The following is a 56,198-nucleotide window of genomic DNA, read 5'->3' as shown; positions in this document are numbered from 1 at the left end:
GAGCACCAGCACCGAGGCGGCGCCGTGCCGCCGGGCGAACAGCGCGGTCAGCAGACCCACCACACCGGCGCCGACCACGGCGACGCGCCGCCCACGCACCCCGTCGCCGAGCGAACGGACGTCGGCGCCGTGCAGGTCGGCGGCGGCGTGCAGCAGGCCGTTGGCGCAGATCGGGCCCATGTGCGCGACGTAGACGCCGAGCAGCGGGTCCAGGTCGTCGGGCAGCGGCACGAACCGCTCGGCGACCGGGTCGGCCACCCAGCCGGTGCGGTGCCCGTAGGTCATCGCACCGACCGTGCCCACCGCGACCGCCGGGGTCTCGCTCTCGACCACCCGGCCGACCTGCATGTAGCCCAGCCGGGTCACCGGGTACGGGGTGCTCGCGTCGCCCGGCTGGAACAGCCCGAGGTCGGCGTTCCACGTGACGTTCAGGTAGGGGTTCGTGCCCTTGACGTAGCTCAACTCGGTGCCGGCGGAGACACCGCTGAACAGCGTCTCGACCCGGAACGTGCCGGGGCGCAGCGGCGGGGACTCCTGTTCCACCAGCTCCACCCGGCCGGGGCCGGCGACCACCACGACCCGGTCACGCATCGACCGTCACCCCGCTGACGAGCACCGCGGGGGCGGCCGGGCTGGTGAGCCGCACGGTCTCACCGGTGCGGGCCGAGTCGGCCACCGCGAGAGCCAGCCGCTGGGTGCCCAGCGCCTCGGCGTACGGGACGCGGACGTCGTCGCCGACGCCCCGGACCGCGTCGATGAAGGACCGGTCGACCGCCACCCGGGCGGCCTCCGGGTCGGCTGGTACGTGTCGCTCACCGTCGGCGTCGCGGATCAGCAGGCCGTCCTCGGCGATCGACAGCGCCAGCCCGTCGGCGAGGATCTCCAGCCCGGCCCGGTGCTTCCAGCCCAGCACGCAGGCCGCGCTGAGCGTGCCGACCGCACCGCCGGCGAAGCGCAGCGTGGCGGTCGTCACCGAGTCGATGTCGGCGCCGTCCACCGGCGGTGGTGTGCCGTTGCCGTACGCGGTGACCTCGGTGACCTCGCCGACCAGCGTCCGGATCAGGTCCAGCACGTGCGCGGCCTGCTCCACGACGGGGCCGCCGGAGCGGTCACGCAGTGACCACCAGGCCACCGGCGGGACCTTGTCCAGCCAGGCGCCGCTGACCATCCGCACGGGACGGTCGGCGAGCAGCTCGCGGGCCTGGTCGAGGAAGCTCAGGTAGCGCCAGTGGTGCCCGACGGCGGTGCGCAGCCCGCGCCGCGCCACCAGGTCGGCGATCCGCTCGGCGGTGGCCAGGTCGACCGCGACCGGCTTCTCCACGAACATGGGCAACCCGGCCTCGATGACGGCCTCCTCGGCCGGGCCGTGCGCGAACGGCGGCACGCAGACGTACACCGCGTCGAGGCCGGCGGCCAGCAGTTCGGCGACGTCGGGGTAGGCCCGCCCGCCGTGCTGCCCGGCCAGCGCCGTGGCCGCCTCCGGCGCCACGTCGGTGACCCCGACCAGTTCGACGTCATCGAACGCGGCCAGGACCCGGGCATGTCGTTGTGCCACTCCCCCGGCGCCCACCAGACCAACACGGCACATCTGCATTCGACAACCTTTCCGAGAACGTTTCCACTTCGACGGGAACACTCCCCGCGGCTGTGCGCAATCAAACGTTCATCCCCCGGGAACGCGGCGGCGTACCCCTTGTGATCAAGCTGTTGCCCTGGGAGCGGTTAGCGCATGGTGCGGAGTGGGAACAAACAATCTCGGATTTTTCCGCCCACGGATCGGGAGGGGTGCCCGTGCGGGATACGACATCGAGCGTGTCACCGGTGGTGGAGGCGTGGGCCACATACCGGACCACCTCGGCGGCAGACTGGCCGGCTCGCCGGCTGCTGCGCGCCAAGGGAGACAGCCGGGTCAGCGTGGTGCTGCCGGCGCGCAACGAGGAAGCGACGGTCGGCGCGATCGTGTCGACCATCCGGGAACACCTGATGGATCGGGTCGCCCTGGTCGACGAGCTGATCGTGGTGGACTCGCGGTCGACCGACCGCACCGCGCAGGTGGCCCGGGCCGCCGGGGCCGAGGTGGTCAGCCAGGACGAGATGACCCGGGGGCTGCCCCGCCTCACCGGCAAGGGTGACGCGCTCTGGGCCGGCCTGGCCGCCGCCGAGGGGGACGTGGTGGCGTTCATCGACGCTGACCTGAGGGAGTTCCGCCCACACTTCGTGAGCGGGCTGCTCGGCCCGCTGCTGACCGACCCGTCAGTCGATTTCGTGAAGGGGTTCTACCACCGGCCCCTGGTGGGCGCCGCCAGCGTGGAGCAGGACGGCGGCGGCCGGGTGACCGAGCTGATGGCCCGACCGCTGCTCAACCTCTTCTGGCCCGAGCTGGCCGGGTTCGTGCAACCCCTCGCGGGCGAGTACGCCGCCCGGCGCGAGGTGCTGGCCCAGGTGCCGTTCGTCTCCGGGTACGGGGTGGAGACGGCGATGCTGATCGACCTGCTCGACCTGGTCGGGCTGGACGCGTTGGCGCAGGTCGACCTGGGCGAGCGCAAGCACCGGCACCAGGACACGGCGGCCCTCGGCCGGATGTCCGCGCAGATCATGTTGACCGCCTGGTCCCGCCTGCAACGGCGCGGCTGGGCCAGCCCCGGCATGTCACCGGAGCCGCTGCTGACCCAGTTCCGCCGCGGCGGCTCCGACGCGCTGCCGAACCTCGACCGCGAGATCGTCGTCAGCGACGTGTCGATCGAGGAGCGCCCGCCGCTGGCCGAGTTGCGCCACCGGGTGCCCCGCCGACGGGTGGCCGCGGCGTGAGCGCCCCGGCGTCACGGCCGGGCGTCCTCGTACCGAAAGGTCGCCCCCGATGAGCCTCACCGTGCTGATGAACGCCGGCCCGTGGCTGTCCGTGCCACCGCCCGGCTACGGAGGCATCGAGAACGTGATCGCCACGCTGGTCCCGGAGCTGCGACGACTCGGCGTGCGGGTGGTGCTCGCCTCGGTCGGGACCAGCACCCTGCCGGTGGACGAGAAGGTGTCGGTCTTTCCCGACGGGCAGTTCGCCGCGTTGCAGCGGCCGTACAACCAGGTCTGCGGGATCGCCCAGGCGCACCTGGCCGGGGTGGTCCGCGAGCTGCACGCCCGCCACGACATCGATCTGGTGCACGACCACGTGGAGGCGGTCGGGCTCGCCACTCTCGCCGCCATGGGGCCGGGCGGCCCGCCGACCCTGCACACCCTGCACTGGGACCTGGCCAAGCACCCCGCGCTCTACGGCAGCCTGGACGGCGGCGCCCGCGTCCGCGTCAACGGTGTCTCCGCGTCGCAGCTGGCCCGCGCGCCGCTCGCGCTCCAGCAGCACTCGGTGGGGCACGTGCACCTGTCCACGCCGCTGGCCGTGGACGCCGACCGCCGGCCACGGCCGGAGAAGGGCGACCACCTGCTCATTCTCGGCCGGATCAACCCCGGCAAGGGTCAGGACGTGGGCGCCCGGCTCGCCCACCGGGTCGGCATCCCGCTGGTGCTGGCCGGGCCGGTCGGCCCGTACCACCGCCCGGCCGAGCTGGCCGCGGTCGGCGACGAGGCACGGCAGAACCCGGACGTGCGGTTCTTCCTCGACGAGGTGGCACCACACGTCGACGGTGACCTGGTCCGCTGGGTCGGCACCGTGGCCGGCCAGGAGCGCGACGACCTGCTCGCCACCGCCCGCGCGTCGCTGTTCCCGCTGCGCTGGGAGGAGCCGGGCGGCACGGCGGTGGTCGAGTCACTCGCCCTTGGCACGCCGGTGGTGGCGACCGCCCGGGGCTGCCTGCCGGAGCTGATCGAGCACGGCCGCACCGGGCTGCTCACCGCCGACGAGGACGAGCTGGACGAGCTGGTGGTGGCCGCCGAGCTGCTCGACCCCGACGAGTGCCGGCGGGTGGCAGCGCGGCGGTTCACCCCGCAGGTGATGGCCCAGCGCTACGTCGAGCTGTACCAGCGGGTGCGCGAGCTGGCCAGCGCGCCACGGCTGCAGCCGGTCTGACCGTCGCCCGTTGCCGTCGACGTTTGCCGTCGGCGGCAACGGGTAGCCGGCAGCCCTCACGCCGCCGCGCAGCGAGGAGCCGTGATGGTCGGACCGATGGCGCACTCCCGGGCCCGCTCCAATCCGGCCGACGGCAGGCCGCCGGTACGCCGCGCGGCGGGAACGGTGGCGGTGCTGTTCCTGCTGATCGGCGTCCTCGGTTTCGTGCCGGGGATCACCAGCGGCACGTCCGATCTGCGGTTCGCCGGCCACGGCTCGGGCGCGTTCCTGTTCGGCACGTTCCAGGTGTCGGTGCTGCACAACCTGGTGCACCTGCTGTTCGGGGTGGTCGGGCTGGCGCTGGCGCGCACGGTCACCGGCGCCCGGACGTTCCTCGTCGGCGGTGGCGCCGTGTACCTGGTGCTCTGGCTCTACGGGTTGGCGGTGGACCACGACACCGGCGCGAACGTGCTGCCGGTCAACGACGCCGACGACTGGCTGCACCTCGGCCTCGGCGTCGGGATGATCGCGCTGGGCCTGCTGACCGGACGAGCCCGCCGCTGACCTGCCACCCCATCCGTGACGTGCCTCGCCCGGTCCGTCGGTCCGGTTTGACCCGGGTCCGGGTCGGGTAGTTCGCAGATCCCGACACACCAGCGGATCGAGGGGTTCCATGTCCAGCCGGATCACCTGCGAGGTGCGCGACGCGGCACCGGTGGCGATCGTCCGGCTCGCCGGGCCGCTGGACCTGGGCACCATGCGGACGGTCCACCGGGCGCTGGACGACGCGCTGGCCACCCAACCGGAGGCACTGGTCGTGGACCTCGCCGAGGTCACCGTCCGGGACCGGCTGGCGCTCTCCGTCTTCGCCGCCACCGCCCGACGGGCCGAGGAGTGGCCGGCCGTGCCGGTGGTCCTCTGCGCCCCACCGCCGACGGCCGCCCGCTGGCTGGCCGAGACGTCCGCGTGCCGGGTGGTCCCCGTGTTGCCGGACTGCGACGAGGCGACCCGGATGGCGGGCGCCGCCACCTCGCCCCGCCTGCGGGTCCGGTTGGAGCCGGTGGCCGAGGCCTGCCGGCGTGCCCGGGAGATGGTCACCGACGCGTGCGCGCGGTGGAACCTGCCCGACGCGGCCGGCCCCGCCGCGCTGGTGCTCAGCGAGCTGGTCGGCAACGTGGTCCGGCACGCTGGCACGCCCATGCAGGTGACGGTGACGCTGCGCCGGCCGTACCTGCACCTGGCCGTGGTGGACGGCAGCCGGGCGGCGGCCCGCGCCGGCGGGGCGGATCTCCGCGCCGAGGGCGGACGCGGGCTGCTGCTGGTGCGGGAGCTGGCGCAGCGGTGGGGCAGCGTACCGGCCGGGCAGGGCAAGGCCGTCTGGGCGATGCTGCCCGCGACCTGAGCGTCCGGGGTGGTGGGGGCCGGTACCGGAGTTCTGACCGAAATTGGCCGTCTCGCCTGGTTTCATGGCCAGAGGGACGGGTAGCAACGCTCGTCCTTTCTGTCGTCATGACGGGGTGAGTAGCCATGTCCAAGCGGGTAACCACTGAGCCCGGTCGTGATCGAGGCCCCGCGATCCTGGCGCCAGCCCGCTTCGGGGGCTTCCCCGGGCCGCTGCGGTCGCCGGTCCCCGGCAGCTCCCTGATCAGGTTCCTCGCGACGACCGACCACAAGCAGATCGGGCTGCTGTACCTGCTGACGTCCTTCGGCTTCTTCCTGCTGGCCGGGCTGGAGGCGATGCTGATCCGCGCTGAGCTGGCCCGGCCGGGGCTGCAGTTCCTCTCCTCCGAGCAGTACAACCAGCTCTTCACCTCGCACGGCGCGGTGATGCTGCTGCTGTTCGCCACGCCCGCGGCCTTCGGGTTCGCCAACTTCATCGTGCCGATCCAGATCGGCGCGCCGGACGTGTCGTTCCCCCGGCTCAACGCGCTGGCCTACTGGCTGTACCTGTTCGGCGGTCTGATGGTGGTCGGCGGCTTCCTGACCCCGCAGGGCTCGGCGGACTTCGGCTGGACCGCGTACACCCCGTTGAGCAGTGCCGAGCACAGCCCCGGGGTCGGCGCGAACATGTGGGTCGTCGGCCTGGTCGTATCCGGGCTGGGCACCATCCTCGGCGCGGTCAACCTGATCACCACGATCCTGACCCTGCGCGCGCCCGGCATGACCATGTTCCGAATGCCGATCTTCACGTGGAACATGCTGTTCACCAGCGTGCTGGTGATCCTGGTGTTCCCGCTGCTGGCCGCCGCGCTCCTGGCGCTCTCGGCCGACCGGCTGCTCAACGCGCACGTGTTCGACCCGGCCACCGGCGGCCCGATGCTCTGGCAGCACCTGTTCTGGTTCTTCGGCCACCCCGAGGTCTACATCATCGCGCTGCCGTTCTTCGGCATCATCACCGAGATCATCCCGGTCTTCGCCCGCAAGCCGATCTTCGGCTACACCGGGCTGGTGCTGGCCACCATCGCGATCACCGTGCTGTCGATGACGGTCTGGGCGCACCACATGTTCGCCACCGGCCAGGTGCTGCTGCCGTTCTTCAGCATCCTCAGCTATCTGATCGCGGTGCCCACCGGCGTGAAGTTCTTCAACTGGATCGGCACCATGTGGAAGGGACAGCTCACCTTCGAGACACCGATGCTGTTCGCCATCGGCTTCCTGGTCACCTTCCTGCTCGGCGGGCTGACCGGCGTGCTGCTGGCCAGCCCGCCGGTGGACTTCCACACCCACGACAGCTACTTCGTGGTGGCGCACTTCCACTACGTGGTCTTCGGCACCGTCGTGTTCGCCCTCTTCGGCGGCTACTACTTCTGGTGGCCGAAGATGACCGGCCGGATGCTCGACGAGCGGCTCGGCAAGGCGCACTTCTGGACGATGTTCATCGGCTTCCACGGCACGTTCCTCGTGCACCACTGGCTGGGCGACGAGGGCATGCCCCGGCGGTACGCCGACTACCTGCCGACCGACGGCTTCACCACGCTGAACACGATCTCCAGCATCTTCGCCTTCGTCCTCGGCCTGTCGACGCTGTTCTTCATCTACAACGCGTGGAAGTCCTGGCGGTACGGCGCGATGGTCACGGTGGACGACCCGTGGGGCTTCGGCAACTCGCTGGAGTGGGCCACCACCTGTCCTCCGCCCCTGCGCAACTTCGACCGCATGCCCCGGATCCGCTCCGAACGTCCGGCCTTCGACCTGAAGTACGGGCCGCTCGTCGCCGACCTGGGCCGCGACCTGCCGCAGCGCAGCACGAAGCCCCCACAGCACTTCACCGAGGAGTTGCGTACGGAGCACCACGTGCCGGAGTCCCCGGCCGCCGAGGGCGCGCACGGCGCCCAGGAGGCGGCCGACTACCAGCCGGCGGCGCGGTCCGGCGCCCGGCCGGTGGACGTGCCGGAGCCCGACGGCGTGCGCCGACCCAGCTTCGAGCACACCGACGAGCCGGAGGAGACCAACCTCGGCGCCCAACGCGACGAGCAGCCCAACGAGCGGTGGCGGCACCCGCACAGCAAGGGCGACACCGAGGAGCACTGACCCGGGTACGCGACGCGGGGCCGGCACCCGAAGGTGCCGGCCCCGTGTCGTCGACGACCCGAACCGGGCGTCGCGCTCGGTCTCACTCCCGGGCAGGTGCCAGGCCGGCGGCGGTGAGCGAGCGGCGTACCGCGGGTTGGACCCGCGTCAGCCGCAACGGCACCCCGGTCCGGGCAGCCGCGTCCCGCCCGGCCATCAGCGCCGCGATCCCCCCGGCGTCGAAGCCACCCGCGCCGACCAGGTCGACGACCACCTCGCTCGGCTGCCCGGTGACGGCCTCCAGCATCGCCCGGCGCAGCTGGTCCGCGCCGTCCCGGTCCACCTCACCGCCCACCTCGACGACCACCCGGTCGCCGTTCTGCTTCACCGAGATCCGGGTCTTGCCCGGGTCCGGCTCGGCGGCGCCGTTCTGCCACGGCGGCGGCGCGTCGGCGAGCATCGCCTGACGCAGCCACGTCAGTGCCCGCGACAGCAGCCGGGAGACGTGCATCTGCGAGATGCCGAACCGGGCGGCGATCTCCGCCTGGGTCTGGTTGCCGTAGAAGCGCATGGCGAGGATCCGCCGCTCCCGCCAGGGCAACCGGTGCAGCAGGCCGCTGACGGTCACCCGGTCGTCGACCGATTCCAGCGCATTGTCCGACTCGCCGACCAGGTCACCGAACTCCGCGGAGCTCTCCCCGCCCACCGGCGCGTTGAGCGAGGCCGGGCTGTAGCCGGCCGCCGACTCCAGCGCCGCGAGGATCTCCTCCTCCGGGGTCTCGAGCCGCCGGGACAGCTCCGCGACGGTGGGTGCCCGGGACAGCTCGCTGGTCAGCGCGGCCGTGGCCTGCCCCACCTCGAGGATCAGGTCGCGCAGCCGGCGGGGCACGTGCACGCCCCAGGTGCGGTCCCGGAAGTGCCGCTTGATCTCACCGACGATCGTGATCGCGGCGTACGCGGTGAACGAGCCCCGTTCCGGGTCGTACCGGTCGACGGCGTTGACCAGGCCCAGACGGGCCACCTGCTCCAAATCCTCCAGCGGCTCGCCACGGCCCCGGTAGCGGCGGGCCAGCCGGCCGGCGAACGGCAGCGCGAAGCGGACCAGGTCGTCCCGTGCCTCCTGCCGCCGCTCGGGTGGCAGCCCCTCGATACGCGCCGCGTACGCCAGCGCCGCCGCGTCGAGGTCCTCCAGACCTCGATCGGTGGGTGGTGGTGTGGTCGTGGTCGTGCTCGTCTGTCCGAACATCCGCGCCTCCCTCAGGAAGGTCCCCCGCCCGGATCGGGAAACCGGTCGTGCGCGTGGTCGAGCCACGCACCGGGCCGGAAAGTGGGTCAGTGACTGGGATGCCAGCGGGCGACAACGCCTCTGCGCAGCGCAATCAGGCCGTCGCAGCCAGCGATGTTCCCGCTCCGTAGGTACTCAATCACGGGACCCCGGGTTCGCGAGGAAGTTTCGGCGTGCTCCGCCTCAGGAGAGCAACAACCCCTGGTGGCTGCCGCTGTCGTGGAGCACGGACAACGCCTCGTCGACCCCCAGCGGGGGCGGCGCGGGCAGGTCGTACGGCTGGGCGCGCAGCACCTCGGTGGCCCGGCGGGTGGGCACCGAGGTGACCGGGTATCCCCGCGCGGAGGTGCGGTCGAGCGCCCGACGCCGCCGGCCGAACCCGGCGACCGCCAGCCACTGCGGCAGCCCGGCCAGGGCGGGCGAGCGCACCCCGGGCGGCTCGGGCAGCACGTCCACGGAGCTGAACGCCTCGCTGCCGGCCAGCCACCACTCGGCCTCGTCGACGCTGCGCCGGGTGGCGTTCTCACACCAGTACGGCACCAGCCCCGCCCGCACCACCTGCCACGGATCGAGCAACCGGCCGCACTCCACCACCAACCGGTCACCGGTCTTGCCGGCGCCGCGCAGCCACCGCCGGTACAGGTCGGCCACCGCGGCGCTCAGCGCGCCGGGCCTCGGCGCCAGCACCCGGTGCAGCGGGTGCTGCCGGCGGGCAGCCCAGTCCCGCGCGGCCAGCTCGAAGCCCGAGTCCATGCCGTGCTCGGCGTAGCCCGACGGGGCGGACACCTCCGGCGGCTCCCACCGGGTGGCGTCCCCGCCGGCGGAGCGCAGCACCTGCCGCAGCGCGTGGCTGTCCGGGTGGAAGTCCACCGGGTCCAGGCCGCTGGCCGGGCAGCCGACCTGGAAGCTGTACCCGGGGCCGTGCTCCAGCACCGGCCAGGTCCGCGCGTCGCGCACCAGCAGCACCGGGGCTCCCGGGGCCAGCCGGTCGGCCAGGAACTGCGCGTACGCCGCCGGTAGCCCCCGCCAGCGGGCGGCCAGCGACACGGTCGCCCCGGTCAGCGGGCCACGGCTGGCCGGGCAGTGCACCTGGCGCAGGTGCAGGTCGGCGTTGCCGGCGAGCAGCCGGGCGGCGAGGGCGCTGCCGTGCTCCAGGGCGGCCGCGGGTCGGTCCACCGCGCCGTCGGTCCAGTGCACGGACATCTCGAAGCCGGCGGGCAGCCACGGCACGCCGAGGGCGACCGCGAGGTGTGCGGCCGCGCCGTGCGGCGAGCCGAGCAGCACCCCGGGGTAGCGGCGACGCGGGTACTGGTCGACGAACCAGCGGGCCACCCGCGCGGAATCCACCTCGTCGACCTGGGTGACGGTGAGCGCGACCCGACCGGCGGCCCTGCTGACGGCGGCGCGACGGACCGGCTCCGGGGCGCCGGGGAACCGCGACACCGGCCCGGCCTGCCCCAGATCGGCGCAGTCCGCGCCGCGCAGTGCCCGGGCCGTGGCGGCGACCAGCACCCGGGCGGCGCTGCCCACGGCCACGACCCGGTCACCGGCCAGACCGGCGCCATCTGCCGTGAGCCCCTTGTGCACCTTGTGCACCGGCCCCACCTTGCCTCGTTCGCTCACCACGCGGCCCGGCTTCCCGTCCGGATGGGGTTCAAACGGGGCATCACCCACTTGGCGGCACGATTCCGCAGGTCTGCGGGGTGCGCCGGTCATCACCGGCGTTCGGCGACGATCGGCCGCGCACGGCGGGAGCGGGTCGCCGGAGGCGATCGGCCCCGCCAGAGCCTGGGACCGTGTCGTCGGGGTTTCGTCGGGACCAGGGCGGGCACTTCCGGGCCCATGCACACCGAGGACAGCGCCGAGCCCGCCGCCACGATCACGCCGTACCAGGACGGGCCGCTGCTGGTCCGGGGCGACTTCGCCCTGGTCACGCCCGACGGCGAGCGGATCGACGCCCGCCGGGGCACGGTGGCGCTGTGCCGGTGCGGCATGTCGGCGCTCAAGCCGTTCTGCGACGGCACCCACAAGGTGGCGAACTTCCGGGCGGGCACCGCCCGGGAGGGCTGACCCCGCTACGCCACTCCGGCCAGCGGTCCCGCGGTGGCGGACGGCAACGCCGTGGCGGGCACCGAGATGGTCCGCGGTGCGGGCGCGCGCAGGGAGCTGCGGCCGGCGGCCCAGCTGTCCAGCAGGTGCGCGGCGAACATCCGGTCCACGGCGAGCGCCGCGGCCGCGCCGAAGAGCACGTCGCCGGCCAGCGTCGGCTCGACGCGGACCAGGCCGCCGCACAGGTCGTGCGCGGCGATCTGCTCGTGCACCGCGTCGGCCTCCACGTGCTCGTCGTAGAAGCGGGTCGCCACCTCGTCCAGGCCGAGACGGCGCAGCCCGTTGCCGTACCGGCGGTTGGGCAGCGACGAGGTCATCTCGTAGGCGGCCAGGTGACCCAGGAGCGCGCCGCGCAGCCGCCGGTGCAGCCCGAACAGCGACATCAGGTTGTTGGTCGCCAGCGTCACGGCGGGAACGGCGTCCAGGTGGGCGCCGTAGCCGGTGTCCAGGCCCAGCCGGTCCAGCGTGCGACGGAACAGTTCGGCGTGCATGCGGTCCAGCCGGCCGTTGCCGTACTCGTCGGTCTGGATCTCCACGAGGGCGGCCTTGGCGGGCCCGCCGAGGCGGGGCAGCGCCCAGCTGTGCGGGTCGGCTTCCCGCAGGTGGTAGACCGAGCGGTGGGTGACGAACTCACGGAACTGGGTGAGGTCCGCGTGCCGTTGCAGGGTGGCGGCCAGTGGCGGCCCGTCGTCGGCGGCGACGATCTCGGCCAGCCCCGCCGCGACGCCGCCGGACGGCACCGGCGGCGAGCCGACCAGTCGGCGCAGGGCCGCCTCGAAGGGCCGCTCGGCGCGGGCGCGCAGGGCCAGCAGCGAGGGCTGCCACTCCCAGCCCTCGTCCACCCCCCGCCAGCCCCGGTAGTGCAGCTCGTAGCAGAGGAACAACGTCAGTTGCAGGTCCTCGTCGGTGAGCGGGTCGGCCGGGTCGAGGTCGCCGCCGAGGCCCGCCGGAAGGTCGTGCGGCGGACGCCGCAGGGCCCTCACCAGCGCCGTGGACAGCGGGCCGCGTGGTCGCGGAAGCGGCGCGGGACCGTAGCGGCGGTCGGTGGGCTCCGGCATGTGACCTCCAGCGTCGTCGGGCGGCTACTGATGCCCGGACGGAGTGCGCCTAAACGAGGCCCTCCGCGTTCACGGTCAGCTCCACCTGCTCCCGGACCTTCCGGGCGGCGTCCCCGTTGGAGTACAGGCTCCGCAGGTCGGCGAAGGCCGGCTCTGGCGCCGCCAGCGGCACCGCGGCGTCGACCACGGCCTCCAGTACGCACGGCCGGTCCGCGGCGAGCGCCTCGTCCCAGGCCGCGCCCACCAGCTCCGGACGGTCCACCCGGACGCCGTGCAGCCCGAGCAGCCGCGCCCAGCCGGCGTACGGGACGTCGGGACGGCGCTGGGCCGGATCGGAGGACGTCGGCCGCCCACCGCCCATGCCGGACTGGTCGCGGTTGTTGAGCACCAGCACCACCAGCCGCGGGTCCCGCCACTCCTGCCAGTGGTGCGAGACGGTGATCAGCTCGGCGAGCCCGTTGAGCTGCATGGCACCGTCGCCGACCAGCGCGATGACCGGCTGGTCGGGGGCGGCGAGCTTGGCGGCCATCGCGTACGGCAGGGCGCACCCCATCGAGCCGAGCGTCCCGCACAGCTGCGCGTTCACCCCGGGCGGGAGGATCAGGTGCCGGGCGTACCAGTAGAGGACCGAGCCGACGTCGACCGCGACGGCGCCGACCTGCGGAACCCGGGTCGACAGCTCCTGGAGTACGAGCTGTGGGTTGACCGGATCGGCCGGCGCGGCGGCGCGGTCGGCGGCGGTGGTGCGCCACCGGTCCACCGAGCTCTCCACCGTGGCACGCCAGTTGTCGTGGGGCCGCCTGGGCAGCCGCGCCAGCAGCGCCCGCAGCGTCTCCGCGGCGTCGCCGACCAGCGGCACGTCAGCCGGGTACCGGGTGCCGATCCGCCGGCCGTCGATGTCGATCTGCACCGTGCGGGCCTGGTCGGGCATCGGGAAGTAGTCGGTCCACGGGTCGTTGGTGCCGACCATCAGCAGCGTGTCGCAGCCACCCATCAGCTCGGCCGCGGCCGTGGTGCCGACCTCGCCGAGCACTCCGGTGTGGAAGGGCAGCCGCTCGTCGAGCACCGGCTTGCCCAGCAGCGAGGTGGCAACCCCGGCGCCGATCCGGTCGGCCAACTCGACGATCTCCCGGCCCGCGCCCCGACCACCCTGGCCCACCAGGATCGCGGTGCGCTGGCCGCCGCCGAGCAACTGGGCGGCGGCGTCGAGGTCCACCTCGTGCGGCAGCACCCGGGCCAACGACTCGCCCGGGTTCGCCGTCGTCACGCCGGCCGAGTTCCGCTCCAGGTCGGAGACCATGGCCTCCTGCAGGTGGCGGGGCAGCACGACGCACGTCGGGTTGCGGGTCGCCGCCGCCGTGCGGAACGCCTGGTCCAGCAGCCCCGGCACGTGCTCGGGGCTGCGGGCGTACTGGACGAACTGGTTGCACACGTCGGCGAAGAGCCGGCTCAGCCCGATCTCCTGATGCGCCCCGCCGAGCGGCCCGGAGATGTCCTCACCGACGATCGCCACCACCGGCGTGCTGTCCAGCTTGGCGTCGTACAGGCCGTTGAGCAGCTGCACCGCGCTCGGCCCCTGGGTGGCCAGGCAGACCCCGATGCCGCCGGTGAACTTGGCGTGCCCGGTGGCCATGAACGAGGCCGTCTCCTCGTGCCGGGCCGGGATGAACGCCGGGTCCCCGCCGGTGCGGTCGAGCGCCGCGACCAGCGGGGCGATCGCCGCACCGGGGAAACCGAAGGCGCGTGGCACACGCCAGGCCAGGAGCCGCTCCACCACCAGGTCGGCGACGCTGCGCTCAGCCATTGCCCCGCCCGGGGGTGCTGGCGTCGACGTACCGCAGCACCGCGCCGACGCCGTCGGTGAGCTCGGGCGCCTCGTCGGGGCCCAGCACGGTCATCGCCGCGTCGGTGCCGACCAGCGCCCGGACCAGCGCCGCGTCGGCGCGGACCCGCTGCGGGTCGTCCACCGACATCGCGGTCAACTGCCCCGGGTCGACGGCGATCTCGGTCGGCTCCGGGCCGATCCACAGCTCACCGTTGGCCGACGGGTCGTCCACGATCAGCATGGTGTCCACCTGGTTGCGTTGCAGGGCCCCGACGACCGCGTCGAGCCCGGCGCCCACGTCCTCCTGGACGCCGAACCTGTCCAGGGTGGCGCTGATCCGCTGGTCGGCGACCTCCGCGATGGTCTGCACGGTGAGGTCGTCCAGCAGGGTCTGGTCGGCGCCGGCGGCCCGCGACCCGGCGTCGGTCCGCACCATCAGGTCCTGCCACCGTTCGGGCATCTGGGCGGCGATCATGCCGGTGGCCCGTACGTCGCCGGCGATCACCACCACCTCCGCCCCGACCTTCTCGGCCAGCTGGACGGTCGCCGCGGTGACGTCGCCGGCGTTGTGGTGCCACGCCTCCATGGCGGCCTTCTGGTAGATGTCCTGGGACCAGCCACCGGGCTGCGGTTTGCGCAGCGGGAAGGTCTCCCGGCCGACGACGTGCGCCCGCCGCGGCACTCCTCCGGCACTGATCGCGATCGCGTCGGCGCCGGTCCGGTTGGCCAGCACCCGCACCCAGGCCACCTGTTCGCCCCGCTGGGCGAGCAGCGGCATCACGTGCGGCAGTGGCGCGTAACTGGCCAGGTCGCGCAGAGGTGGCGCGGAGAGGTACTCCGACAGCACCACCCGGCCACGCGTGGCGAAGAGCGCCAGGCCGTAGTCCCCGGCCATCGGGTCGTGCCCACGGACCACCCGGTCCAGTGCGGCGACGGTCGCCTCGTCGGCGCCCTGGTCGGTCAGTTGACGCGCCAGTGCACGCCAGCGCAGGGCCAGCGCCGCGTGGGCGTCCTCCGTGTCGGCGGAGGCGTCCACGTACACCGAGCACCACGGCCCGGGTCGGTCGTAGAGCGGGCGCAGGAAGGACAGCTGCATGCTCGACCCCTTTCCAGCTCGGCCCCCCGCTTACCCGGGTCGCCCGGGATGTCACCTCGCGGCCGTGAGCCCGTGACCAGGTTTCATTCACGTCGTTCAACCGGGGACGTCGATACGATCTGTGAACGGAAGCGGACTCTCGGTGGTGGAGATGGACAGCGGACTCGATACCCGACGGATCGTGCACCCGACGGAGCGGATCGTCACCGGGCGGTTGATCCGCCTGCTCGACGGCTACACCCGCGAGGTGCGCATCGGCCAACCGGTGCTGGTCGCGGTGCTCGCCGCGGCGGCGTTCGCCCGGCTGCCCGCCCTGCTGCTGCGCTCGCTGTTCCCGGCGGGCGGCGGTGGCACGCGACGGCGCTGGAAGGAGCTGAAGCAGGGCCCGGAGTACCTGGTCACCCCGGTGCGGCTGCGCAACACCGCAGGTCAGCTCTGCGAGGTGGAGCTGCACGGCCACCTGCCGCAGAGCGCCCTGCACCCGGCGGACCACGTGCAGCTCACCCTGCGCCCGCAGCGCGACCCGGAGCTGCCACCCCGCATCGAGCGGATCGTCAACCTCACCACCGGGCAGCTGCTCACCCCGCGTACGGCGACACTCTGGTCGCACCTCGGCCCGCCGCTGCTGTTGCAGGCGGTGCTGGGCGCGCTGCTGCTCGCCGGTGTCGCGGTCGTCGCCGCGCTGACCTGACCGGCTGCCGGGTTTCCCGGCTCGGCACGGCGGGCACCGGCACCGGCATGTTTCCCGGATTCACGCTAGAGGAGATCGACGTCGGCCCGGTACGCCTGCGGGTACGCCACGGCGGGTCGGGTTCGCCGGTGGTGCTGCTGCACGGCCACCCCCGCACCCACGCCACCTGGCACCGGGTGGCACCGCTGCTCGCCGAGCGGCACACCGTCATCTGCCCCGACCTGCGCGGCTACGGCGGCTCGTCCAAGCCGGCGGAGACCGCCGACCACTCCGCGTACGCCAAGCGGGCGATGGCGCGCGACGTGGTCGCGCTGCTCGACGCGCTCGGCCACCGGCGGGCCGCGGTGGTCGGCCACGACCGGGGCGCGTACGCGGCGATGCGCACCGCGCTGGACCACCCGGACCGGGTCAGTCGGCTCGGCGTGCTCGACGGGATCCCGATCGGCGTGGCCCTGGACACGTGCGACGCCCGGTTCGCCGCCCGCTGGTGGCACTGGTTCTTCCTGGGCCAGACCGACAAGCCAGCGGAACGGGTGATCAACGCGGACCCGGACGCCTGGTACGGCGGTTCCGCCGCCGAGATGGGCGAGGAGGCGTACGCGGACTACTCCCGGGCGATCCACGACCCGGCGACGGTGCACGCGATGTGCGAGGACTACCGCGCCGGCCTGGGGCCGGACCGGGCGGCCGACGACGCGGACCGCGCCGCCGGGCGGAAGATCGAGTGCCCGGTGCTGTTCGTGTGGTCCGAACGCGACGACATGGTGGAGCTGCACGGCGACCCGGCGGCGATCTGGCGGGAGTGGGCCGACGACGTGCGGGCCGCGTCGGTCGACTCGGGTCACCACATGGCCGAGGAGGCGCCGGAGGCACTGGCCGCCGTCCTCGGCGACTTCCTCGCCGACTGACCGGTCAGCCCGACCGGTGGCGGGTCAGCCGACCGGGGCGGGCTCGGGCGCCGGTCGACGGTCGGTGCCGAGCATGCCCCGGCGGCGGGCCCAGCGCTCGTAGGCCAGGGTGGCGAACGGCGGCACCGCGCAGGCCAGCGCGACCACCGTGGCCAGCAAGCTCCACCGGTGCAGCCGGGCCACCGCCAGCACCAGCAGGACGTACGCGACGAACAGGCCGCCGTGGATCGGGCCGAAGATCTTGACGCCGATCTCGTTGTCCGGCGGGCCGTACTTGACGGCCATGCCGACCAGTAGGGCCAGCCAGGAGCACGCCTCGGCGATCGCCGCCGCGACGAAGAGCCCGGTCACCTTCTCGCGCATACCCACGCCACCACCTCTCGGCCCGCCATGCTATCCGTGCGGGCCGGCCGCCCCCGGAGCGGACCACACGGACGCGACAGGGATCACCGGGCCCGCTGCTGGGTAGGAATAGACCATCGGGTCTTTCCCATCCGCCGGACACGTGCGAGGTTAGGGAGACCAGCGGTGACAGGGTGGTGACCATGGGCGAGGATGTCGGCGTACGGACCTTCAGTCGTGAGGACCGGGCCCGCTACCGGGAGAAGGTCCGCAGCTGCCTGGATGTCTTCGCCGAGATGCTGCGCGAGTCGCGGTTCGACATCGACCGGCCGATGAGCGGGCTGGAGATCGAGCTGAACCTGGTCGACCAGGAGTCGAATCCGGCGATGCGCAACGCCGACGTGCTGGCGGCCATCGCCGACCCGAGCTTCCAGACCGAGCTGGGCCAGTTCAACATCGAGATCAACGTGCCGCCGCGGCGGCTGACCGGCACCGGCACCGCCGACTTCGAGGAGGACGTGCGGGCCAGCCTCAACGCCGCCGAGGAGAAGGCCCGGGCGATCGGCGCGCACATGGTCATGATCGGCATCCTGCCGACGTTGCGCCCGGAGCACCTGACCGCCGAGACGCTCTCGGCGAATCCCCGTTACAAGCTGCTCAACGAGCAGATCTTCGCCGCCCGGGGCGAGGATCTGCCGATCGCCATCAGCGGGGTGGAACGGTTGGCTGTCACCGCCGACACGATCACCCCGGAGGCGGCCTGCACCAGCACGCAGTTCCACCTCCAGGTCAGCCCGGCCCAGTTCGCCGACTACTGGAACGCCGCCCAGGCGGTCGCCGGCCTCCAGGTCGCGCTCGGCGCGAACTCGCCGCTGCTCTTCGGCCGGGAGCTGTGGCGCGAGACCCGCATCCCGCTGTTCCAGCAGGCCACCGACACCCGGTCTGAGGAGATCAAGGCGCAGGGCGTACGGCCGCGGGTCTGGTTCGGCGAACGCTGGATCACCAGCGTGTTCGACCTGTTCGAGGAGAACGTCCGCTACTTCCCGGCGCTGCTGCCGGTCTGCGACCCGGAGGACCCGGCGCAGGCCCTGGCTGCCGGCGAGGTGCCCAACCTCGCCGAGCTGCGGCTGCACAACGGCACCATCTACCGGTGGAACCGGCCCGTGTACGACGTGTCGCGCGGCCGGCCGCACCTGCGGGTGGAGAACCGCGTGCTGCCCGCGGGCCCCACCGTGCTGGACACGATCGCCAACGGCGCCTTCTACTTCGGGCTGGTGCGGGCCCTTGCCGAGTCGGACCGGCCACTGTGGTCGCAGATGTCGTTCAGCGCCGCCGAGGAGAACTTCACGAGCTGCGCCCGGTACGGCATCGACGCCCAGGTCTTCTGGCCCGGCCTCGGCTACCTGCCAGCGACCGAGCTGGTGCTGCGCCGGCTGCTACCGCTGGCGCACCACGGCCTGGACCGGTGGGGGCTGGATCCGGCCGAGCGCGACCGGCTGCTCGGCATCATCGAGCAGCGCTGCCTGACGGGCCGCAACGGCGCGAGCTGGCAGGTGGAGACGCTGCACCGCCTGGAGACGGCCGACCACCTGGACCGGCCGGCGGCGCTGCGCGAGGTGGTCCGTCACTACGTGACGCTGATGCACAGCAACCGGCCGGTGCACGAGTGGCCCATCCCCTGACCCGGCCGGGGCCCCTGAGCCGCCGTCACTCCCCCGGTCGGTCCCACGGCGACGGGTCGTCGCGCAACCTGCTGTAGAGGTACCCGTCGCGCCAGGCGCCGGCCCGGAACTCGCAGGCCCGGACGACGCCCTCAAGCTGGAAGCCGGCCTTCTCCAGGGACCGCTGCTCGGCGACGTTCTCCGGGTGGGTGCCGGCCTGGATGCGCTGCGCCGGGCTGTGCTGGAACAGGTAGTCGCAGAGCAGCGCCTGTGCCCGCCACCCGATGCCACGCCCGCGCCACGCCGGCAGCAACACGATCCCGATCTCCCAGTACGACGCCATGCCGCTGTAGCGCCCCGCCTGGTAGCTGACGATGCCGGCCCCGCCCCGCTCCGGCTCGACCTCCACGACGAGCCGTCCGTCGTCCGTGCCGAGCCAGCCGTCGACGGCGAACCGCCGCGCCGGCGCCGCCGCATCGCGGAAACCGGACCAGTCCAGCCCGATCAACCCCGGCTCGGTGCAGAACCGCCGGAACATCGCCAGGTCGGGCTCGGCGACCGGCCGCAGTCGAACGGTGAGGTCGTCCGTCAGGGGTGTCGACGTGCCACCAGGCTCCATCTCGACACGGTAGCCGCCCGGTCGGCGCGACGGCGGCTAGCGCGGGTTCGGCGCTCCGCGTCGGCGGCGTGGACAGCGTTCCACCCTGTCCCTTGTGGACCCCCGGTCGCATCGATGTTTGTCGTAGGCTGGGCTCGCTCCGACATCGATGACGATGGAGGGATGTCTGTGGAGACTTCCGGAACAGACCGCGCCCCGACCCCGAGGTCCGTCAACGGCGCCCTGTCCCGACGGCACGTGCTGCGTGCCGGCGCGGCGACCGCCGGCGGCGCGTTGCTCGTCGGCACGTCCGAGGCGGCGCAGGCCGCGGCGCCTGGCCCGAAGCGGGTGTTGCGGGCACCGGCGCTGGCACCCGGTGACCGGGTTCGGGTCGTGTCGCCCGGTGGCACTCCCAACCCCGCGAACATGGCCCGAGGCATCGAGATCCTGCGGAGCTGGGGCCTGGAGGTCGAGCTGGGCGCGCACGTCTTCGCCAGGTACGGCTACCTGGCCGGCACCGACGCGCAGCGGTTGGCGGACCTGAACGCCGCGTTCAACGACCCCGGGATCCGGGGTGTCTTCGCCGCCCGTGGCGGCTACGGCACGCAGCGGATCGTCGACCGGATCAACGTGGCCGGCATCCGCCGCGATCCCCGGGTGGTCGTCGGGTTCAGTGACATCACCAGCATCCACGGCAGGCTCTGGCGCGAGACCGGGCTGGTCACCTTCTACGGCCCGATGGTCAACTGGAACGACAGCCGCACCGGCCCGGAGTCGGCCGAGGCGCTGCGCCAGGCCGTGATGACGACGGCACCCGTCACCATCACCCGGGATCCCGCCGAGACGGCCGCCCCCGTGCTGGTGCCGGGGCGGGCGACGGGTCCCCTGCTCGGCGGCTGCCTCACGCTGATCTCCACATCGCTGGGCGCCGCCGACGCCCCGACGTTCGACAAGGCCATCCTGTTCTTCGAGGACGTGGACGAGGCGCCGTACAGCATCGACCGGATGCTGACCGAGCTGCGCCGGGTGGGCGTGCTGTCCCGGGTCGCCGGGGTGGTCATCGGCCAGATCACCAACAGCGTCGGCGGACCCGACGAATGGGATGCCGCAGCGGTGCTGAAGGACCGCCTCTACGACCTCGGCGTGCCGGTCCTCGGTGGGCTCCGACTGGGCCACGGCAACGGTCAGCTCACCGTTCCGCTCGGTTCACGCGCCACGATCGACGCCGAGGCGGGGACGCTCACGGTGCAGGCCGGAGTCGGTCCGCGCTAGCCGCGCGCGACCAGAAGGTTGGTCAGGCGTCCGGCTCGGTGGCCGGTCCCTGGTCCGTCGGATCATCGGCGCTGACCTCGCCCATTGCGCGGGCCATGTCCCCGCCCTGACGTCGCATGACCAGTTCCTCGGCCACGACCATCACGGCGATGACCAGGATCAGGGACGCGACCGCGACGAGGGCAGGAATCAGCGTGGCCAGCGGCACCAGAAGCAGGCAGGCCGCGCCCGCACCGACCCGACGCCAGGCGATCGTGCGGTGGATTCGCCAGTACGCGTAGGCGAAGGTCAACAGGAACAACGCGCAGCCGCCGGCGAGGAGCATCGCCTCCCGGGACGGCAGTACGTCGAGTGGCGCGGGAACCATTTCGACCAGACTGACGGCGATGGTGATGATCCCGAAGCTGAAGAGCAGGTGGCCGTAGACGAGGACCGTGCGGCGCAGGTCGGGCTGGTCCGGGGCCTGCTCCAGGGCCCGCCGGAAGTCGGACAGGCCGTAGCCGAAGTAGGCGTACCAGAGGATGCTGACCAGGGCGTAGGCGGCAGCGATGGCGATGAACCGTGCGAAGGTCAGGCGTTCGTGGGCGGCCACCGCCCCGACCTGGATCAGGGACTCGCCGAACACGAGGATGATCAGCAGTCCGTAGCGGTGGGTGAAGTGCGCGGCCTGCACCCTGCTCTGCGCGACAAGGTGACGCGCCACCCAGGGGCTCAGCAGGTCGACGGTGGCGGCGACGGCCCAGAGGGCGACCCGGGCGGCGCCCTGCACGAGGGCGCCCGCCAGCAGCAGCGGTCCGGTGAGCAGGAAGACTCCGTAGGGGCCGACGAGAAGGCGCCGCCAGGAGGGGAGATGGCGCAGGGCCAGACCGGTCAGCAGCACCCGGCCGGCAACGTAGATGGCGACGAAGAGCAGGCCGTAGTCGTCGTAGGCCCGGGGAATCGTCAGGGCCATCAGGAGGCTGACGAGCCCGAGCGTGATGATGCCGACGCGGTCCAGCAGCGACCGCATGTCGCGTTGGTTGGTGTAGAGCACCACGCCGCCCCAGGCCCAGTAGACCGGGACGAAGAGGATCAGTGCCCGACCGGTACCGAACCAGCTGTGGTCCTCGTGCAACTGCTCGGAGAACTGGGTGAGGGCGAAGACGAAGGCGAGATCGAAGAAGAGTTCTTCCCAGGTCACGCCCCTGCCGCCTGATGCTGGTCGCATCGACTGCGTCACCAGCCGAGGGCAGGTGGCACCGTAGTTGTCGGCGGTGCCGACGACTCACCGCCCGCCGGCTCCACGAGCTTCACCACCAACCTGCCTCCGACCGTCCCCCCGCCCCGACGAGGCGAGGTTAACCGCGGAGATCGAGACGCCACGGCGGAATGACAACAGGGTCACCGGAAGGGGCCGATCCCGTTCTGCCTAGTGCCCTGATCGGAACGTTACCGGGTTGGCGGCGGCAACCGAGTTCCAGTGATCGCCCAGTTGGTGCAGGCCGACGAGGACACGGTGCGGGACGTGATCCACCGGTTCAACCAGATCGGCCCGGCCTGCCTGGACCCTCGGTGGGCGGGATGCCGACCCCGCCTGCGCAGCCCTGAAGGACTTCGTCGTCCAGACGGCCACCACCCGCCCGACCAAGCTCAGCCAGCCTTCACCCGCTGGTCCATCCGCAAACTGCTCGCCTACCTGCGCGAGGTGCACGGCCGGGTGATCCGCATCGGCCGCGAGGCCCTGCGCCAACCCCGGGCCCAGTGGCGCCCGCAGGAGCGCTCACAACCGACAGATGCGTCACAAATGCGCGTTCTACGCGTTCGGGTCCCATTCTGCGAGCTGCTCCATCGGCTCGGTGTCGCCGGTGGTTTCCAGGCCGTCGAGCGGGACGCGCTCGTAGAAGTAGAGGACCAGTTCGCTCGCTGCGCCTCGCATCACCATGTCGCCCGGCTCCGCGTCGGCGGCGAGGTCGTCGCAGCGGACGCCGTCGGCATTGAGGGTCAGGCGCCAGGAGCGGCCCTCGGTCGCGTGCAGGTCGATGGTCGCCGGCTTGAACGGCCAGGGGACGGTCGTCGCCGAGACGGTCGTCAGGAACTCGTCGACGCCCTCGACCGCGACGTCCGTCGGCAGCGGCTGTGCGGCCCCCTGGGTGAGCTGGGCGTCGTAGGTGTGGACGGCCAGCTCCTGGATCTGGTGCCGGGCCACGGCTCCGCTGGTCTCCGGGGCCTGCGAGCGGCCCCACCAGGTCCAGCAGCCTCGGTCCGGGCCGGCCTCGCGCATCGCGTCGAGCATGAGCTCGGTCGACTCGGCGAGCCAGGCGTCCAGGGCTTCGCGGTCGCGGGGCGCGGTCGGGGCGCCCTTTGGGTCCGTCCTCGCCGGGGGCTCAGCGCCCGGGCCCGCCGCGATGATGGCGGCCTGGCGGCGGCGGCCGTCGCCGAGGTGCTGCGCCAGTTCGCGCAGCGTCCAGTCCGGGCAGGTCGGGACCTGGACGTCAAGGTCGGGGGCGGACGCGATCGCGGCGCGGAACGCGGCCGAGCGGTCTTCGATCAGCCGCAGGACCTCGGGGAACTCCAAAGTGTTGTGCACCTCGGTTGTGTATCACTGCGCTCCGGCCGCCGGGTAGCGAATTTGTCGGACGAACGCGTCGACAGCCGGGCGGAGCGCCGGCGCCGAAGCCGTCCTGAAACTCCGCGCACTGATGTCCAAGCAGACTGGCTGCACCGACCGCTCGGCGCACCTTTCGTTGATGATGGTTGCCATGACGTCTGTGGGCGCCCAGCGGGTGCGGGATGCGAACCGTGCAACGCAGAGTCCGTTGGAGCAGCGGCTGATCGAGTCCGTCGCCCACGGCACGGTGCTCGACCTGGCCGGTGACGATCCGGTCGACGAGGCAGCGATGCGGTCCTGGGGCGATGACCGCGTGATCTCGGCTTCGGTCATCCGTGAGCTGGTCCGCGGCCGGCTGGTCAGCGAGCCCGACCCACACGGCCTGCGGCTGCGCGGCGCGCGGATCGTCGGCCAGATCGATCTGGAGAACATCACCAGCGATCTTGCGCTGGAGCTGCGCGACTGCCTGCTGCCCAACGGCGTGAACCTTCGCAATGCCCGACTGTCAGTGGTTGCCCTGACCGGATGCCGCATCGAGCAAGTGTCCGATTCGGCTGATACGGCACTCGATGCCACACGCTGTGTCGCGTGGGTGATGTCGCTCAGGACAAGCACCGTCACCGCTGACGCCGTCACCGGCACCGTTCGTCTCGCCGCCGCACGCGTCGGCACGTTGGACTGCCGCGGAGCGCGGTTGGAGAACAGCACCGGACCTGCACTGGACGCCGACGGCCTCCAGGTCGACCAGAGCGTGTTCCTGAATGACGGGTTCACCGCCACCAGCCCCAACGTGCGGGGCACCATCCGGCTGCTCGGCGCCCACATCGGCGGCCAGCTCAACTGCGGTGGGGCACGGTTGGAGAACACCGTCGGCCCGGCACTCAACGCCGACAATCTCCGCGTCGACCAGAACGTGCTGCTGTCGAATGGCTTCGTCGCCACCAGCGCCAGCGAGCAGGGCACCATCCGGCTGCTCGGCGCGCACATCGGCTCGTTGAGCGCGGGCGGTGCGCGACTGACGAACACCGCCGGACCGGTCTGCGACGCCGACGGCCTCACCGTTGACCGGGACGTGGCCCTGGACCGCGGTTTCACCGCCAGCAGCGCCAGCGAGTGGGGCGGCGTCGGCCTGTCCGGCGCCCACATCGGCGGACTCCTGGCCTGCGGTGGGGCGCGCCTGGAGAACACGACGGGTCCCGCCCTCGACCTGAACGGCCTTCGTGTCGACCAGGACGTGCTCCTGGATGACGGTTTCAGCGCCACCAGCAGCGGTGAGGAGGTGGTCGTGCTGGTGCTGGCCGGAGCGAGGATCGGTGGGACTCTCCGCCTCGACACCGATCTGGTGACGCGCACGGCGCCGGACCCGGGACCGCTGATCGAGTTGGACGGGCTCACCTACAGCGGGCTGCCCCGGCCGGCGGCACTGCGGGGTTGGCTGACACTGTTGCGCGACCACACGCCTCGTTACAGCGCGCAGCCCTACCAGCACCTCGCCGCCGCGTACCGCGCCGCCGGTCACGACCGCGACGCCCGCACGATCCTCATCGCCCAACGCCGCGACCAGATCCGGCGCGCCGGGCTGACCGCCTCCGAGCGGGCCTGGGGTCGCCTCATCGGCAGCACCCTCGGCTACGGCTACCAGCCCTGGCGGGCCCTGCTCCTGCTCCTCGCCACACTGGCGATCGCAGTCACCCTCGGCGTCCTCGGCGGCCACCACGGCGGCCTGGCGCAGAAGCCGGCGACCAACGGAGCAGCCACCACCTGCACCACCATCGACCGGATCGGCGTCGGCCTCGACCTCGGCACCCCACTGCTCAAGACCGGCGCCCGGGACCGCTGCCAACCCACCGACACGCCCGCCGGCCAGGCCCTGACCATCGCCGGCTGGATCCTGCAGCTGCTCGCCTGGAGCTTCGCCACCCTCTTCATCGCCGGCTTCACGAGCGCGGTCCGCAAGACCTGAGCGCACGCTGGCCTGCTTCGGTCACGTGTTCGCCGTCCGGCCGGTCGTATCTGCGGGCGATGCTCAACCGCGTGGGGTGGGTACCCCGAAGAGATCGGTGATGCCGCCGGGAAGTTGGGCGAACAGGTCGTGACGCTCGTCGTCGTCGAGCGCCTCGGCGACGGTGCGCAACACCGCCTGGGCGTGCTGACGCACCGCGTCCGCGTCCGCGCACTGCTCCCGGTCGCCCACGTGGCGCAGGAAATCGCCGACGTCCCACCGGCGGCCCTGCGGATTACGGGTGACGGACGCGTTCAGCCGCTCCGGTAGCTGAGCCGCCAGGTGGTCGGCCTCCCGTCCGGCGAGCCGTTCGCCGAGCACCGACAGGACAGCCTGTACGGACCGCACGGCCTCGTTCTCGCCGAGGCCCGCGCGCTGCCGTACCGTCGCGATCAACTGGTCGTACTCCATGACCCGCTCCTTCCGACGCGTCGAGCCCGAACCGGCCCGGCGGTCTGCCTGCCAACCGGGACCACGTCACCGTGCGGCCTTCCTCTCGCGGTGAGCCAGGCGAGTTCCCAGGCTCTCTGGGCGCAAACGAGGTCACTCGTCGGCCCGGCTCGGCCGTCTGCCCCAAACCAGTGGCGCGGCGTCGATGTGCGCCACTACCGTGCTGCGAACCACGCCGTCGAGTGAGGGACGTGCCGTTGTACACCCTGTGAGACCTCCCGAGCGCTGATCTGTCGCGCGTCGCCCATGTGCGCCGCGCCCCTTCTTGCTGCGGACTTCTCACTGAAACCGGTGTACCCCTGTGCTCAAAAACTGGATGGTCGTGCCCACCCGCCTGCCTCTCGTCCGCCGCCGATGCCACGCGTGCGCGTCCGAACGCTTCAGGGCAAGCGGCAAGTTTCGCGTCAACGCCAACCACAAGCTCATCGACGTCTGGCTCCTCGCGCTCTGTACCGCCTGCGGGGAAACCGCAAAACTGACGGTCCTCGAACGGATGACTGTGCGCTCCATACGACCCGAACTGCTGGACCGGCTGCACGACAACGACCCTGGCCTGACAGCCGAACTGCTCCAGGATCCAGCCGTGCAGCGCCGTAATCGCATCGCTCTCGACTGGGACAACGCCTGGCGTCTCGACACCGGCGGAACGGATCACCTGGACCGCGAGGTGGTCGACGTTACGGTCCGCTTCGCGGCGCGGATCCCTGTCCGCCCGGTGCGACTGATTGCCGAAGGCTGCGCTCTTTCGAGGGCCGAGGTCGATCGACTGATCGCGGAGGAGAAACTTGTTTCCGCAGTCCGGCTGAGCGGCAAGCTCTCCGGCGACTTCACCTTCACGCTCAAGCGCTGACCCCTCCTCGGGGCCACGGGCCTGTCCGGCGTGATCCGCCGGGCAGGCCCGTGGGACTTGTTCCGGAAGTGTCGGTCGAGCCGAGCCCGGCGCAGGCCGGCCAGCACTTCCGAAACGAGCCCTAGTCGCGCTTGGGCCAGATGGGGCCCTGATCGGTCCAGGTGACACCCTTGTTGCGGCAGAGGCAGAAGGGGTGGCCAATGGGGTCGGCGTAGACACGGAAGCCGTAGCCGTCGGGGCCGATGCAGTCCCGCTGCAGGGTCGCGCCGAGGGCAAGGAGACGGCGCTGTTCGGCCTCGATGTCGTCGACTTCGAAGTCGAGGTGGAACTGCTTGGGGTGCTCGCTGTCGGGCCACTGCGGGGCGCGGTAGTCCTCCACCTGGATGAAGGCCAGTTCGATCTCGCCGAACTGGATACCGGCCCAGTTCTCGTTGCTGCCCTCCTTGACCGGGAGCCCCGTCACCTCGGAGTAGAAGGCTGCCAGCTTCATCGTGTCCGGGCAATCGATGATGAAGTCGGTTAGTCGTAGCATCCCGCGATCTTGCCACGGGATCATATGAGCCGGCTTTGGGACAGGCCCGAGCGGCGAGAACCTACCGGGCCGCGAAGATCGGACCCACGTCCGAACCGTCGATCGACCGGGACCAGGTCGTTCGTCGCGAGTGCGAGCCCTGGTCCCGGCCGATCGGCCGATCAGCAGTTCTCGGTGGTGTACTGGACCCACGGGTTGAGGTACGCCCCGCTGATGAAGCCGGACCCACCGGTGCTGAAGCGCACGTGCCACCAGACGGCGATGCCGTTGACCGTGTCGCCGCGCGTGGCGCAGTCCAGGTACGCCGTCACGCCACGATTCACCTGGCCATAGGCGGTGCAGGACGTGTGCGGCCCGGTGCGGTATCGGACACCGTCTGCCGTCACCACGGCTGTACGGCTGCTTCGGTCCGACCAGCCCTGCCCACAGGCCGCCGACGCCGGTGTCGCGGGCACCACGTAGGTCACCGCCGCCGCGAGCAGCGCGATACCTGCCAGCCGAGCACTCATTCGTCGCGTGGTCATCGGTCTCCCTCCACAAAGGTGACTGTCAGCCCAGCCTATATCGATGGATGTGCTCAACCCTCTCGCTTCTCGTCGACATCGGGCCGCTACGACAGCGCCGGGCCCATCACCTGGCTAGAGCGCCCACCGGATCACGGTGACCAGCCCGAGCACGGCCAGGGCCAGGACGACCAGGCCGATCAGCGCTGCCACCAGGCAGGGCAGGGCGTCGCGCCACCCGTCGGGCGACCGGGGACGGGGGCCGGTCTCCGTCCAGGCGACCCGGTCTTCCCGTCCGGCCTGCTCGACCAGGCGACCGAAGCGCGCGCGTGCCACCGGCCCGAGCCGGTCGGTGGGCTCGGCGTTGACCTTCAGCACGAGCAGGCGCCGCCAGGCATCCGGGTGGGCCCTCTCGAACGCGCCGATCTCCTCCGCGGTGGCGTCCTCGCCGAGGAATCCCCACCGCCCGGCCTCGACCACGTTGCCGACCTGCCGGTACAGCGCGGCACGCCGCGCCCGCAGGTCCAGGTCGTCGGGGTACGCGGCCGTCAGGCTCGCCAGGCGCTGCATGGCCGGGTGGACGTGCCCCCGCCGCAGGTCGAGATCCACCTTCGCGAGCACGTGATCTTTCGCCATGGCGGTCATTCTCAGCGGCCCCCGGCCGGACGGAAAGCTCAATTCCGGCGGCCACCCTCACGTCTCGTCGTGGGCCAGGCGGATCAGTCGGTCGAGGACGTGGCCGCCGCTGACCCGCAGGCCGTCGTGCTCGTACTCGTTGGTGACCCAGGTGCGCAGGCCGCGCACCGATCGTGCCGTGGCCAACGAGTCGTCGGTGTCGACGTACATGTCGTCGTGGTAGACGGCGGCGACCACCGGCACCTCGTTGCGGGCGAGCTGCTGCGGGTCGTACAGGTCCGGCCACTCCGCACGCCGCGCCAGCAGCTCCGCCGTCTCGCGTAGCGGTGCCAGCGCCGGATCGGTGGCGAACATCCACGGGTAGATCATCTCGCCGGTCAGCAGCACCGGTCCGTCGTCCGCCAGCGCCCGGTCGACGTCGAACTGCGGGAACTCGGCGCGGACGGTCTCGGCCGCCCAGCCGGTGGCCTCCGGCGTGACCGACCGCTGGCCGTAGATCGGCTCGTGCAGCAGGGCGTAGAGCGGGCGGTTCGCGTACGAGAGCTGGCTCTGCACCTCGGCGAGGAACGTGTCGGAGAGCTGGCCGTCGGGCATCCCGGGCAGGAAGGCGTCTTCGAGCAGGTAGTGCAGTGTGTGCGTACCGTTGCCGGTGCCCAGCGTGGTGCCGATGGCCTGGAACGCCTCGGCGGTCAGCGACCCGCCGCCGGGCAGCCGCACCTCCCGCTCCCGCAGGTGCCGCACCACGGCGCGGACGGTCTCGACGTCCTGCGGGTAGCGCGCGTAGTGCGCCTCGACCTTGCGCCGCACGCGCGGGTACGCGGCCCGGTAGACGTCCTGCGCGGTGCTGCGCAGGCCGGGGAGGCCGCCGGTCACGAAGGCCTCGCGGACGCCCTCGGGCGCGTACGACAGGTAGGTGAGGGTGCAGAAGCCGCCGAAGCTCTGGCCGAGCAGGCTCCACCGGCCGTCCGCGCCGAGGAGTTCGCGGCGGATCAGCTCGCAGTCCCGGACGATCGAGTCGGCCCGGAAGTGCGCCAGGTAGCGGGCCTGCGCGGCCGCGTCTCCGCGCAGCGGCAGCGTGTGACGGTCGGCGGGGGTGGAACGGCCGGTACCGCGCTGGTCCAGCAGCAGCACCCGGTAGTCGTCCAGCGCGCGGTCCAGCCAGGCGTCCCGGCCCACCGGGCGCGGTGACCGGCCGCCGGGGCCGCCCTGCAGGAAGAGCAGCCAGGGCAGCGACTCGCGCTCCTTGCCGGCGGCCACGACCTCCCGGGCGTACACCTCGATCTGCTCGCCGGCCGGGTCCGCGTGGTCCAGCGGTACGCCGAAGCGGTGGTCGGTGATGACGGTGCCTGGGTGGCGGTAGGTCGGCACGGTTCCCTTCCCGGGTAGTCCTGAGGTGCGGCATCTCTGAGCGTCGCCGCCACGGTACGTGACAGCCGGGGCCGGCCCGGCCGAGGTGGCGACCCGTCACGGAAGGCGGCCGCACGGAGTTAACCGGCGCGTGCAGTGGGTAGCCGGCAGGCGCCCCTACCAGCGCCGGGAGAGGTCGGATGACGGCGACCAGTGCCTTCTTCGAGCGGTTGACGGTCGCCGGCCAGGACCCGCGGTTCAGCAAGATCTGTGGGAGCGTGCGATTCGACATCCGGGACGGCGACCGCGTGGAGCAGTGGCTCCTGATGATCGATCATGGCCGGATGCGCGTGACGCGGAGCGGCGATCCCGCCGGGACCGTCATCACGGTGTCCGCTCCGTTCGCGGAGGCGATGGCTCGGGGCGAGGTGAACGGCCTGGCCGCGATCCTCCGAGGTGAGATCCAGGTCGACGGTGACCTCGCCATGGCGCTGCGCATCGGGCGCCTGTTCCCCCGAGCGCCGGAGCAGGCCGACGCCGGCAGCGAGAAGCAGTCATGAGGGACATCCCCGGCACAGTGTCGTGCATCGACGGCAACACCTTCATGGTGTCCGAGGCCAGCGGCGACGTGGAGTCGGCGAGCAGCACCCCGGTCGGGCTGTTCGCCGCCGACACACGTTTCCTGTCCCACTGGGTGCTCACCATCAACGGTGAACGGTTGGCCGCGCTGTCGGTGGACGACAGCCAGTACTACGAGGTGACGTTCTTCCTGGTGCCGGGTGGGGCGGTCGACTACGTGCAGGCTGACGTGTCGGCGATCCGGCGGCGACGTATCGGCCCGGACCTGACCGAGTCGCTGACGATCTTCAACTACGGTCAGCAGGACGTCGATCTCGACGTGCGGCTCGAGGTGGCGACCGACTTCGCCGACATCTTCGAGATCAAGTTCGACATCCACGACAAGGTCGGCAGTCACTACACCCACGTCGACGGCAACGAGTTGCGGCTGGGCTACCGCCGCGGCACGTACCGGCGCGAGGTTTCCGTGACGGCGAGCGAGCCGGCCACCTTCGACCCGCACGGGCTGCGGTTCACGGCGCGGCTACGGCCCGGGGAGCAGTGGTCCACCCGGTTGCAGGCGGTCATGCGTGCGCTGCGCCCGGACGGCGTCGACTTCCGGGCCCCCCTACGGGCGCTACGTCCGCACGAGTCCACCCTGCCCGACAGCGTGGAAGCCTGGGTCGCGGAGGCCCCGAAACTGGACACCGAGAGCGTCGCTCTCCAGCAGGTCTACCACCGCAGCCTGGTGGACCTGGCGGCGCTGCGCTTCGCTCCGCTCTCGCTTCGCGGCGCGAGCGTGCCCGCGGCCGGGCTGCCCTGGTTCATGACCCTGTTCGGCCGGGACAGCCTGCTGACCTGCCTGCAGACCCTGCCCGTCACACCGTCGCTGACCCCGCCGACACTGCGGATCCTCGCCTCACTCCAGGGCGCCCGGACCGACAACGTGCTGGACGAGGATCCCGGCCGGATCCTGCACGAGTTGCGCTACGGCGAGTCGGCCGCGTTCGAGGAACAGCCGCACTCCCCCTACTACGGCACGGCGGACGCCTCACCGCTGTTCGTGGTGCTGCTCGACGAGTACGAGCGGTGGAGCGGCGACGCTGCGCTGGTGATGGAGTTGGAGCAGGAGGCCCGCGCGGCCCTGACGTGGATCGACCGGTACGCGGACCTGAGGTCCACCGGCTACATCTGGTACGAGAGCCGCAACCGCACCACCGGCCTGGAGAACCAGTGCTGGAAGGACTCCTGGGACAGCATCTCCTTCGCCGACGGACGGTTGCCGACGTTCCCGCGCGCCACCTGCGAGATACAGGGGTACGCCTACGACGCCAAGATCCGAGGGGCGCGGCTGGCCCGTACGTTCTGGGGCGACCCCATTTACGCCGACCGGTTGGAACGCGAGGCGGCGGCGTTGTACGACCGCTTCAACGAGGACTTCTGGCTCGACGACCGCGGCTACTACGCCCTCGCACTCGACGGCGAGGGCACTCCCGTCGACAGCCTGTCCTCGAACATCGGGCACCTGCTGTGGAGCGGCATCGTGCCGCCGGAACGGGCCCAGCGGATCGTCGATCACCTCATGGGTCCGGCGCTCTTCTCCGGCTGGGGGGTCCGTACCTTCGCCGAGGGGCAGAGCCGCTACAACCCGCTCGGCTACCACAACGGCACCGTGTGGCCCTTCGACAACTCGTTCATCGCCTGGGGCCTGCGCCGGTACGGGTTCGCCAGTGAGGCGGGCCGCGTCGCGGAGGGCATCCTGTACGCGGCCACGTACTTCCAGGGGCGCCTGCCCGAGGCTTTCGGTGGTTTCGACCGCCGCACCACCCGCTACCCGGTCCGGTACCCGACCGCCGGCAGCCCACAGGCGTGGTCCAGCGGGGCGACGATGCTGCTCCTGCGGACCATGCTCGGCATCAACCCGCACGAGGACCACCTCGCCGTGGACCCGGCACTGCCGTCCGGCTTCGCACGGATCGCGCTGCTGGACATCCCCGGCCGCTGGGGCAAGGTCGACGCCTTCGCCCGCCGCCGCCCCGACCAGCCGTAGGCCGCCGGTCCACGAGCCCGCGGCCAGGCGGGCCCGGCAGCCCATTGACAGCTTCCACACGGGGGCCTAAACAGGAGTTCGACGGTCATCGATGAGAACGATGCCCTCCAGCCGCACGCTGAGAAGGGAACCACCACCGTGACCACGAGACTCCTCTCCGCCGTACTGACCGCCGTACTCGCCCTCGGGTTGTCCATCGCCGGCGCCGGGCCGGCGGTCGCCGGGCAGACCAGCCTGCGGGCCGCCGACCCGAGCGTGATCCGCGTCGGCGGCACCTACATCTCCGTCCAGTCGCTCAACGGCGGCATCGCCGTGCGCCAGGCGTCGTCGACCGACGGGCTGGCCGCCGCACCGGCGCGGCAGGTGTGGACGGACACCCGCAACCTGGGCGAGGTCTGGGCCCCGGAGGTCGTCACCGACGGCGGCCGCTACTACATCTACTTCTCGGCCGGACGCGGCGCCGCGCACCGCATGTACGCGATCAGCTCGACGTCACCGGCCAGCGGCTACACGGCCGAGAGGCAGCTCGCGCTGCCCGGCGGCAAGTGGGCCATCGACGGCAGCCTGTTCACCTTCAACGGGCAGCGGTGGTTCGTCTGGTCGGGATGGGCCGGCGACACCAACGTCGAGCAGAACATCTACCTCAGCCGCATGAGCGACCCGCTCACCCCGACGGGCAACCGGTTCATCATCTCCCAGCCGAGGGAGAGCTGGGAACGCGTCGTCGGCAACCCGTTCATCAACGAGGCACCCGAGGCGATCCGGGACCCGAACGGGCAGCTCCACATCGTCTACTCCGCCAACGGGAGCTGGAGCGACCAGTACTGCATCGCCGACCTGCGACTGCGGGCCGGCGGCGACCCGACCTACGTGTGGGACTGGTACAAGTCCAACGGCTGCCTGTTCGGGTCGAACCGGGCCACCATGATGGCCGGCTGGGACCCCACGCTGCACGTTAACGGACCCGGTCACCACAGTTTCGTGCTGCTCAACGGCGACATCGCCACGAGCCCGCCCGCCGGGCCGAGGTTCCCGCTGATGTTCCACGCCGTACCGAAGGGCACCCCGTACTCGTGGGAGAACCGGTACTGGTACACCGGCACGTTCTGCTGGTGGGGCAACACCACCTACCGCCGCGCCAACGTGCCCGGCCCGACGACCGACACCGGATTCAGCATCAAGTTCTTCGAGTAATCGGCCCGAGGCTACTGCCGCCCTCACCGCCTGCTGGACTGTCCGCTGACCGACACACGATCGTGCGCCCACCTGCCGTGTTAGCCTTTCGTCGCGCCCCAGATGGGCCTACCCCCCGGAGATTGTGGCTACTTCAGCCGCCACGCCGAGATCAACACGACGTACGTGTGTCTCGCGCGGAGTCCGGGGCGTCCGTGCCCTCGGGGCTTGTCATCGGTGCGGTTGGTGAGCGCCGCAAACGTCCGGTCGGGTCTTCGGATCGATCGGAAAGACGAGACGCATGACAGTCACGTTCAACCACACCATCATCGCCACGAAGGACAGGAACGCGTCGGCCGCGTTCTACCGGGAGCTGTTCGAGCTGCCGGAGGCTCCCTCGTGGGGACCGTTCGTCAACGTCCTGCTCGACGAGGGCGTGCTGCTCCAGTTCGCCGAGCCGCCGGTGGACATCCAGATGCAGCACTACGCATTCCTCGTCGACGATGAGCTGTTCGCACGGTGCCTGGGGCGCATCGATGGTCGCGGCATCACGTACTGGGCCGACCCGCAGATGAAGCGGGAGGGTGAGACCAACACCGAGCACGGCGGGCGCGGGTTCTACTTCATGGACCCGGCGGGGCACGCCATCGAGATCATCACGCGCCCGTACCTGTAACAGTCTCGGGCACCGACTACACCCCCGGCCGAGGGTTGGTATCGGCGAGGGACGAGTCACCCATGTGGACGGCGGGCTGGTAGGAAGTAGCGAGTTGCCTCACCCTAGGGGAGATCATCGTGGCACGTTCCCAGTTGTCCCGCCGTTCGCTGTTGGCCGTCGGTGGCGCCGCCGCCGTCGCGCTCGGCGCCTCCGCGGCGAGCTCGTCCGCGGCCGCCGCCGCGCCGGCCGACAACCCTGTCGGTACGCCCGCCGAAGCGCTGCGCCGACTGCTCGCCGGCAACCGGCGGTTCACCACCGGCCACGGTCGGCACCCCCACCAGGGCCTGGACGACCTGCACCGGCTCGCCGCCGGCCAGCACCCGTTCGCCATCACCGTCGGCTGCGCGGACTCCCGGGTGGCCCCCGAGGTGCTCTTCGACCAGGGGCTGGGTGACCTGTTCGACAACCGGGTGGCCGGGAACATCGTCGACGACCTGCTGCTGGGCAGCGTCGAGTTCGCCGTGGAGGAGTTCGGCAGCCTGCTGATCGTCGTCCTCGGCCACGAGCGCTGCGGCGCGATCACCGCCACCATCGACGCCATCCACAGCGGCGCCTCGGCGCCCGGGCACATCGGCACCATCGTGGACAGCCTGCGCCCGATCGTCGAGCCGGTGCTGAACCAGCCCGGCGACCCGGTGGAGAACGGTGTCCGGGCGAACATCGCGGCGCAGGTGGCGGCGCTCTCCGCGCGCAGCCCGATCATCGCGGAGAAGGTGCACGAGGGTGCCCTGCGGGTGGTGGGCGCCCGGTACGACCTGGACAACGGGCGGGTCTCGCTGGTGGCGTGACGAGCATCCCCTGGCCGCTCGGATGGTACGAGCGGCCAGGGGACTCAGGACGCGGTTGGGATGTCGTCGACCGGGTGGTACTTCAGGAGGACCACACCGGAGGCGAAGGGCTCGGCGGACACCAGCTCCAGTCGTACGGGTGGTTGACCGCCGTCGAACAACGCCTTGCCTCGGCGCAGGTACACGGGATGCACCAGGAGGTGGATCTCGTCGATGAGCCGAAGATCGGCAAGGGACCGGATCACCGCGAGGCTGCCGTAGACCACGATGTCGCCGCCGGACCCCCGCTTGAGGTCGGTGATCTCGTCGGGGTCGAGGTGCGTGAGTCTCCGGGTGTTCCTCCAGGTTGCGATGTTTCCTGAGGCGGAGACGACGATCTTTTCCAAGGCGTCGACTCGCTGGGCATACCCTCGGACGGCGTCCGGTTCGTCAGGGTTCTGGGCGGCCAGCGGCCAGTAGCCGGCGAAGTCGGAGTGCGTGATCCGGCCCAGCATCAGGCTGCCGGCGTCGTCCACCAGATCCCGCTCGTACCTCTGAAGTTGGTCGTCGACCAGCAGCCAGTCCATCTCGTCGTCGGGGCCGGCGACGAATCCGTCGAGGCTGGTCCACATCGACACGACAATCTTGCGCATCTTCGTCCTCCGGCTTGTTGCGTTGGTCCTCGGCGCCGCGGTCGGTCCGCCTCGGCTGTGTTGGCCTCTGACCGCCCCCGAGCGCCGCGCGGACGGGCGCTGAGCAGGCTCATGAGAGCCAAGCTAGAGGGTCAACTCCTACAGAACAAGTGGCACTCCTGAATTAGGAGTCATGTAGTGTGGAGATCGTGGGCGGGACGCGTAGCTATGGGGATCCGTGCGGTGTCGCGCGTGGACTGGACATCATCGGTGAGCGGTGGGCGCTGCTGGTGGTACGCAACCTCCTGCTCGGCCCCAGGCGTTTCAACGACCTGCTCGCTGGCCTACCGGGAGTGAGCCCGAACGTGCTGAGCCAGCGGCTGCGCGAGCTGACCGAGCACGGTGTCGTGCAACGGCGGGACCTGGGGCCGCCGACGCGGGTCCACCTCTACGACCTCACCGAATGGGGCCGCGGCCTGGAGCCCGTCCTCCTACAGTTCGGGCGTTGGGGAAGCCAGTCCCCGCAGTTGCCCGAAGGCGACCTCGGCATCGACTCCCTGCTGCTGAGCATCAAGGCCGCCTTCGACCCGGCGCGAGCCGCTGACCTACGCGGCGTCTACGAGTTCCACATCGACCCCGACACGTACCTCGCCGAGGTCGCCGACGACTCGGTCCAGCTCCGTCGCGGCACAGCGCCCGAGCCCGATGCGACCCTCACCACCGACGTCGACACCCTCCGGGCCGTCTGTCTCCACCAGGTCACCATGGCGGTGGCACAGGACTCGGGCACGCTGCTCCTGAGCGGTGACGAGCACGCCAAGCGGCGGCTCACCGACCTTCTCCTGGCCCCGTTCGCACCCGCACCTCAGCCATCCACGCCCTGACGTTCGGGTGGGTGTGCGGGCCGGCCGACGACAGGACCCCCGCTGAGGGGCCCGACTGCGTCCCATCCCCGACCGACCCGCGCCGGTCAGTCGGTTGCCAGCCCTCGGGTCGCCAACTCGCTGAGCGAGACGTCGCCGCCGCCGAGCGCCGCGCGAGCCACCGCCGGCTTGCGCAGCTCGAACACCTCCACCATGCACGTCGGCGATTCGGCCCGTCGCCTGATTCCGTCGATCTCCTGCTGGTCCGGGTTGAACGGCAGCTTCCGCCACTGGTTCGCGGTCTCCTGCCAGTCGGAGGAGATGGACCTTGCCAGACCGTCGAGCAGGGTCGCGTACTCCGATGAACTGATTCTCTTACCCAACCCGTACCGCTTGCGCAGATCGATGATCTCGGCACTGGGCTCTCCGGAGTAACTGTTGTCCAGCCCGAGCCACCAGTGGGCGAAGTAGGTGCCCTGGTAGCCCTGGGCGAGGTAGCGCGACCCGTCGTGGTGCACCTCGATCAGGAAGTTGTGCACCTGGGGGAACTGACAGTCGAGCAGCAGAACGGTCTCCGCGCTGACGGGCTGGACGAGCAGAGCCTGCTGGAGCACCGCACCCTCACCCGTCCCGTAGGTGTGGGCGGACCGGCGAACGGGTTCGCCGCCCTTGTTGTGCAACTGCTCGCGGATCTGGAACGCGGCCATGCCACAGTTGGCCCACCTGCGGCTCTTGTCGCGCAGCGTGATGTGCGGGTCGTCGGTCCGACCCGTGCTCCCCACAGCCGCGTTGAGCTTCGCCCGGTCGTCGCCGTCGAGGGCCTTGTCACGCTGCCGTTGGGTGTCGGTGGCGCTTGTGAGCTCGCCCTGCGCGTACTTCGTCGCGGCGGCGACGGCTTCGGCCCAGGTGGCGAAGCTCTGGTCGCGCAGCAGGTTGCTCGCCGACCAGGTGGTCAGCCTGCCCACGACCTGTTCCTCGAAGTCGGCGGGCAGGAGTGGCTTGATCCGCGTCACGATCTCGGCGTACGCCTTGTCGTCGGTCTCCAGGTTGGGGATCTGGCCGTCCGGTGGGTACGTCGCCTTGTCCTCAGCGATGATCAGCATGCCGACCCTCCACAGTCCCTTGTGTACGGCCCGCCCCCACGGTGAGCCAAATCCAAGGCTGGACCAGCCGAGGGCCGGCAGTCCCCTCAACGTCGGACTTCCGTCCCCTGTCGCGACTGGCGAGGCCCGCCCGCCAGGCGGCAGCGGGGTCAGAGGGTGATGACCACCTTCGCCCGCGCGTGCTCACCTTCGAGGTACCGCATCGCCTGGGGCACCTCGTGCAGCGGATAGGTCCGGTCGATGACCGGGGTGAGGCGGCCGGCTTCGGCGTGGGCGCGGAGCGTGTCGAGGTGCTGCCGGCTGGGCGCCGTCGTCAGGACGACGATGCGCTGTCGGACGAAGGGTGCCAGCAGCCGCCCGCGCGCGATGAGCCCGATCGGTCCGAGGAGGCTGCCGCCGCGGTACACGCCGCCGCCGGAGAGCACCAGCGTCCCGGTCGGGGTCAGCACCCGCCGGAGAGCGGCGAGTGAGCGGTTGCCGACAAGGTCGAACACGACGTCGTGGCGGCGGGTGTCGTGGGCGAAGTCGTCGCGGGTGTAGTCGACGACGTGGTCGGCGCCGAGGGAGCGGACCAGGTCGACGTTGCGGGTGCTGCACACGGCGGTCACGGTCGCGCCGAAGGCTTTGGCCAGTTGCACGGCCAGGGTGCCGACGCCGCCGGAGGCGCCGTTGATGAGAACGCGGTGGCCGGGCTTGACCTGCCCGACGTCACACAGGCCCATGAGCGCGGTGATGCCGGCCAGCGGAAGGGCAGCCGCCTGCTGCGGCGTCAGGTTCGCCGGCTTCGCTGCGACCTGGGTCTCGGACACGCACACGTACTCCGCGAACGCCCCGTTCGCGTCGCCGAGGTCGCCGAAGACGGCGTCACCCGGGCGCACCTGTCGAACGTCGGCGCCGACGGCCTCGACCCGACCAGCGAAGTCGCGGCCGCGGATACGCGCCCGGGGCCGCGACCGGCCCATGGCCAACCGTGCCACCCGGGGATCACCACGCATGGCGTGCCAGTCGTACGCGTTGAGCGCGGCAGCCTCGACCCGCACGAGCACCTGGTCGGCGGCGGGCACCGGCACCTCGACGGCCGCGATCGTGAGGGTTTCCGGCGGGCCGTATCGGTCCTGGACGATGGCTCTCATTGCTCCTCCCCTCAAGGCGTACGGCGTACACCTTGAGGTTTGACTGTAGGTGTACGGCGTACACCTGTCAAGGGGATTAGGGTTCAAACACCGCCGGACGTTGAGGAGCGAGATGGCTGAGCAGGCTGAGACGCTGCGCCGGACGCCGCTGAGCAGGGATCGCGTCCTGCGCGCCGCCGTCGCGCTCGCGGACGAGGCCGGGATCGAGTCGCTCAGCATGCGCAACCTCGCACAGGATCTGGGCGTCGTGCCGATGGCCCTCTACAAGCACGTGACCAACAAGGACGAACTGCTCGACGGCATGATCGACGTGGTCGTCGGCGAGATCGACCCGCCGGTGCCCGACGCCACCTGGAAGCACGCGGTCCGCCAGCGCATCCTCTCGGCGCGGCAGGTGCTGCGGCGCCACCCCTGGGCGCCGCTCGCGATCGAGTCGCGGAACATGGCGACGCCGGGCGTCCTGACCTACCTCGACTCGATGATCGGGACGTTCCGGGCCGGCGGGTTCTCCGTCGACCTCACGCACCACGTGATGCACGCGATGGGCAGCCGGATCCTGGGCTTCAGCCAGGAACTGTTCGACGCGTCCCGCCGCGCGGGCCGGTCCGGCACGACCGAGCCGGACCCGCCGACGGCCCTACCACCGGAGGTCGCGGCCAGGTTCCCGCACGTCGCGGAGATCGCCATGGCCGCGTCCCACGACGACGCGTCCGTCGTAGGGCAGGGCTGCGACGACCAGTTCGAGTTCGAGTTCGCGCTGGACCTGCTGTTGGACGGCATCGAACGGCTGCAACAGCAGGGCTGGAGTTCGTCGCGCCGACCCCGATGAGACGTCAGCCGGAGCCGATCACTCCAGCGTCCAGGTGATGGCGGGAGGGTGGACCCGGGCGCACACCGGCCCACCCGCGGCGTCGGTCAGCCCGAGTCGGCCGACCAGAATCCCGCGGTCCTCGTGCGCGGCGCGGAGCAGCTCGTCGGGATGTCGGTGAACATCAACTTCGCCCGCCTGAACATCGCGAAGCCGTCATCGGTCACCGCGCCCCAGCTCAGGTACAGGAACCGTGCTCCGGGGCGCCCATGCACCCACGGCCCGCCGACGTCGAGCATCCCGTCGACCTCCCGGCTGGACACCTCGAAGCGCCATGTCGCGCTCGCCGCGTCGGCCGGTACCTGATCGACCACGTCGGCCTTGCGCTGGACCCCGACGTGCACGTTGCCGAGCCGCAGGGCGTCGGCTTCCGCACCGGCGCGCCGCCCCGGGAGGTCGCTGCCGTCGATCCGGATCCGCACACCACCGACTCTAGTTTCCCGACCACCATCGTCGGCCGGGCCGGTGTCCCTTCACCGGGGTACGGCTTCGTCCACGCGTGCGCCTGGTACCAACCGCCATCCGGCCCCGCCGTGGGCCCGATCTGGTTGATCGAGCCCGGACGGGGCCGGATGTCCTGTGTGCTGCTGGCGACTGCCCTCAGGCTTCGGACGTGTGGAGGTGTCCTCAGCGCCCTTTGTCGTCGAGGGCGGCGACCTCCCGTACGGCCTCGGCGATGGCCGGGAAGTCCTTCTTGAGGATCGCCCCGTGGTTGCTGGTGACCTTCGCGCCGATCCGGATGTTCGGGTTGCGGGCGGTCACCGCATCGAGGCTGGTACGAATGCGTTCCTGCTCGTCACCCTTGCTTCCGAAGGACGTCCCTGAGGCGACCACGTACCGCACCGGGACGGTGATGGCGTCCAGCACTGGGCCCAGCTCGCGCTCGCGGGAGAGCTTGCCGACCTCGATGTTGCTGTTCGCCTGCTGTTCGGCGGTCATCCGCGGGGCCAGGCCCGTCGGGCGCAGCAGCGGCAGGAACCAGCTCATCCGCCGGAACAGCTTGCGGATCCGCTGCTCCATGGCGTCGTCGAGCCAGTCGTACGGGAACGCGCCGTCGACCAGGACCGCACCCAGCGTGCGCTCCGGGTTCCGGCCGGCCCAGTGCGCCCCGATGAGCGCGCCGTAGGACCAGCCCACCAGCAGCGCCCGGTCCACACCCCGGGCCGCGAGAACGGCATCGACGTCCCGGACGCCGGCCTCGAAGGAGTAGTCCGCCGAACGCTTCGACTTGCCGCGGGCCCGCTCGTCGTAGGTGATGTGCCGCCACCCCGTCCCCAGTTCCGCGATGACCCGCCGCCAGTACCCCTGGGTGGCGAACTGGCCGTTGAGGTAGAGGACAGGGATACCGGGGCCGCCGGTGTCGGTGACGGCCAGGGCCGTGTCGTCGACCGGCACCATGCCGGTCCACTGGGCATTGGTCGACGAGGTGCTGTTCATCGTCATGGTTCCACTCCTGGTCGGGTTGACGTCGTGTTCAGAGGCTGCGGGCGGTGATGTCGCCGTGGGAGGTGGTGGCGTGGATGTCGAGCTGGGTGTTGCCGTTGTTCTTGAGGGCGTTGCTGACGCGGCCGTAGCCGGTGCCGGCGTCCAGGGCGGCCGAGACGCCGGTGGCGGCGGCGATCGAAATGTCGCCGGACTGGGTGCCCAGCACGACCCTGCCGCGCACGGCCTCGGTGATCCGGATGTCGCCCCGCGCGGTGCGGATCTCCGCGGGGCCGTTGAGCCGGCCGACCTCGACATCGCCATCGATCGCGGTGAGGCGGACGCTTGCGGCCTCGTCGATCTTGATCCGGCGGTACGCGCCTTCGAAGGCGACGTCACCCAGTCGTCCGACGCCACGGAGTTCGGCGCTGGCGGTCTTGGCCTCGATGCGGGAGTCGGCGGGCAGTTGGACGGTGACCTCCAGGGATCCGGAGGGACCGATGAGCTGGTTGGGAGTCGAGGTCGTGATCCGCAGGACGCCGTCGACGTAGGCGGCGGTGGTCCGCTCCGCGGTCTTGACGTCGCGGCGCTTGGAGGGGTCGGTGGGCAGGATCTCGACGGTGGTGTCGGTGCGGTCTGCGGCGATGAACTGGATGCGTCCGGCGGGGATGTCCAGGACGGCGGAGATCGGGGCGGGGGTGTCGAACTTCTGCATCGTCTTCTCCGGTGCTCGCTCGTTGTTTCTGACACCGGAAACGCTACGTTGCTTTCCATGCGCCGACAACGCCGTCGTTGCATGCCACTTGCGTTTCCCCAGGCCAGCGTCGTGGAATCGTTGCAACACCCTTGGAATCAATGCAACGTACAACGTCTCATCATTGCAATGGGCGAAGAATGAACGCTATAGCGAGGGTCAGCGACGGCCATGAAGGATCACCGGCAGCTCACGTCACCGCACCTCGGCCGGCGCGATCGGTGACGGCTGGCCCGACCCGACCGTCTATTCGGGCTGGTCGGCGGTCCTGCGGTCCTCGCCGTACTCGCCGCGGATGGGCAGGTAGTAGGCGGGCAGGAAGCCGGCGATGATGGCGACGCCCGCGATCGGCACGAACGCGCCGACGAGGATGCCGGAGCCGATCCAGAGCAGCGCGAGCGCGAACCGGCGGCCGATCGCCCGGACGCCGAAGGGGCCGAGGCTGGGGTCCAGCAGTCTGGCGCGGCGGAGATGGGCCCAGATGATGTTGAACAGGGCTGCCGCCAACCACAGTGTGGTGCCGTAGACGACGACCGCCGTACGCAGGCCCTGCTCCGCGCGCAACGCGCCGGCGAGCAGCGACGTGGAGAACGACAGGAACGCGATGACCATCAGGAGCACCGTGTTGAGGAACAGGACCTCACGGTCGACGTGCCGGACGCGGTCGAACATGACGTGATGGTTGACCCACACCTGCCCGATGAGCAGGAAGCTCAGCGTGTACGCCAGGTACGACGACCACAACCCCCCGAGGCCCCGCAGGAGATGCCCGAAGTCCTCCGGCGGTTGGATCTCCAGCACGAGAAGCGTCACCGCGATGGCGAAGACAGCGTCGCTGAAAGCCGCCAGCCGGCCCGGATTACGCGCGAGCCGTGGAGTGCCGTCGTTGGAACGCACGCCCTGATAACGCAGCACGTCCGCTTCCGCCACGCTCGGCGGCAGCCCGGTCGCGGTCTAGTTCTGCGGTGCCAGGGTGCGCAGGACGCAGAACTCGTTGCCCTCGGGGTCGGCCAGGACCACCCACTTCCGGTCTGCGCCCTGGCCCACATCCGCCCTGGTGGCGCCGAGGCCGAGCAGCCTGCTCACCTCGTCCTCGGTGCTGCCGTCGATCGGGCTGACGTCGAGGTGCAGCCGGTTCTTCACGGTCTTACCCTCGGGCACCTGGATGAACACCAGGGTGGGCGACATCTGGCGGGCCCGGACATCCTCGACGGTCGGCACCCAGGAGCCGGTCTCGACCTTGCCCTCGCCCCGATCGATCACGTCGAAGTCCAAGACCTCGCACCAGAAGGCCGCGAGCCTCTCCGGATCGTGGCAGTCAACGGCCAACTCGGTGAACCTACTTGTCACGACTCCCCCTCAGCACGAGCGGCGCTCAGAGTATGCCGCCCGTCCGACAGCTCCGAGATCCTCCTGACGTGCCAACGGCCGGCACCGAACCTCGGCCGGCGCGGCGTCGACCAGCATCACCCTCCAGGCGTGGACCACCCAGGGGCCAGCCACGGGGTGAAGAGTCATCCACAATGTCCCTGCTCCATGAACTGCTGAGACAAGGACCGACAGTGAACTGGACAGACCGGATCGTTGACGCGACCAGGTGGCGTCAGGAGCCTTCCGGCGTCGACTGGGCCGACGTCGAATCGGAGCTCGGGGTGACACTGCCGACCGATTACAGGGAGATCTGCCGCCGCTTCGGACCGGGATCGTTCTCGGCATACCTGTACGTTCTGCCGCCGACCGCCGATCAAGGTTCGACGTCACTGCTCGGGACATGGCGGAGGTATCGGCAGGACAACTGCGAGGGCGACATGATCGAGCGGTTCCTCGCGCCCTACGGACTGTATGAGCCGGACAAGGGACCGGGTCTGATCAGCTGGGCTTCGGACCAGACCGAGGGCGAGTACTTCTGGCTGGCTGACCGCTCGGTGGACGCCGACCGGTGGCCGTTGATCGTCCGAAAGGACCCGCTGGAGCCGTGGCACCGGCTCGACATGTCCATCGCGGAATTCGTCTATCGGCTGATTGCCGATCCGGAGTTCAAGCCCTTCACGGTCGCTGATCCGCCGCGACGGGCGTTCTATCTGCCAGCCGGACAGACCATTTCCAGCGCCGAGGAATGGGATGCCTTCACCGACCCGGACCGGGAGAGCTGACCAGCCAACCACGCTCTCACCACGACGCCGTCCACATCAACGGTCGACGGAGCGCCAACAGGGGGTGGTTGACACCCGGCGACACGTCTCGTGGAAGCGGAGCTGGTTATCGGGTCAGGCCGACCAGCGTCGCCAGTCGCGCCACGCCTGCCGGTGCTGGGTGGCCCCGGGCCACTTCAGCGATCACGGTACGCGCCAGAGGCCGGCACCGAACCTCGGCCGGCGCGACGCTGTCCGCGTCTACCAGGGCGCGTGCGGCGCCGCGCAGGTCACCGACCTGGAGGTACGCCCGTGCGGCATCCACGAGGTACGCACCCCGGTACTCGGCCGGTAGCCGCCGCCACGCCTCCCGCCGAATCACCATCATGTGCCGCTGCACCGCCTCGGCGGCGTCACCCCGCAAGACGGCCACCACCACCCGCGCCAGGTCGACGACGATCGGCCCGAAGCTGGTCCGGTGCGGGTCGTCGTACCCCCGGAGCCCGGCGGCGATCCCCGCGGCCCGGTCGGTCAGCTCCTCGGCGCGGCGGGTGTCGCCGCAGCCGGCGGCGGCCAGGGCGGCCTGGAGCAGCAGCGTCCCGCACACCGCCCACTCCCCCGCCGGCCGCTGCGGCGTGGGCGTGATGCGGTTCGCGGCGGCGAGCGTCGCGGCGAGGGCCAGCCGATCGCGGCCCGACGCGCGCAGCGCCTGCCCGACCGACACGGCCGCCGTCGCCGCGAGGACCCTGTCGTCGCCCGCCACGGCCATTGCCCGGTCGGCGGCCAGCCACCCGAGGTCGGCCTCGCCGAGCTTCACCAGCACAGACGAGGTGATCCGGTACGCCTGCACCAGCAGCTCCGCTGACTGCGCGCCCTGGGCGGCGTCGAGCAGGCCCGGCAGCACTCGCACCAACTGCGCGTAGTGCGCGTGCTGATAGGTCAACCAGGCGTACCCGACCTGCCTTCTCAGCTCTTCCGCTGTCTGGTCTGGGGCTTGCGGGGTGTCGTAGCGGGCGAGAGCGGCCCGGATGTCGTCCACCCCGTCCGGCGTGCCGGCCGGTGTGCTTCGAGGCTGGCCGAGCAGCACCTCCGGGTCGACCCGCAGCACGTGGGCCAGCTCCTGGATCACCGAGTACCGGTCCAGGGTGCGGACGCCCCGCTCCACCTTGTCCACCCAGCTCTTCGACCTGCGTAGCCGGTCGGCGAGCATCTGCTGCGTCATCTGCCGCCGCACTCGCCAGCGCGCTACCCGGCGGCCGATCGGCAGGTCATCGCTGGTCACGCCGCCACCGCCGGTCCGGGACCGCGCGGGTGGTGTCCTCCACCGGTACGCGCTCTGCCTCGGCCTGCGCCAGGAGGCGTTGTTTGGCAGCCTCCCGCTCGGCCGTCTCCGACTGCTCGCCTTTGCTCGCTGACTCATCGCCCTGCATTGCCACCTCCGTCAACCCAGGGCGGGACGCTCAGACTTGCCACCACCCAGGACTCTTGCAATCAGAAAAGCGGGCTGCCGGTCGACTGACCAGATGGCAGGCGATGCGCTCCATTGCGCTGCCCAGGACGTGGGTTGCGCAGGGTTGCGCGGGTCCCCATCGGACCGCAGCAGCCCATAGGCTCGTCACTGGTAGTAGTTGGCTGATGCCTGGAGGCGGAACCATGGCGCGACCGGTGACGAACGCAGCGTTCGAGGGGCTGTTGCTTGCCGCCGGCTACAGCAACGCCCACGCAGCCTTCGCTCGCCAGCTCAACCACGCCGGCCGCAACGAGGGCGCCTGGCGCTACGACGCTGCCAGCGTCTACTGGTGGCTGCGCGGTCGCCGGCCTGGCGAACATGTACAGGCCGCCATGGCCGAAACACTTGCCCGCAAGCTCGGTCGCTCAGTCGCCGTCACGGAGCTGGGGTTCGGCGCAGCCGACAGCATCGGAGTGTGTGTCTACCCCGCGTCCGTTGATGGGGCGATCGATACCGCCGAGCAGATCTGGACGAGGCTGGCCAGGCACCTCAACCAACACGCCAGCGGTATGTTCGACAGCGGCAAAGCGCTTGAGGCAGCGCTCGGCTGGCGGTATGACTTGCCCGACGACACGGTCAGCCGGAGCGGCCGGCAACAGGTCACCTCCACGGATGTTCAATCGCTGTACGCGCTGGCGGAACACTTCACCGATCTCGACCGCCGTCACGGAAGCGGCGGTCCGCGCACCCGTGCCGTCATGGCCGACTTTCTCGTACGTCAGGTCGCACCCATGCTGCGCGGCACCTACACCGATGCCGTGGGGCGCGACCTCATGCGTGCAGCGGCAACCCTCTCGGGCCAACTCGCCTTCATGTCGTATGACGCGGGCGATCAAGCCCTCGCGCAACATCACGTGACCCTCGGCCTGCGGCTCGCCAAGGCCGCCGATGACCGCCTCTACGGCGCTCACCTGCTGGCGAACCCCGCCACCCAGGCTGTGTTCTTGGGCCACGCCCGGGAGGCAGCCCAACTCGTCGAAGCAGCCATTGATGGTGCCGGCCACGCACCCGCCGCAGTCCTCGCTCGGCTGCACGCCACCGCCGCCACCGCGTACGGGCATTCAGGCGAGCGTCGGGCCTGTCAGCTCGCGCTCGCCAAGGCTGAGCGTGCTCTCGGGCGAGCGGGCACAGACTCAGGTCCACGCTGGGTCAACTATTTCAGCCCCGCCCATCTCGCCGGGGCCGCACTAAGGTGCCTGGGCGACCTGCATCTGTACTCACAGGCCCTCCGCCACGCTGCCGCCGCGCTCGCCCTCGACAGCCAGAACGTCCGGACCCGTGCCCTGCACACCGCACTCATTGCCGTGACTCATGCACGCGCTGGAGACACCGATGCCGCCTGCGACTGGGGCCGGAAGTTCACGCAGCACGCTGTGGGCATCCAGTCGGCGCGTGTACAACAACGCGTCCGCGAACTCACCACCACGCTCAGACCTCAGCACGCATCGCCCCAGGTCAACGAAGTCCTGCATACCCTCGCAGCCAAGCCAGCGGCCATGTAAAAGCGAGAGCCGCCTAGACATGTCCGCTAGCGTCACCGAGGTGACCTGGACGGAGCCCGCCACCTGGTACGCGAACCTGGCTTCCTTCTACGCCGCCGCCGCGGCTTTCATCACCAACCCGGCGGGCAATGTTTTACTCGTGAAGCCTACGTACCGCGACCACTGGGCCTTCCCAGGCGGCTATGTAGACGAGGGCGAATACCCACACGATGCCTGCGCCCGCGAGATCCGCGAGGAGTTCGGGGTTTCTCTGGCGGTTGGCAATCTGCTCGTCGTTGACTGGTCGCCGCCTGCCGGGCCGCGGCCGCGCGCGATCGTTAGCTTCACATTCGATTGCGGGTCAATCACCAAACTCGACGGCCTCGCGTTACCGGGGCAGGAGTTGGAGGACATCGGCTTTTTCACGCACAAAGAGGCCGAGCAGTGTCTGCCCGACAACGTAGCCCCACGCGTTCATGCCGCGATGCGCGCACGCGCCCGACACGTTCCGGTTTACCTCGCCGGCGGCTCCGTTATCCCGTTGCCCTCATGAACTGGCAGCAGCCATTCAACATCTGAAGGCTTGCTGCTTTCGGTGCGGGCAGCGGGAGCGCGGTGCTGGTTACGCCAGACACGGTTCCCTGAGACAGGCGTGAATTCTCCAGTGGGATAGGCCTAGTCGGCCTCCTAAATTGGGAACTCTCCTTGGACGTACCCACTAGCACCTTGAACTGGGAGCAACGCTTGCATCGCCTCCCTCTCTTCATGCGAAAGAGTTAGGAGTAGCGGAAGTGCGTAGCGAACAAACTCTCTGATTCCGTAACTGGCGGTAGTATGTCCGCTAGCGCTCCCAGTAAGGAGATCGCAAATTAGCCCACGCGAAGAACGCAGGTTGACGGTGGCGGTGGTGACAAGGGAGTCCGGACGTCGCGCGTGTTGCTTGACCTCGGCACGGGACATGACGTCCTTATCGGATGTTGACTCGAAGGTAATAGTTAGCTCTGGGGTTCTTACTCGAACATTCTTGACAACCAGGTCCGCGCCCTTGGCTCGGGCCGCCACTTCGCGCACTGTCGGTGCACGCAGATCCTGCTCGGGGGGAAGTTGATTCTTGGAGCTAGCCAGGTGAGCAGTCCAGCCTCGCCCTCGTAATACGAGACACCCACTCTCGATGAGCCAACGTGGGACGACTTCCGGCTCTCCCAAGCGCTCTTGCTGTTGTACTACTCGAAGCCCACGCGCAGAAAGTCGGTCTGCATTCGCAGCGACAAGGCTCTGCAATCCCGGCGAGTAATCTGGAACGTCCATCTCGCCAAGTTGTTCCAGCGATATGTTGCGACCGACGCGATGCCAGAAATCTGTCACCTGCGTCTCTACGACCTCGAGAAGAAGGGAAACGTCTTCTCCAGTAAGGGGGCCAGCTAGGCCAAGGCTACCACGGGGAAAGGTTGATGCGCTTCCGCCGTGACCCTCCCAAACCGCTTGGACTACCCGAGTCATCCGACCAGCCTGCTCGGGATCCAAATACTCGGCGAACAGCTCGACTGCTGCTGCGGTCGGCGCCGACTCAAGACGTTGGGCGGCACCGAATCCCGTCGATGCGTGCTCAGCAACCGACCGCGACGCCTCCTCAGTGAGGATCCCCCGGCCACCCTTCAAAAGCGCATGTCTCAAAAGTTCCACTACCGGTTCGTCTGAACGCCCGATTTCATCGACTGCATCAGGATCCGTTATGAGAACATCTGCTTGCTGTGCCTCTCTAGCTAGATCCTCAGTGGCAGCATAATACCTCTGCGGATTGGGCTGCAAGGCCATTACGATTGGCTTGTTCGACGAAATCCAACGAAGTTCATCCCTGATCCAGCGTGGGTCTTCACTAGGTCTAAGAAAAACAAGCCTTTCTCTGTTTTCCCTGGGCCAGGAAAGAACCATGTCGGGCGCGAAGGTGTGATTGAAATACTCCGTGAACTTCACTTCCGACGCGGGGTCCGCTTGTTGAAGATGCTCCCCCACGGTTGATTTAATTATTCGGATTCTGTCGTCCGGGTTCGGATAGTCCAGGAGGCGGCCTAATAGGCTAGTGCGATATTTCTGCATCCCTAAACCGCCCTTTCCGAGACCCGCATGAACTTCACCAATTCGTCCAAGTGGTCGTTGGAGATGACCAACTGCTCCTGCTTCTCGCAGAGCGTGATCATCCATAGGCGTTGGGCTGTTTCGAATACAGCCGTTTCATCGATCGCCTTGCGGGCCTCTTCTTCGTCAGTTGTACCGAAAATCATTTCACGATGATGAATGACAGCCTCTCGGACATTGTCTGGCGTCGTATGGGAGTCCCATTTCCGGGCCTGGAAAGGCGACCAGGAGATCCACATCATATGGTTGCAGCGATTCGGTTTCGCCTTGAATGAGATGTAGCACTTGGCCAGGAAGCTTCGAAAGTGCTCGGGTAAATCTAGCTCGCGCTTGTAGTTCTTGATTTCGGCGACAAAGGAGTTGTCATGGAATGAGCCGCCGCGCAGCTTTCCGCCGATGTCGAAGGAGAAGCCCTTTCCACCGTGGGGCCATTCAAACTCAAGCAATTCCCGAAAGAGGTCGTCTTTGACTGTCCAGGCGTGTGCTACACGGGTTGAGGCATCCAGCCACTCCTTCGCCCGGCGCAACCCATCAAAACCTGCTAGTTGTTGGATCTCCCCGGCCATCTTCGGAGCGTACCGAGGCGAATGCTCTGAGTACATAGCTGGATCGGCGATTGCGTTCGGCCGATCGTCCCGGTCCACCCTGGGCGACTCGGTCCCTCGTCGGGACCTGCGTACAGGTTACGCCGCAGCTGGATTGTCGTTTCTTCGTCCAGGTACGCGACGGACCCGGCCGATCGCGCCAGGTTTTCTCTAGCTAAATGGCATACCTGCTGGGCCCCCATGGAGACAGACGCGAAGACGTGGAAAGCCTCAGATCTCCTCTTGACAAGCGGACAGATGCCTTCGAGCTGGGCGGAGGTCTGTTCGGCTTGCCTGAGTCGGCGACAGATCGAATGGCCCCATCGCATGGCCCCGGTCAAATGCCAAGTCAGTCGGGCCTCACTCACAGCGCCACGATCGCCGCCGTCTCGGCAGGCAGCTGGATCCGGTCCCGCATCACCGTGACCCCCTCCCCCGTCGCCAGCAGCACTCGCCGCGCCACCCCCGGCAACGAGATCCCCTGCCCCCGCCCAGCCAGGTTCGCCACGACGAGCGTGTCCCCCCGCCGCATCAGCAGGAACTGATCCCCATGCTGCACGCTCACCGCGTGCAGCCGAGGATCCGACAGGTCAGGAAGAGACCGCCGCAGAGCGATCAACCGCTGGTAGAACGCGAACATCTCCCGATGCTCAGGCTTGTCCAGCTCCGCCCAGTCCAACCGCGACCGCACAAACGTCTGCGGATCCTGCGGATCCGGCACATCCCCCTCGGGCCACCCGTGCGCCGCGAACTCCCGCCGCCGCCCGGTTACCACCGCAGACGCCAACTCCGGCTCCGGGTGCGACGTGAAGAACTGCCACGGCGTAGACGCCGCCCACTCCTCCCCCATGAACAGCATCGGCGTGAACGGCGCCGTCATCAGCAGCGTCGCCCCCACCCGCAGCATCGAAGGCGACAGCGAAGCCGAGATCCGATCCCCCGTAGCCCGGTTCCCAATCTGGTCATGGTTCTGCAAGTAAGCCACCAGCCGATGCCCAGGCACACGCGGATCCAGCGGCCGCCCATGGTGCCGGTTGCGGAAGCTCGACCAGGTGCCCGCGTGGAAGAACCCGCCGGTCAGCACGTCGGCAAGGGTCTCCAGCGAGCCGAAGTCACCGTAATAGCCCTGCCGCTCCCCCGTCAGCAACGTGTGCAGCGCGTGGTGGGCGTCGTCGTTCCACTGGGCGTGCAGCCCGAACCCGCCCGCCTCCCGAGGGGTGATGAGCCGTGGATCGTTGAGGTCGCACTCGGCGATCAGGGACAGCGGCCGGCCCAGGTGCGTCGACAAGGACTCCACCTCGATGGCCAGCTCTTCGAGCAGCGGCACCGCCCGGGTGTCGGGCAGCGCGTGCACGGCGTCCAGGCGCAGGCCGTCGACGTGGTAGTCGCGCAGCCACATGAGCACACTGTCGATGATGTAGCGGCGTACCTCGTCCGAGTGCGGGCCGTCCAGGTTGACCGAGCGGCCCCAACTGTTGCTCTGCTCGGCGAGGTAGGGCCCGAACCGCGGCGCGTAGGCCCCGGAGGGCCCGAAATGGTTGTAGACGACGTCGAGGATCACCCCCAACCCGCGGGCGTGGGCGGCGTCGACGAGCCGTTTCAGGCCGTCGGGGCCGCCGTAGGGCTGGTGTGGGGCGTACCAGCAGACGCCGTCGTACCCCCAGTTGTGTTCGCCGTTGAAGGCGTTGACCGGGAGCAGTTCGATCAGGTCGACGCCGAGTGAGACGAGGTGGTCGAGGCGGTCGATGGCCGCGTCGAAGGTGCCCTCCGGGGTGAAGGTGCCGATGTGCAGCTCGTAGAGGATGCTGCCGGGTAGTTGCCGGCCGGTCCACGAGCTGTCGGTCCAGTCGAAGGCGCCGTGGTCGTACAGGCGGCTCGGGCCGTGGACACCGGAAGGCTGCCACGCCGAGCGCGGGTCGGGCAGCGGATGGTCGTCGTCGTCGAGCAGGAACGCGTAGTCGGTGCCGGGGCCGGTGTTGGGCACCTCGACCCGCCACCAGCCGTCGGCGGCGGCGCGCATCTCGTGGTCGGTGGCACCGGGCAGGTGCAGCCGGACCCGGGCGGCGTCCGGCGCCCACACGGTGAATTCGGTCATCGCGCAGCCTCCGCGGAATCGGTGGGAGCCAGCAGAGCGACGGGGTAGTCGGCCAGAAGGTCGGCCAGGGAGGTCTCTCCGCCACTGTAGACCCGACCGGTGAACAGGTCCTTCACCTCGTTAACGGGAAGCGACAGGACTGTGTCACTCCAACCACCGGCGCGGGCCAGGCCCAGCGGCAGTCGGGTCGCCACGGCGATCGCGCCACCCCGGTCGAAGGCCACCACGTGCCGGCCCGCCGGGCCGTGCGCGGGCACCGGCCGGTAGCCGGTGAACAGGTCCGGGTGCGCGCGGCGCAGCCGCAGGGTCCGCGAGACCACCAGCAGCTTCGCGGCGCCGCTGTCGTCCACCGGCGGCTGCCAGCCGCCGTCGAGACGCGCCAGCACCTCCCGGCGTACGGAGAAGTCGACCGGGCGGCGGTTGTCGGGGTCGACGAGCGAGTTGTCCCACAGCTCGGTGCCCTGGTACGTGTCGGGGATGCCGGGCATGGCGAGCTGCACCAGCTTCTGGCCCAGTGAGTTGCACCAGCCGGCCGGGGTGATCGCGGCCGCGAACTCGGTCAGCTCGGCGTGCAGCCGCGGGTCGTCGTACATGGTGTCGACCACGTCGTGCATCGCCTGCTCGAAGGCCGGGTCGGGGTCGCCCCAACTGGTCGAGGTCGCGGCTTCTCGGGCGGCCTTCTCCACGTACGCGTGCAGCCGCTCCCGCTCGATGGGCCAGGCGCCGACGGCGGTCTGCCAGAGCAGGTGAGCGAAGGCCGGGTCGGGCAGCGGCGCGTACCCCATCCAGGCGGTGACCTGCTCGCCCCAGCGTTGCGGCAGTTCGCTGAGCACGGCCATCCGCGCGCGGACGTCCTCGCTGCGTTTCGTGTCGTGGGTGGAGACGGTGGTCATGCTGGCCGGCCAGCGGACCTGCCGGGCGATGGCGAAGCGGTGGAACTCCGCCGGCGGCACCCCGAAGTGGGCGGGTGTGCCGCCGACCTCGTTGAGCGCCACGAACCGGGTCCAGCGGTAGAACGCGGTGTCCTCCACACCCTTGGCCATGACCGCGCCGGTGAGCTGGGGGAAGCGCTGCGCCAGCTCGTCGTCGGGGTCGCGCAGCCGTCGGGTGATCGCGTCGAGGGCGGTGGCCAGGTCGGGGCGGCGCCGGCCGGCCTCCGAGCGGGCGGCGGCCAGGTGCCGGGCACCGTGCGGCGGGTAGCCCCGGTAGACCGGGAACGCGGCGGCCAGCTCGGCGAGGGCCGCCCGCGCCGGCTCGGTGGGCACCTCGGGGGCGAGCGCGGCCAGCCTCGTCAGCTCGGCGGCGAGCAGCTTCGTGGCGGCGGCCAGCTTCGTGTCGTGGGTCAGGTTCTCCCACGAGGTGTGGTGCCCGACGAGGCGGGCGTCCAGCACCGTGAAGTCGCCCTCGGCGTCCGGGTCGACGAAGAGCCCGTTGACTGCGGCGAGGGCGTCGTAGCCGGTGGTGCCGTCCACCGGCCAGTCCGGCAGCTCCTCGCCGTACTCAAGGATCTTCTCCACCACGAGCCAGGCCGCCGGCGCGGCCTCCCGCAACCGGGTCAGGTAGCCGCCCGGGTCGCGCAGGCCGTCGGGGTGGTCGACGCGGATGCCGTCGACCTCACCGTCGGCGGCCCAGCGCAGGACCAGCTCGTGGGTGGCCGCGAACACCGCCGGATCCTCCACGCGCAGGCCCGCCAGGTCCGCGATGGCGAAGAACCGGCGGTACGTCAGCTCGGCGTCGCCGCGCCGCCAGGAGACCAGCTCGTAGTGCTGCCGGTCGTGCACCTCGCGGGGGCTGCCGTCGCCGGTGCCGTCGGCGACCGGGAAGCGGTGCTCGTGGTAGCGCAGCTCCCCGTCGACCAGCTTGAGGTCGTCCAGGGCGGCCGGGTCGTCGGCCAGCACCGGCAGCAGCAGCCGGCCCCGGTCCCAGTCGATGTCGAACCAGTCGGCGTACGACGAGGCGCGGCCCCGGCGCAGCACGTCCCACCAGGCGGGGTTGGCCGGTGGCACGGCCACCCCGGCGTGGTTGGGCACGATGTCGACGACCAGGCCGAGCTGCTTGTCGCGCAGGGCGCGCAGCAGCCGCTGCCGGGCCGCCTCGCCGCCCACCTCCGGGTTGACGGCCCGGTGGTCGACGACGTCGTAGCCGTGCGCGGAGCCGGGGGTGGCGGTCAGCAGCGGGGCGCTGTAGAGGTGGCTGACGCCGAGGTCGGCGAGGTAGTCGACGATCTCGGCGGTGGCGTCCAGGTCGAAGCCGGGCCGCACCTGCACCCGGTAGGTGGCTGTCGTCTTCGGCTTCTCGGGGTGAGGGGGCACCGCCATGTCAGACCGTCCTCTCCAACACCACCAGGGATCGGTCCGGCACCCGGACGGTGCCGCCCGCGCTGATCACCGTGACGTCGTCCGGTTCCGGTTCGGCGGTGCTGATGACCCGTTCCCACTTCTGGCCGTACTCGCTGCCCGGCAGGATGAAGTCCAGCGGCGCGTCGTGGGCGTTGAAGCACAGCAGGAACGAGGCGTCGTGGTGCTTCTGGCCGTACTGGCCGCGCTCGCGGATGCCCTCGCCGTTGACGAAGAGCGCCACCGAGCGGCCGAAGTCGTTGCCCCAGTCGTCGCCCGTCATCTCCCGGCCGTCCGGCGTGTACCAGGCCAGGTCGGGCAGCGGCTCGTCGACGTCACGCCCGCCGACCGGCAGGCCGGTGAAGAACCGGCGGCGGCGGAACACCTGGTGCCGGGCCCGGAACGCGGTCAGCGTCCGGACGAACTCCAGCAGGTGGGAGTCGGCATTGTCCCAGTCGACCCAGGCCAGCTCGCTGTCCTGGCAGTAGGCGTTGTTGTTGCCGTGCTGGGTGCGGCCCAACTCGTCGCCGTGGCCGATCATCGGCACGCCCTGCGACAGCATCAGGGTGGCCAGGAAGTTGCGCCGCTGCTTGGCGCGCAGGGCGAGCACCGCCTCGTCGTCGGTGTCGCCCTCCACGCCGGAGTTCCAGGAGCGGTTGTGGCTCTCGCCGTCCCGGTTGTCCTCGCCGTTGGCCTCGTTGTGCTTGTCGTTGTACGACACCAGGTCGTTGAGCGTGAACCCGTCGTGGCAGGTGACGAAGTTGATGCTGTGGAACGGTCGACGGCCGTCGTCCTGGTAGAGGTCGGCGGAGCCGGAGATCCGGGAGGCGAACTCGGCGAGCGTGGCCGGCTCGCCGCGCCAGAAGTCCCGCACGGTGTCCCGGTACTTGCCGTTCCACTCGGTCCACACCGGCGGGAAGTTGCCCACCTGGTAGCCGCCGGGGCCAACGTCCCACGGCTCGGCGATCAGCTTGACCTGGCTGACCACCGGGTCCTGTTGCACCACCTCGAAGAAGGTGGAGAGCCGGTCCACCTCGTAGAACTCCCGGGCCAGCGTCGCCGCCAGGTCGAAGCGGAACCCGTCGACGTGCATCTCCTGCACCCAGTACCGCAGCGAATCCATGATCAGTTGAAGCGAGTGCGGGCTGCGCACGTTGAGGCTGTTGCCGGTGCCCGTGTAGTCGACGAAGTAGCGGCGGTCCTCCTCGCTGAGCCGGTAGTAGCTGGGGGCGTCCACGCCCTTGAAGCTCAGCGTCGGCCCGAGGTGGTTGCCCTCGGCGGTGTGGTTGTAGACCACGTCGAGGATGACCTCGATGCCGGCCGCGTGCAGCGCCTTGACCATGCCCCGGAACTCCTGCACCTGCTGGCCGAGCCGGCCCAGCGCCGAGTAGCCGTGGTGCGGGGCGAAGAAGCCGATGGTGTTGTAGCCCCAGTAGTTGCGCAGCCCCAGATCCACCAGCCGGTGGTCGTGGATGAACTGGTGCACCGGCATCAGCTCGATGGCGGTCACCCCCAGCCGCTTCAGGTAGTCGATCATCACGGGCGAGGCGATGCCGGCGTACGTGCCGCGCAGCTCCTCCGGGATGTCCGGGTGCCGCATGGTCAGCCCGCGTACGTGGGCCTCGTAGATCACCGAGTGGTGGTACGGGGTGCGCGGCGGCTTGTCGTTGCCCCAGTCGAAGTACGGGTTGACCACCACCGACTTGGGCATGAACGGCGCCGAGTCGGTCTCCGACATCCGCTCCGGGTGCTCCAGGTCGTAGTCGTAGACCGCCGGGTCCCACTCGACGTCGCCGTCGATGGCCTTCGCGTACGGGTCGAGCAGCAGCTTGTGCGGGTTGCAGCGCAGCCCGTTGGCCTGGTCGTACGGGCCGTGGACCCGGTAGCCGTAGCGCTGCCCCGGCTCGATGCCCGGCAGGTAGGCGTGCCAGACGTAGGCGTCCACCTCGCGCAGCTCGACCCGCCGCTCGGCGCCGGTGTCCCACTCGTCGAAGAGGCACAGCTCGACCCGCTCGGCCACCTCCGAGAAGATGGCGAAGTTGGTGCCCATCCCGTCGTAGGTGGCGCCCAGGGGGTACCGCTCGCCCGGCCAGACCTGCATGTCGCTCCTTCGGACCATGGTCATGTGCGCCTCGCGCACGAGCGCACCGGCAGGGGTCGCCAGCGCGCACGCCGGTATTGCCCCGCGTCCCGACGCGCCAATCCATCCTTTCAGGGGATGCCCGGAATCCACCTGTCTGATGCGCGCTAAACCTTCAGGTGTCTTCCGTCACCTTGACCTCTCTCAGGATGCGCGACGGCGCTCGATGCCTTTTGCTTGTCCAGGGGCACGCGCCCGCGCGTAGCCCCACTCGGCCCTCGGCCACCCCGCCACCTCCCGCAACGCCGCCACCGCTGCCGGCGCGTACCACCATGCATGGACGGAGATTGATGTGACGACCCTGCGGGTCGGCGAGCAGATCGCTACCACCGCGGACCGGGTCCACCGGCCCACCCTGACCTCCCGGCCCCAGCTCCCGGCGCAGCCCGGCCCGGGGATCCCGCCGCAGACCCGTCGCATCCTGATGCTCTCGTGGGAGTACCCGCCGGTGCTCGTCGGCGGCCTCGGCCGACACGTCCACGCCCTG

Annotated in this window: 51 protein-coding genes and 3 pseudogenes (1 of these 54 running past the window's edge); 24 read left to right on the top strand and 30 right to left on the bottom strand. The window is 70.5% G+C overall.

What is annotated here, in order from left to right:
* Positions 1–591, bottom strand: the 5' portion of a protein-coding gene (locus tag ACTWLT_RS28275; RefSeq protein WP_445320975.1) for a zinc-binding dehydrogenase. The gene continues 498 nt to the left of window position 1, outside the view; the window shows 591 of its 1,089 coding nt (coding positions 1–591); it begins with the start codon at positions 589–591; its stop codon lies beyond the left edge, outside the window.
* On the bottom strand, positions 584–1,594 hold the full coding sequence (locus ACTWLT_RS28270) for a Gfo/Idh/MocA family protein (RefSeq protein WP_445320974.1): 1,011 nt from the start codon (positions 1,592–1,594) through the stop codon (positions 584–586). The genes ACTWLT_RS28275 and ACTWLT_RS28270 overlap by 8 nt, the downstream gene beginning before the upstream one ends.
* Before the next feature lie 230 nt (positions 1,595–1,824).
* Between ACTWLT_RS28270 and ACTWLT_RS28265 the strand changes: the two genes are divergently transcribed.
* The 5 genes from ACTWLT_RS28265 to ctaD all read left to right on the top strand — a co-directional run bounded on the left by ACTWLT_RS28265 (position 1,825) and on the right by ctaD (position 7,525).
* The gene (locus ACTWLT_RS28265) at positions 1,825–2,808 is read left to right on the top strand and encodes a glucosyl-3-phosphoglycerate synthase (RefSeq protein WP_445320992.1); all 984 of its coding nucleotides are present in this window, start codon (positions 1,825–1,827) and stop codon (positions 2,806–2,808) included.
* A gap of 49 nt (positions 2,809–2,857) precedes the next feature.
* A complete protein-coding gene (locus ACTWLT_RS28260; RefSeq protein ID WP_445320973.1) occupies positions 2,858–4,015 on the top strand; it encodes a glycosyltransferase in 1,158 nt (385 codons plus the stop codon).
* Between the two features lie 84 nt (positions 4,016–4,099).
* The gene (locus ACTWLT_RS28255) at positions 4,100–4,558 is read left to right on the top strand and encodes a DUF4383 domain-containing protein (RefSeq protein ID WP_445320972.1); all 459 of its coding nucleotides are present in this window, start codon (positions 4,100–4,102) and stop codon (positions 4,556–4,558) included.
* 109 nt (positions 4,559–4,667) lie between these two features.
* The gene (locus ACTWLT_RS28250; RefSeq protein WP_445320971.1) at positions 4,668–5,396 is read left to right on the top strand and encodes an STAS domain-containing protein; all 729 of its coding nucleotides are present in this window, start codon (positions 4,668–4,670) and stop codon (positions 5,394–5,396) included.
* Positions 5,397–5,521: 125 nt separating this feature from the next.
* Positions 5,522–7,525: an aa3-type cytochrome oxidase subunit I gene (gene ctaD, locus ACTWLT_RS28245; protein WP_445320970.1), complete on the top strand. Its 2,004-nt coding sequence runs from the start codon at positions 5,522–5,524 to the stop codon at positions 7,523–7,525.
* 82 nt (positions 7,526–7,607) lie between these two features.
* Here the strand turns inward: ctaD and ACTWLT_RS28240 are convergent, their stop codons facing one another.
* Together ACTWLT_RS28240 and ACTWLT_RS28235 are read right to left on the bottom strand one after the other, a co-directional pair.
* Positions 7,608–8,750, bottom strand: coding sequence for a SigB/SigF/SigG family RNA polymerase sigma factor (locus ACTWLT_RS28240; RefSeq protein ID WP_445320969.1), 1,143 nt, complete (start codon positions 8,748–8,750; stop codon positions 7,608–7,610).
* Positions 8,751–8,972: 222 nt separating this feature from the next.
* The gene (locus ACTWLT_RS28235) at positions 8,973–10,385 is read right to left on the bottom strand and encodes a hypothetical protein (protein ID WP_445320968.1); all 1,413 of its coding nucleotides are present in this window, start codon (positions 10,383–10,385) and stop codon (positions 8,973–8,975) included.
* A 246-nt stretch (positions 10,386–10,631) separates the two neighbouring features.
* Between ACTWLT_RS28235 and ACTWLT_RS28230 the strand changes: the two genes are divergently transcribed.
* Positions 10,632–10,859, top strand: a complete 228-nt coding sequence (locus ACTWLT_RS28230) for a CDGSH iron-sulfur domain-containing protein (protein ID WP_252414842.1) — start codon at positions 10,632–10,634, stop codon at positions 10,857–10,859.
* Positions 10,860–10,864: 5 nt separating this feature from the next.
* On the opposite strand, the gene ACTWLT_RS28225 is transcribed toward ACTWLT_RS28230, so the two are convergent.
* Genes ACTWLT_RS28225 through ACTWLT_RS28215 form a run of 3 tightly spaced genes read right to left on the bottom strand, consistent with a single transcriptional unit; the run spans position 10,865 to position 14,877 of the window.
* A complete protein-coding gene (locus ACTWLT_RS28225; RefSeq protein WP_445320967.1) occupies positions 10,865–11,956 on the bottom strand; it encodes an iron-containing redox enzyme family protein in 1,092 nt (363 codons plus the stop codon).
* Positions 11,957–12,005: 49 nt separating this feature from the next.
* The gene (locus ACTWLT_RS28220; protein WP_445320966.1) at positions 12,006–13,760 is read right to left on the bottom strand and encodes a thiamine pyrophosphate-binding protein; all 1,755 of its coding nucleotides are present in this window, start codon (positions 13,758–13,760) and stop codon (positions 12,006–12,008) included.
* The gene (locus ACTWLT_RS28215) at positions 13,753–14,877 is read right to left on the bottom strand and encodes a baeRF2 domain-containing protein (protein ID WP_252414845.1); all 1,125 of its coding nucleotides are present in this window, start codon (positions 14,875–14,877) and stop codon (positions 13,753–13,755) included. The genes ACTWLT_RS28220 and ACTWLT_RS28215 overlap by 8 nt, the downstream gene beginning before the upstream one ends.
* Positions 14,878–15,019: 142 nt before the next feature.
* Between ACTWLT_RS28215 and ACTWLT_RS28210 the strand changes: the two genes are divergently transcribed.
* Complete coding sequence (locus ACTWLT_RS28210) at positions 15,020–15,568, top strand: hypothetical protein (protein WP_445320991.1); 549 nt, start codon at positions 15,020–15,022, stop codon at positions 15,566–15,568.
* 47 nt (positions 15,569–15,615) lie between these two features.
* Positions 15,616–16,476: an alpha/beta fold hydrolase gene (locus ACTWLT_RS28205; RefSeq protein ID WP_445320965.1), complete on the top strand. Its 861-nt coding sequence runs from the start codon at positions 15,616–15,618 to the stop codon at positions 16,474–16,476.
* A 24-nt stretch (positions 16,477–16,500) separates the two neighbouring features.
* On the opposite strand, the gene ACTWLT_RS28200 is transcribed toward ACTWLT_RS28205, so the two are convergent.
* On the bottom strand, positions 16,501–16,839 hold the full coding sequence (locus ACTWLT_RS28200; protein WP_252415077.1) for a DUF3817 domain-containing protein: 339 nt from the start codon (positions 16,837–16,839) through the stop codon (positions 16,501–16,503).
* Positions 16,840–17,021: 182 nt separating this feature from the next.
* Here ACTWLT_RS28200 and ACTWLT_RS28195 point away from each other — a divergent pair, with 182 nt between their 5' ends.
* Entirely contained in the window at positions 17,022–18,500 is a 1,479-nt protein-coding gene (locus tag ACTWLT_RS28195) for a glutamate-cysteine ligase family protein (protein ID WP_445320964.1), read from the top strand.
* A gap of 25 nt (positions 18,501–18,525) precedes the next feature.
* Here ACTWLT_RS28195 and ACTWLT_RS28190 read toward each other — a convergent pair whose 3' ends face one another.
* Positions 18,526–19,098, bottom strand: coding sequence for a GNAT family N-acetyltransferase (locus tag ACTWLT_RS28190; protein WP_445320963.1), 573 nt, complete (start codon positions 19,096–19,098; stop codon positions 18,526–18,528).
* A 162-nt stretch (positions 19,099–19,260) separates the two neighbouring features.
* Here ACTWLT_RS28190 and ACTWLT_RS28185 point away from each other — a divergent pair, with 162 nt between their 5' ends.
* On the top strand, positions 19,261–20,349 hold the full coding sequence (locus ACTWLT_RS28185; RefSeq protein ID WP_445320962.1) for a S66 peptidase family protein: 1,089 nt from the start codon (positions 19,261–19,263) through the stop codon (positions 20,347–20,349).
* 22 nt (positions 20,350–20,371) lie between these two features.
* Here the strand turns inward: ACTWLT_RS28185 and ACTWLT_RS28180 are convergent, their stop codons facing one another.
* Entirely contained in the window at positions 20,372–21,529 is a 1,158-nt protein-coding gene (locus ACTWLT_RS28180; protein WP_445320961.1) for a low temperature requirement protein A, read from the bottom strand.
* A gap of 276 nt (positions 21,530–21,805) precedes the next feature.
* Here ACTWLT_RS28180 and ACTWLT_RS28175 point away from each other — a divergent pair.
* Positions 21,806–21,919: pseudogene (locus ACTWLT_RS28175) on the top strand (helix-turn-helix domain-containing protein); the annotation flags it as partial.
* A 222-nt stretch (positions 21,920–22,141) separates the two neighbouring features.
* Here the strand turns inward: ACTWLT_RS28175 and ACTWLT_RS28170 are convergent.
* A complete protein-coding gene (locus ACTWLT_RS28170; RefSeq protein WP_445320960.1) occupies positions 22,142–22,915 on the bottom strand; it encodes a maleylpyruvate isomerase N-terminal domain-containing protein in 774 nt (257 codons plus the stop codon).
* A 172-nt stretch (positions 22,916–23,087) separates the two neighbouring features.
* Here ACTWLT_RS28170 and ACTWLT_RS28165 point away from each other — a divergent pair, with 172 nt between their 5' ends.
* Positions 23,088–24,899, top strand: a complete 1,812-nt coding sequence (locus ACTWLT_RS28165; RefSeq protein WP_445320959.1) for a hypothetical protein — start codon at positions 23,088–23,090, stop codon at positions 24,897–24,899.
* A gap of 63 nt (positions 24,900–24,962) precedes the next feature.
* Here the strand turns inward: ACTWLT_RS28165 and ACTWLT_RS28160 are convergent, their stop codons facing one another.
* Positions 24,963–25,349 (bottom strand): DUF2267 domain-containing protein, encoded by a 387-nt coding sequence (locus ACTWLT_RS28160; RefSeq protein ID WP_252414853.1) that lies wholly within the window; start codon positions 25,347–25,349, stop codon positions 24,963–24,965.
* A 340-nt stretch (positions 25,350–25,689) separates the two neighbouring features.
* Here ACTWLT_RS28160 and ACTWLT_RS28155 point away from each other — a divergent pair, with 340 nt between their 5' ends.
* A complete protein-coding gene (locus ACTWLT_RS28155; RefSeq protein ID WP_445320958.1) occupies positions 25,690–26,238 on the top strand; it encodes a DUF1062 domain-containing protein in 549 nt (182 codons plus the stop codon).
* A 121-nt stretch (positions 26,239–26,359) separates the two neighbouring features.
* Here ACTWLT_RS28155 and ACTWLT_RS28150 read toward each other — a convergent pair whose 3' ends face one another.
* The 4 genes from ACTWLT_RS28150 to ACTWLT_RS28135 all read right to left on the bottom strand — a co-directional run bounded on the left by ACTWLT_RS28150 (position 26,360) and on the right by ACTWLT_RS28135 (position 29,277).
* The gene (locus ACTWLT_RS28150; protein ID WP_445320957.1) at positions 26,360–26,770 is read right to left on the bottom strand and encodes a VOC family protein; all 411 of its coding nucleotides are present in this window, start codon (positions 26,768–26,770) and stop codon (positions 26,360–26,362) included.
* Positions 26,771–26,931: 161 nt separating this feature from the next.
* Positions 26,932–27,294: an SH3 domain-containing protein gene (locus tag ACTWLT_RS28145; protein WP_445320956.1), complete on the bottom strand. Its 363-nt coding sequence runs from the start codon at positions 27,292–27,294 to the stop codon at positions 26,932–26,934.
* Between the two features lie 114 nt (positions 27,295–27,408).
* Complete coding sequence (locus ACTWLT_RS28140) at positions 27,409–27,909, bottom strand: DUF6584 family protein (protein ID WP_445320955.1); 501 nt, start codon at positions 27,907–27,909, stop codon at positions 27,409–27,411.
* Between the two features lie 57 nt (positions 27,910–27,966).
* Entirely contained in the window at positions 27,967–29,277 is a 1,311-nt protein-coding gene (locus ACTWLT_RS28135; protein WP_445320954.1) for an alpha/beta fold hydrolase, read from the bottom strand.
* Between the two features lie 179 nt (positions 29,278–29,456).
* On the opposite strand from ACTWLT_RS28135, the gene ACTWLT_RS28130 reads away from it, so the two are divergent.
* The 5 genes from ACTWLT_RS28130 to ACTWLT_RS28110 all read left to right on the top strand — a co-directional run bounded on the left by ACTWLT_RS28130 (position 29,457) and on the right by ACTWLT_RS28110 (position 34,543).
* Positions 29,457–29,816 carry an SCP2 sterol-binding domain-containing protein gene (locus ACTWLT_RS28130; RefSeq protein ID WP_252414858.1) on the top strand — a complete coding sequence of 120 codons (360 nt, stop codon included), beginning with the start codon at positions 29,457–29,459 and terminating at the stop codon, positions 29,814–29,816.
* A 5-nt stretch (positions 29,817–29,821) separates the two neighbouring features.
* Positions 29,822–31,864, top strand: a complete 2,043-nt coding sequence (locus ACTWLT_RS28125) for an amylo-alpha-1,6-glucosidase (protein WP_445320990.1) — start codon at positions 29,822–29,824, stop codon at positions 31,862–31,864.
* 138 nt (positions 31,865–32,002) lie between these two features.
* A complete protein-coding gene (locus ACTWLT_RS28120; protein ID WP_445320953.1) occupies positions 32,003–33,058 on the top strand; it encodes a glycoside hydrolase family 43 protein in 1,056 nt (351 codons plus the stop codon).
* Positions 33,059–33,338: 280 nt separating this feature from the next.
* Positions 33,339–33,713, top strand: coding sequence for a VOC family protein (locus tag ACTWLT_RS28115; RefSeq protein ID WP_445320952.1), 375 nt, complete (start codon positions 33,339–33,341; stop codon positions 33,711–33,713).
* Between the two features lie 119 nt (positions 33,714–33,832).
* Positions 33,833–34,543: a carbonic anhydrase gene (locus ACTWLT_RS28110; protein WP_445320951.1), complete on the top strand. Its 711-nt coding sequence runs from the start codon at positions 33,833–33,835 to the stop codon at positions 34,541–34,543.
* 44 nt (positions 34,544–34,587) lie between these two features.
* On the opposite strand, the gene ACTWLT_RS28105 is transcribed toward ACTWLT_RS28110, so the two are convergent.
* A complete protein-coding gene (locus ACTWLT_RS28105; protein WP_445320950.1) occupies positions 34,588–35,175 on the bottom strand; it encodes a dihydrofolate reductase family protein in 588 nt (195 codons plus the stop codon).
* 188 nt (positions 35,176–35,363) lie between these two features.
* Here ACTWLT_RS28105 and ACTWLT_RS28100 point away from each other — a divergent pair, with 188 nt between their 5' ends.
* Entirely contained in the window at positions 35,364–36,038 is a 675-nt protein-coding gene (locus tag ACTWLT_RS28100) for a winged helix-turn-helix transcriptional regulator (protein ID WP_445320949.1), read from the top strand.
* An 86-nt stretch (positions 36,039–36,124) separates the two neighbouring features.
* Here the strand turns inward: ACTWLT_RS28100 and ACTWLT_RS28095 are convergent, their stop codons facing one another.
* Positions 36,125–37,120, bottom strand: coding sequence for a hypothetical protein (locus ACTWLT_RS28095; RefSeq protein ID WP_445320948.1), 996 nt, complete (start codon positions 37,118–37,120; stop codon positions 36,125–36,127).
* Positions 37,121–37,269: 149 nt separating this feature from the next.
* Complete coding sequence (locus ACTWLT_RS28090; RefSeq protein WP_445320947.1) at positions 37,270–38,253, bottom strand: NAD(P)-dependent alcohol dehydrogenase; 984 nt, start codon at positions 38,251–38,253, stop codon at positions 37,270–37,272.
* A 112-nt stretch (positions 38,254–38,365) separates the two neighbouring features.
* Between ACTWLT_RS28090 and ACTWLT_RS28085 the strand changes: the two genes are divergently transcribed.
* Positions 38,366–39,082 carry a TetR/AcrR family transcriptional regulator gene (locus tag ACTWLT_RS28085; RefSeq protein WP_445320946.1) on the top strand — a complete coding sequence of 239 codons (717 nt, stop codon included), beginning with the start codon at positions 38,366–38,368 and terminating at the stop codon, positions 39,080–39,082.
* Positions 39,083–39,100: 18 nt separating this feature from the next.
* Here ACTWLT_RS28085 and ACTWLT_RS28080 read toward each other — a convergent pair.
* From ACTWLT_RS28080 to ACTWLT_RS28060, 5 genes and pseudogenes are all read right to left on the bottom strand, one after another.
* Positions 39,101–39,543: pseudogene (locus ACTWLT_RS28080) on the bottom strand (DUF5990 family protein).
* Between the two features lie 205 nt (positions 39,544–39,748).
* Positions 39,749–40,564 carry an alpha/beta fold hydrolase gene (locus ACTWLT_RS28075; RefSeq protein ID WP_445320945.1) on the bottom strand — a complete coding sequence of 272 codons (816 nt, stop codon included), beginning with the start codon at positions 40,562–40,564 and terminating at the stop codon, positions 39,749–39,751.
* 31 nt (positions 40,565–40,595) lie between these two features.
* The gene (locus tag ACTWLT_RS28070) at positions 40,596–41,258 is read right to left on the bottom strand and encodes a DUF4097 family beta strand repeat-containing protein (protein ID WP_445320944.1); all 663 of its coding nucleotides are present in this window, start codon (positions 41,256–41,258) and stop codon (positions 40,596–40,598) included.
* 285 nt (positions 41,259–41,543) lie between these two features.
* The gene (locus tag ACTWLT_RS28065; RefSeq protein ID WP_445320943.1) at positions 41,544–42,212 is read right to left on the bottom strand and encodes a TMEM175 family protein; all 669 of its coding nucleotides are present in this window, start codon (positions 42,210–42,212) and stop codon (positions 41,544–41,546) included.
* 39 nt (positions 42,213–42,251) lie between these two features.
* Positions 42,252–42,647 carry a VOC family protein gene (locus ACTWLT_RS28060; RefSeq protein WP_445320942.1) on the bottom strand — a complete coding sequence of 132 codons (396 nt, stop codon included), beginning with the start codon at positions 42,645–42,647 and terminating at the stop codon, positions 42,252–42,254.
* 212 nt (positions 42,648–42,859) lie between these two features.
* Here ACTWLT_RS28060 and ACTWLT_RS28055 point away from each other — a divergent pair, with 212 nt between their 5' ends.
* Positions 42,860–43,450, top strand: coding sequence for an SMI1/KNR4 family protein (locus ACTWLT_RS28055; protein ID WP_445320941.1), 591 nt, complete (start codon positions 42,860–42,862; stop codon positions 43,448–43,450).
* Positions 43,451–43,556: 106 nt separating this feature from the next.
* On the opposite strand, the gene ACTWLT_RS28050 is transcribed toward ACTWLT_RS28055, so the two are convergent.
* Positions 43,557–44,711, bottom strand: coding sequence for a helix-turn-helix domain-containing protein (locus tag ACTWLT_RS28050; RefSeq protein ID WP_445320940.1), 1,155 nt, complete (start codon positions 44,709–44,711; stop codon positions 43,557–43,559).
* Positions 44,698–44,859, bottom strand: a complete 162-nt coding sequence (locus ACTWLT_RS28045; protein ID WP_445320939.1) for a hypothetical protein — start codon at positions 44,857–44,859, stop codon at positions 44,698–44,700. The genes ACTWLT_RS28050 and ACTWLT_RS28045 overlap by 14 nt, the downstream gene beginning before the upstream one ends.
* 223 nt (positions 44,860–45,082) lie before the next feature.
* On the opposite strand from ACTWLT_RS28045, the gene ACTWLT_RS28040 reads away from it, so the two are divergent.
* Both ACTWLT_RS28040 and ACTWLT_RS28035 read left to right on the top strand, forming a co-directional pair.
* On the top strand, positions 45,083–46,441 hold the full coding sequence (locus ACTWLT_RS28040) for an NsdA family TPR-like regulatory protein (protein ID WP_445320938.1): 1,359 nt from the start codon (positions 45,083–45,085) through the stop codon (positions 46,439–46,441).
* Between the two features lie 40 nt (positions 46,442–46,481).
* Positions 46,482–46,973, top strand: a complete 492-nt coding sequence (locus ACTWLT_RS28035) for an NUDIX domain-containing protein (RefSeq protein WP_445320937.1) — start codon at positions 46,482–46,484, stop codon at positions 46,971–46,973.
* 1,546 nt (positions 46,974–48,519) lie between these two features.
* On the opposite strand, the gene ACTWLT_RS28030 is transcribed toward ACTWLT_RS28035, so the two are convergent.
* The 4 genes from ACTWLT_RS28030 to glgX all read right to left on the bottom strand — a co-directional run bounded on the left by ACTWLT_RS28030 (position 48,520) and on the right by glgX (position 55,672).
* On the bottom strand, positions 48,520–49,122 hold the full coding sequence (locus tag ACTWLT_RS28030) for a hypothetical protein (RefSeq protein WP_445320936.1): 603 nt from the start codon (positions 49,120–49,122) through the stop codon (positions 48,520–48,522).
* Between the two features lie 382 nt (positions 49,123–49,504).
* Positions 49,505–51,235 (bottom strand): malto-oligosyltrehalose trehalohydrolase, encoded by a 1,731-nt coding sequence (gene treZ / locus ACTWLT_RS28025; RefSeq protein ID WP_445320935.1) that lies wholly within the window; start codon positions 51,233–51,235, stop codon positions 49,505–49,507.
* Positions 51,232–53,553, bottom strand: coding sequence for a malto-oligosyltrehalose synthase (treY, locus tag ACTWLT_RS28020; RefSeq protein ID WP_445320934.1), 2,322 nt, complete (start codon positions 53,551–53,553; stop codon positions 51,232–51,234). The genes treZ and treY overlap by 4 nt, the downstream gene beginning before the upstream one ends.
* 1 nt (position 53,554) lies before the next feature.
* The gene (gene glgX / locus ACTWLT_RS28015; protein ID WP_252414885.1) at positions 53,555–55,672 is read right to left on the bottom strand and encodes a glycogen debranching protein GlgX; all 2,118 of its coding nucleotides are present in this window, start codon (positions 55,670–55,672) and stop codon (positions 53,555–53,557) included.
* A 331-nt stretch (positions 55,673–56,003) separates the two neighbouring features.
* Between glgX and ACTWLT_RS28010 the strand changes: the two are divergent.
* A pseudogene (locus ACTWLT_RS28010) lies at positions 56,004–56,198 on the top strand (glycosyltransferase family 4 protein); the annotation flags it as partial.

It is taken from the genome of Micromonospora yongxingensis (assembly GCF_052601155.1).
The sequence above is the reverse complement of the archived record's forward strand: the minus strand, read 5'-3'. Positions and strand labels throughout refer to the sequence as shown.

Excerpts from the sequence above, each read along its gene's own strand:
- ACTWLT_RS28270 (WP_445320974.1), bottom strand. The coding sequence starts at position 1,594 with ATGCAGATGTGCCGTGTTGGTCTGGTGGGCGCCGGGGGAGTGGCACAA.
- ACTWLT_RS28260 (WP_445320973.1), top strand. The coding sequence starts at position 2,858 with ATGAGCCTCACCGTGCTGATGAACGCCGGCCCGTGGCTGTCCGTGCCA.
- ACTWLT_RS28255 (WP_445320972.1), top strand. The coding sequence starts at position 4,100 with ATGGTCGGACCGATGGCGCACTCCCGGGCCCGCTCCAATCCGGCCGAC.
- ACTWLT_RS28250 (WP_445320971.1), top strand. The coding sequence starts at position 4,668 with ATGTCCAGCCGGATCACCTGCGAGGTGCGCGACGCGGCACCGGTGGCG.
- ctaD (WP_445320970.1), top strand. The coding sequence starts at position 5,522 with ATGTCCAAGCGGGTAACCACTGAGCCCGGTCGTGATCGAGGCCCCGCG.
- ACTWLT_RS28240 (WP_445320969.1), bottom strand. The coding sequence starts at position 8,750 with ATGTTCGGACAGACGAGCACGACCACGACCACACCACCACCCACCGAT.
- ACTWLT_RS28230 (WP_252414842.1), top strand. The coding sequence starts at position 10,632 with ATGCACACCGAGGACAGCGCCGAGCCCGCCGCCACGATCACGCCGTAC.
- ACTWLT_RS28225 (WP_445320967.1), bottom strand. The coding sequence starts at position 11,956 with ATGCCGGAGCCCACCGACCGCCGCTACGGTCCCGCGCCGCTTCCGCGA.
- ACTWLT_RS28220 (WP_445320966.1), bottom strand. The coding sequence starts at position 13,760 with ATGGCTGAGCGCAGCGTCGCCGACCTGGTGGTGGAGCGGCTCCTGGCC.
- ACTWLT_RS28215 (WP_252414845.1), bottom strand. The coding sequence starts at position 14,877 with ATGCAGCTGTCCTTCCTGCGCCCGCTCTACGACCGACCCGGGCCGTGG.
- ACTWLT_RS28205 (WP_445320965.1), top strand. The coding sequence starts at position 15,616 with ATGTTTCCCGGATTCACGCTAGAGGAGATCGACGTCGGCCCGGTACGC.
- ACTWLT_RS28200 (WP_252415077.1), bottom strand. The coding sequence starts at position 16,839 with ATGCGCGAGAAGGTGACCGGGCTCTTCGTCGCGGCGGCGATCGCCGAG.
- ACTWLT_RS28195 (WP_445320964.1), top strand. The coding sequence starts at position 17,022 with ATGGGCGAGGATGTCGGCGTACGGACCTTCAGTCGTGAGGACCGGGCC.
- ACTWLT_RS28190 (WP_445320963.1), bottom strand. The coding sequence starts at position 19,098 with ATGGAGCCTGGTGGCACGTCGACACCCCTGACGGACGACCTCACCGTT.
- ACTWLT_RS28185 (WP_445320962.1), top strand. The coding sequence starts at position 19,261 with ATGTCTGTGGAGACTTCCGGAACAGACCGCGCCCCGACCCCGAGGTCC.
- ACTWLT_RS28165 (WP_445320959.1), top strand. The coding sequence starts at position 23,088 with ATGACGTCTGTGGGCGCCCAGCGGGTGCGGGATGCGAACCGTGCAACG.
- ACTWLT_RS28160 (WP_252414853.1), bottom strand. The coding sequence starts at position 25,349 with ATGGAGTACGACCAGTTGATCGCGACGGTACGGCAGCGCGCGGGCCTC.
- ACTWLT_RS28150 (WP_445320957.1), bottom strand. The coding sequence starts at position 26,770 with ATGCTACGACTAACCGACTTCATCATCGATTGCCCGGACACGATGAAG.
- ACTWLT_RS28145 (WP_445320956.1), bottom strand. The coding sequence starts at position 27,294 with ATGACCACGCGACGAATGAGTGCTCGGCTGGCAGGTATCGCGCTGCTC.
- ACTWLT_RS28140 (WP_445320955.1), bottom strand. The coding sequence starts at position 27,909 with ATGGCGAAAGATCACGTGCTCGCGAAGGTGGATCTCGACCTGCGGCGG.
- ACTWLT_RS28130 (WP_252414858.1), top strand. The coding sequence starts at position 29,457 with ATGACGGCGACCAGTGCCTTCTTCGAGCGGTTGACGGTCGCCGGCCAG.
- ACTWLT_RS28115 (WP_445320952.1), top strand. The coding sequence starts at position 33,339 with ATGACAGTCACGTTCAACCACACCATCATCGCCACGAAGGACAGGAAC.
- ACTWLT_RS28105 (WP_445320950.1), bottom strand. The coding sequence starts at position 35,175 with ATGCGCAAGATTGTCGTGTCGATGTGGACCAGCCTCGACGGATTCGTC.
- ACTWLT_RS28095 (WP_445320948.1), bottom strand. The coding sequence starts at position 37,120 with ATGCTGATCATCGCTGAGGACAAGGCGACGTACCCACCGGACGGCCAG.
- ACTWLT_RS28090 (WP_445320947.1), bottom strand. The coding sequence starts at position 38,253 with ATGAGAGCCATCGTCCAGGACCGATACGGCCCGCCGGAAACCCTCACG.
- ACTWLT_RS28085 (WP_445320946.1), top strand. The coding sequence starts at position 38,366 with ATGGCTGAGCAGGCTGAGACGCTGCGCCGGACGCCGCTGAGCAGGGAT.
- ACTWLT_RS28075 (WP_445320945.1), bottom strand. The coding sequence starts at position 40,564 with ATGACGATGAACAGCACCTCGTCGACCAATGCCCAGTGGACCGGCATG.
- ACTWLT_RS28070 (WP_445320944.1), bottom strand. The coding sequence starts at position 41,258 with ATGCAGAAGTTCGACACCCCCGCCCCGATCTCCGCCGTCCTGGACATC.
- ACTWLT_RS28045 (WP_445320939.1), bottom strand. The coding sequence starts at position 44,859 with ATGCAGGGCGATGAGTCAGCGAGCAAAGGCGAGCAGTCGGAGACGGCC.
- ACTWLT_RS28040 (WP_445320938.1), top strand. The coding sequence starts at position 45,083 with ATGGCGCGACCGGTGACGAACGCAGCGTTCGAGGGGCTGTTGCTTGCC.
- ACTWLT_RS28030 (WP_445320936.1), bottom strand. The coding sequence starts at position 49,122 with ATGGCCGGGGAGATCCAACAACTAGCAGGTTTTGATGGGTTGCGCCGG.
- treZ (WP_445320935.1), bottom strand. The coding sequence starts at position 51,235 with ATGACCGAATTCACCGTGTGGGCGCCGGACGCCGCCCGGGTCCGGCTG.
- treY (WP_445320934.1), bottom strand. The coding sequence starts at position 53,553 with ATGGCGGTGCCCCCTCACCCCGAGAAGCCGAAGACGACAGCCACCTAC.
- glgX (WP_252414885.1), bottom strand. The coding sequence starts at position 55,672 with ATGCAGGTCTGGCCGGGCGAGCGGTACCCCCTGGGCGCCACCTACGAC.